The sequence below is a fragment of the Petrimonas mucosa genome (assembly GCF_900095795.1).
GTDB classification, from domain to species: Bacteria; Bacteroidota; Bacteroidia; order Bacteroidales; family Dysgonomonadaceae; genus Petrimonas; species Petrimonas mucosa.
This window is the reverse complement of sequence record NZ_LT608328.1, coordinates 2,116,784-2,173,654: the sequence shown is the minus strand read 5'-3', so window position 1 is coordinate 2,173,654 and position 56,871 is coordinate 2,116,784. Positions and strand designations below refer to the sequence as shown.

55 protein-coding genes and 1 pseudogene (2 of these 56 only partly in view) are annotated in these 56,871 nt (G+C 50.1%); 20 read left to right on the top strand and 36 right to left on the bottom strand.

Annotated elements, in window-relative coordinates; all coding sequences use genetic code 11:
- Both ING2E5A_RS08790 and ING2E5A_RS08785 read left to right on the top strand, forming a co-directional pair.
- Positions 1–1,755, top strand: partial view of a biotin/lipoyl-containing protein gene (locus ING2E5A_RS08790; protein WP_071137086.1) — the 3' portion only. Its footprint begins 162 nt before the window's first position; the window shows 1,755 of its 1,917 coding nt (coding positions 163–1,917); its start codon lies off the left edge, out of view; it ends in the stop codon at positions 1,753–1,755.
- A 4-nt stretch (positions 1,756–1,759) separates the two neighbouring features.
- A complete protein-coding gene (locus tag ING2E5A_RS08785; protein WP_071137085.1) occupies positions 1,760–2,968 on the top strand; it encodes a sodium ion-translocating decarboxylase subunit beta in 1,209 nt (402 codons plus the stop codon).
- A gap of 8 nt (positions 2,969–2,976) precedes the next feature.
- On the opposite strand, the gene ING2E5A_RS08780 is transcribed toward ING2E5A_RS08785, so the two are convergent.
- The 13 genes and pseudogenes from ING2E5A_RS08780 to ING2E5A_RS08720 all read right to left on the bottom strand — a co-directional run bounded on the left by ING2E5A_RS08780 (position 2,977) and on the right by ING2E5A_RS08720 (position 16,410).
- Positions 2,977–4,503, bottom strand: coding sequence for a DUF1846 domain-containing protein (locus tag ING2E5A_RS08780; protein ID WP_071137084.1), 1,527 nt, complete (start codon positions 4,501–4,503; stop codon positions 2,977–2,979).
- A gap of 185 nt (positions 4,504–4,688) precedes the next feature.
- A complete protein-coding gene (locus ING2E5A_RS08775; RefSeq protein ID WP_071137083.1) occupies positions 4,689–7,013 on the bottom strand; it encodes a TonB-dependent receptor in 2,325 nt (774 codons plus the stop codon).
- A 98-nt stretch (positions 7,014–7,111) separates the two neighbouring features.
- Positions 7,112–7,477 carry a hypothetical protein gene (locus ING2E5A_RS08770; protein ID WP_071137082.1) on the bottom strand — a complete coding sequence of 122 codons (366 nt, stop codon included), beginning with the start codon at positions 7,475–7,477 and terminating at the stop codon, positions 7,112–7,114.
- A 73-nt stretch (positions 7,478–7,550) separates the two neighbouring features.
- Positions 7,551–8,375 carry an alpha/beta hydrolase gene (locus ING2E5A_RS08765; RefSeq protein WP_071137081.1) on the bottom strand — a complete coding sequence of 275 codons (825 nt, stop codon included), beginning with the start codon at positions 8,373–8,375 and terminating at the stop codon, positions 7,551–7,553.
- Positions 8,376–8,445: 70 nt separating this feature from the next.
- Positions 8,446–8,870, bottom strand: a pseudogene (locus ING2E5A_RS15855) (sodium/glutamate symporter).
- An 85-nt stretch (positions 8,871–8,955) separates the two neighbouring features.
- Complete coding sequence (locus tag ING2E5A_RS08755) at positions 8,956–9,297, bottom strand: hypothetical protein (protein ID WP_071137079.1); 342 nt, start codon at positions 9,295–9,297, stop codon at positions 8,956–8,958.
- 11 nt (positions 9,298–9,308) lie between these two features.
- A complete protein-coding gene (gene murQ, locus ING2E5A_RS08750; RefSeq protein WP_071138289.1) occupies positions 9,309–10,124 on the bottom strand; it encodes an N-acetylmuramic acid 6-phosphate etherase in 816 nt (271 codons plus the stop codon).
- A gap of 11 nt (positions 10,125–10,135) precedes the next feature.
- Complete coding sequence (locus ING2E5A_RS08745) at positions 10,136–10,987, bottom strand: ATPase (RefSeq protein WP_071137078.1); 852 nt, start codon at positions 10,985–10,987, stop codon at positions 10,136–10,138.
- 28 nt (positions 10,988–11,015) lie between these two features.
- Positions 11,016–12,311, bottom strand: coding sequence for an AmpG family muropeptide MFS transporter (locus ING2E5A_RS08740; protein ID WP_071137077.1), 1,296 nt, complete (start codon positions 12,309–12,311; stop codon positions 11,016–11,018).
- Between the two features lie 15 nt (positions 12,312–12,326).
- Positions 12,327–13,670: a SpoIID/LytB domain-containing protein gene (locus ING2E5A_RS08735; protein WP_071137076.1), complete on the bottom strand. Its 1,344-nt coding sequence runs from the start codon at positions 13,668–13,670 to the stop codon at positions 12,327–12,329.
- The gene (locus ING2E5A_RS08730) at positions 13,637–15,091 is read right to left on the bottom strand and encodes a glycosyltransferase family 2 protein (protein WP_071137075.1); all 1,455 of its coding nucleotides are present in this window, start codon (positions 15,089–15,091) and stop codon (positions 13,637–13,639) included. Before ING2E5A_RS08730 ends, ING2E5A_RS08735 begins: the two co-directional genes overlap by 34 nt.
- A gap of 15 nt (positions 15,092–15,106) precedes the next feature.
- The gene (locus ING2E5A_RS08725; RefSeq protein WP_071137074.1) at positions 15,107–15,619 is read right to left on the bottom strand and encodes a dihydrofolate reductase; all 513 of its coding nucleotides are present in this window, start codon (positions 15,617–15,619) and stop codon (positions 15,107–15,109) included.
- The gene (locus tag ING2E5A_RS08720; RefSeq protein WP_071137073.1) at positions 15,616–16,410 is read right to left on the bottom strand and encodes a thymidylate synthase; all 795 of its coding nucleotides are present in this window, start codon (positions 16,408–16,410) and stop codon (positions 15,616–15,618) included. The genes ING2E5A_RS08725 and ING2E5A_RS08720 overlap by 4 nt, the downstream gene beginning before the upstream one ends.
- A gap of 253 nt (positions 16,411–16,663) precedes the next feature.
- On the opposite strand from ING2E5A_RS08720, the gene ING2E5A_RS08715 reads away from it, so the two are divergent.
- Complete coding sequence (locus ING2E5A_RS08715) at positions 16,664–17,134, top strand: hypothetical protein (protein WP_143102459.1); 471 nt, start codon at positions 16,664–16,666, stop codon at positions 17,132–17,134.
- Here the strand turns inward: ING2E5A_RS08715 and ING2E5A_RS08710 are convergent, their stop codons facing one another.
- Entirely contained in the window at positions 17,135–18,421 is a 1,287-nt protein-coding gene (locus tag ING2E5A_RS08710; RefSeq protein WP_071138288.1) for a bifunctional folylpolyglutamate synthase/dihydrofolate synthase, read from the bottom strand.
- A gap of 127 nt (positions 18,422–18,548) precedes the next feature.
- The gene (locus ING2E5A_RS08705) at positions 18,549–20,615 is read right to left on the bottom strand and encodes a dipeptidyl-peptidase 3 family protein (protein ID WP_071137071.1); all 2,067 of its coding nucleotides are present in this window, start codon (positions 20,613–20,615) and stop codon (positions 18,549–18,551) included.
- 192 nt (positions 20,616–20,807) lie between these two features.
- Here ING2E5A_RS08705 and ING2E5A_RS08700 point away from each other — a divergent pair, with 192 nt between their 5' ends.
- Entirely contained in the window at positions 20,808–22,865 is a 2,058-nt protein-coding gene (locus ING2E5A_RS08700) for an acetate--CoA ligase family protein (RefSeq protein WP_071137070.1), read from the top strand.
- On the opposite strand, the gene ING2E5A_RS08695 is transcribed toward ING2E5A_RS08700, so the two are convergent.
- Complete coding sequence (locus ING2E5A_RS08695; protein ID WP_071137069.1) at positions 22,859–23,692, bottom strand: ROK family protein; 834 nt, start codon at positions 23,690–23,692, stop codon at positions 22,859–22,861. The two genes, ING2E5A_RS08700 and ING2E5A_RS08695, sit on opposite strands and share 7 nt — an antisense overlap.
- 350 nt (positions 23,693–24,042) lie before the next feature.
- On the opposite strand from ING2E5A_RS08695, the gene pdhA reads away from it, so the two are divergent.
- Genes pdhA through lpdA form a run of 4 tightly spaced genes read left to right on the top strand, consistent with a single transcriptional unit; the run spans position 24,043 to position 28,760 of the window.
- Positions 24,043–25,128, top strand: a complete 1,086-nt coding sequence (pdhA, locus tag ING2E5A_RS08690) for a pyruvate dehydrogenase (acetyl-transferring) E1 component subunit alpha (protein WP_071137068.1) — start codon at positions 24,043–24,045, stop codon at positions 25,126–25,128.
- Positions 25,125–26,102 carry an alpha-ketoacid dehydrogenase subunit beta gene (locus tag ING2E5A_RS08685; RefSeq protein ID WP_071137067.1) on the top strand — a complete coding sequence of 326 codons (978 nt, stop codon included), beginning with the start codon at positions 25,125–25,127 and terminating at the stop codon, positions 26,100–26,102. The genes pdhA and ING2E5A_RS08685 overlap by 4 nt, the downstream gene beginning before the upstream one ends.
- A 12-nt stretch (positions 26,103–26,114) precedes the next feature.
- The gene (locus ING2E5A_RS08680; RefSeq protein WP_071137066.1) at positions 26,115–27,392 is read left to right on the top strand and encodes a dihydrolipoamide acetyltransferase family protein; all 1,278 of its coding nucleotides are present in this window, start codon (positions 26,115–26,117) and stop codon (positions 27,390–27,392) included.
- 21 nt (positions 27,393–27,413) lie between these two features.
- Positions 27,414–28,760, top strand: coding sequence for a dihydrolipoyl dehydrogenase (lpdA, locus tag ING2E5A_RS08675; protein ID WP_071137065.1), 1,347 nt, complete (start codon positions 27,414–27,416; stop codon positions 28,758–28,760).
- Positions 28,761–28,767: 7 nt separating this feature from the next.
- Here the strand turns inward: lpdA and ING2E5A_RS08670 are convergent, their stop codons facing one another.
- Genes ING2E5A_RS08670 through ING2E5A_RS08640 form a run of 7 tightly spaced genes read right to left on the bottom strand, consistent with a single transcriptional unit; the run spans position 28,768 to position 35,123 of the window.
- Entirely contained in the window at positions 28,768–29,070 is a 303-nt protein-coding gene (locus ING2E5A_RS08670; protein ID WP_071137064.1) for a rhodanese-like domain-containing protein, read from the bottom strand.
- A gap of 8 nt (positions 29,071–29,078) precedes the next feature.
- The gene (locus ING2E5A_RS08665) at positions 29,079–30,926 is read right to left on the bottom strand and encodes a peptidase U32 family protein (RefSeq protein ID WP_071138287.1); all 1,848 of its coding nucleotides are present in this window, start codon (positions 30,924–30,926) and stop codon (positions 29,079–29,081) included.
- A 19-nt stretch (positions 30,927–30,945) separates the two neighbouring features.
- On the bottom strand, positions 30,946–31,884 hold the full coding sequence (gene metA / locus ING2E5A_RS08660) for a homoserine O-acetyltransferase MetA (protein ID WP_071137063.1): 939 nt from the start codon (positions 31,882–31,884) through the stop codon (positions 30,946–30,948).
- 26 nt (positions 31,885–31,910) lie between these two features.
- Complete coding sequence (locus tag ING2E5A_RS08655; protein WP_071137062.1) at positions 31,911–32,474, bottom strand: flavin reductase family protein; 564 nt, start codon at positions 32,472–32,474, stop codon at positions 31,911–31,913.
- Between the two features lie 27 nt (positions 32,475–32,501).
- On the bottom strand, positions 32,502–32,954 hold the full coding sequence (gene pyrI, locus ING2E5A_RS08650; protein WP_071137061.1) for an aspartate carbamoyltransferase regulatory subunit: 453 nt from the start codon (positions 32,952–32,954) through the stop codon (positions 32,502–32,504).
- A 31-nt stretch (positions 32,955–32,985) separates the two neighbouring features.
- Positions 32,986–33,903: an aspartate carbamoyltransferase gene (gene pyrB, locus ING2E5A_RS08645; protein ID WP_071137060.1), complete on the bottom strand. Its 918-nt coding sequence runs from the start codon at positions 33,901–33,903 to the stop codon at positions 32,986–32,988.
- A 17-nt stretch (positions 33,904–33,920) separates the two neighbouring features.
- On the bottom strand, positions 33,921–35,123 hold the full coding sequence (locus ING2E5A_RS08640; protein ID WP_071137059.1) for a saccharopine dehydrogenase family protein: 1,203 nt from the start codon (positions 35,121–35,123) through the stop codon (positions 33,921–33,923).
- A 219-nt stretch (positions 35,124–35,342) separates the two neighbouring features.
- Between ING2E5A_RS08640 and ING2E5A_RS08635 the strand changes: the two genes are divergently transcribed.
- The 3 genes from ING2E5A_RS08635 to ING2E5A_RS08625 all read left to right on the top strand — a co-directional run bounded on the left by ING2E5A_RS08635 (position 35,343) and on the right by ING2E5A_RS08625 (position 38,436).
- A complete protein-coding gene (locus ING2E5A_RS08635; protein WP_231960363.1) occupies positions 35,343–36,707 on the top strand; it encodes a mechanosensitive ion channel family protein in 1,365 nt (454 codons plus the stop codon).
- Between the two features lie 82 nt (positions 36,708–36,789).
- A complete protein-coding gene (locus tag ING2E5A_RS08630; RefSeq protein ID WP_071137058.1) occupies positions 36,790–37,812 on the top strand; it encodes a threonine aldolase family protein in 1,023 nt (340 codons plus the stop codon).
- 60 nt (positions 37,813–37,872) lie between these two features.
- Positions 37,873–38,436, top strand: a complete 564-nt coding sequence (locus ING2E5A_RS08625) for a DUF2179 domain-containing protein (protein ID WP_071137057.1) — start codon at positions 37,873–37,875, stop codon at positions 38,434–38,436.
- A 3-nt stretch (positions 38,437–38,439) separates the two neighbouring features.
- On the opposite strand, the gene ING2E5A_RS08620 is transcribed toward ING2E5A_RS08625, so the two are convergent.
- The 12 genes from ING2E5A_RS08620 to ING2E5A_RS08565 form a co-directional block, all read right to left on the bottom strand.
- Positions 38,440–38,649 carry a hypothetical protein gene (locus ING2E5A_RS08620; RefSeq protein ID WP_071137056.1) on the bottom strand — a complete coding sequence of 70 codons (210 nt, stop codon included), beginning with the start codon at positions 38,647–38,649 and terminating at the stop codon, positions 38,440–38,442.
- Positions 38,646–39,431: a nucleoside triphosphate pyrophosphohydrolase gene (gene mazG / locus ING2E5A_RS08615; RefSeq protein ID WP_071137055.1), complete on the bottom strand. Its 786-nt coding sequence runs from the start codon at positions 39,429–39,431 to the stop codon at positions 38,646–38,648. The genes ING2E5A_RS08620 and mazG overlap by 4 nt, the downstream gene beginning before the upstream one ends.
- Positions 39,432–39,434: 3 nt before the next feature.
- Positions 39,435–41,438 (bottom strand): protein-disulfide reductase DsbD family protein, encoded by a 2,004-nt coding sequence (locus ING2E5A_RS08610; RefSeq protein WP_071137054.1) that lies wholly within the window; start codon positions 41,436–41,438, stop codon positions 39,435–39,437.
- Between the two features lie 90 nt (positions 41,439–41,528).
- Positions 41,529–42,572, bottom strand: a complete 1,044-nt coding sequence (arsB, locus tag ING2E5A_RS08605) for an ACR3 family arsenite efflux transporter (protein WP_071137053.1) — start codon at positions 42,570–42,572, stop codon at positions 41,529–41,531.
- Between the two features lie 3 nt (positions 42,573–42,575).
- Positions 42,576–43,001, bottom strand: a complete 426-nt coding sequence (locus ING2E5A_RS08600) for an arsenate reductase ArsC (RefSeq protein WP_071137052.1) — start codon at positions 42,999–43,001, stop codon at positions 42,576–42,578.
- 89 nt (positions 43,002–43,090) lie between these two features.
- Positions 43,091–43,906, bottom strand: a complete 816-nt coding sequence (gene arsM, locus ING2E5A_RS08595) for an arsenite methyltransferase (protein WP_071137051.1) — start codon at positions 43,904–43,906, stop codon at positions 43,091–43,093.
- A gap of 213 nt (positions 43,907–44,119) precedes the next feature.
- Positions 44,120–45,439, bottom strand: a complete 1,320-nt coding sequence (locus ING2E5A_RS08590; RefSeq protein ID WP_071137050.1) for a permease — start codon at positions 45,437–45,439, stop codon at positions 44,120–44,122.
- Between the two features lie 3 nt (positions 45,440–45,442).
- Complete coding sequence (locus tag ING2E5A_RS08585) at positions 45,443–46,156, bottom strand: aromatic aminobenezylarsenical efflux permease ArsG family transporter (RefSeq protein WP_071137049.1); 714 nt, start codon at positions 46,154–46,156, stop codon at positions 45,443–45,445.
- A gap of 7 nt (positions 46,157–46,163) precedes the next feature.
- Positions 46,164–46,613: a nitrophenyl compound nitroreductase subunit ArsF family protein gene (locus ING2E5A_RS08580; RefSeq protein WP_071137048.1), complete on the bottom strand. Its 450-nt coding sequence runs from the start codon at positions 46,611–46,613 to the stop codon at positions 46,164–46,166.
- A 4-nt stretch (positions 46,614–46,617) separates the two neighbouring features.
- A complete protein-coding gene (locus tag ING2E5A_RS08575; protein ID WP_071137047.1) occupies positions 46,618–46,851 on the bottom strand; it encodes a thioredoxin family protein in 234 nt (77 codons plus the stop codon).
- Positions 46,852–46,920: 69 nt separating this feature from the next.
- Positions 46,921–47,244 carry an ArsR/SmtB family transcription factor gene (locus tag ING2E5A_RS08570; protein WP_071137046.1) on the bottom strand — a complete coding sequence of 108 codons (324 nt, stop codon included), beginning with the start codon at positions 47,242–47,244 and terminating at the stop codon, positions 46,921–46,923.
- A 196-nt stretch (positions 47,245–47,440) separates the two neighbouring features.
- Complete coding sequence (locus tag ING2E5A_RS08565) at positions 47,441–48,049, bottom strand: nitroreductase family protein (protein ID WP_071137045.1); 609 nt, start codon at positions 48,047–48,049, stop codon at positions 47,441–47,443.
- A gap of 140 nt (positions 48,050–48,189) precedes the next feature.
- Between ING2E5A_RS08565 and ING2E5A_RS08560 the strand changes: the two genes are divergently transcribed.
- From ING2E5A_RS08560 to trxA, 8 genes are all read left to right on the top strand, one after another.
- The gene (locus ING2E5A_RS08560) at positions 48,190–49,404 is read left to right on the top strand and encodes an IS4 family transposase (RefSeq protein WP_071137044.1); all 1,215 of its coding nucleotides are present in this window, start codon (positions 48,190–48,192) and stop codon (positions 49,402–49,404) included.
- 265 nt (positions 49,405–49,669) lie between these two features.
- Positions 49,670–51,217 (top strand): replicative DNA helicase, encoded by a 1,548-nt coding sequence (dnaB, locus tag ING2E5A_RS08555; protein ID WP_071137043.1) that lies wholly within the window; start codon positions 49,670–49,672, stop codon positions 51,215–51,217.
- 11 nt (positions 51,218–51,228) lie between these two features.
- Positions 51,229–51,516: a hypothetical protein gene (locus ING2E5A_RS08550; RefSeq protein WP_071137042.1), complete on the top strand. Its 288-nt coding sequence runs from the start codon at positions 51,229–51,231 to the stop codon at positions 51,514–51,516.
- A 119-nt stretch (positions 51,517–51,635) separates the two neighbouring features.
- Positions 51,636–53,606 carry a PBP1 and LysM peptidoglycan-binding domain-containing protein gene (locus ING2E5A_RS08545; protein WP_161941973.1) on the top strand — a complete coding sequence of 657 codons (1,971 nt, stop codon included), beginning with the start codon at positions 51,636–51,638 and terminating at the stop codon, positions 53,604–53,606.
- Positions 53,607–54,296: a porin family protein gene (locus ING2E5A_RS08540; RefSeq protein ID WP_071137040.1), complete on the top strand. Its 690-nt coding sequence runs from the start codon at positions 53,607–53,609 to the stop codon at positions 54,294–54,296.
- A 103-nt stretch (positions 54,297–54,399) separates the two neighbouring features.
- Positions 54,400–54,702 carry an ArsR/SmtB family transcription factor gene (locus ING2E5A_RS08535; protein ID WP_071137039.1) on the top strand — a complete coding sequence of 101 codons (303 nt, stop codon included), beginning with the start codon at positions 54,400–54,402 and terminating at the stop codon, positions 54,700–54,702.
- 12 nt (positions 54,703–54,714) lie between these two features.
- Entirely contained in the window at positions 54,715–54,927 is a 213-nt protein-coding gene (locus tag ING2E5A_RS15710; RefSeq protein WP_071137038.1) for a DUF6132 family protein, read from the top strand.
- 13 nt (positions 54,928–54,940) lie between these two features.
- Entirely contained in the window at positions 54,941–55,444 is a 504-nt protein-coding gene (gene trxA / locus ING2E5A_RS08525; protein WP_071138285.1) for a thioredoxin, read from the top strand.
- A 75-nt stretch (positions 55,445–55,519) separates the two neighbouring features.
- Here trxA and ING2E5A_RS08520 read toward each other — a convergent pair whose 3' ends face one another.
- Complete coding sequence (locus ING2E5A_RS08520; protein ID WP_071137037.1) at positions 55,520–56,470, bottom strand: diacylglycerol/lipid kinase family protein; 951 nt, start codon at positions 56,468–56,470, stop codon at positions 55,520–55,522.
- A gap of 194 nt (positions 56,471–56,664) precedes the next feature.
- On the opposite strand from ING2E5A_RS08520, the gene ING2E5A_RS08515 reads away from it, so the two are divergent.
- Positions 56,665–56,871: the 5' end (the start) of an HAD family hydrolase gene (locus ING2E5A_RS08515; RefSeq protein WP_071137036.1), read on the top strand. The gene runs 426 nt beyond the window's last position; the window shows 207 of its 633 coding nt (coding positions 1–207); it begins with the start codon at positions 56,665–56,667; the stop codon falls past the right edge of the window.

The following is a 56,871-nucleotide window of genomic DNA, read 5'->3' as shown; positions in this document are numbered from 1 at the left end:
AATCTGCTCTTCGGTGAAAATCCGAATGTGGCTGTCCGGAAATGGACCCAGCCGTTTAATGATGCAGGCATTCAGACCCATATGCTTGAGCGGGGCTTGAACGGCATCCGGATGAGTCCTGTTCCGGCTGATGTCAGACGGTTGATGTTTCATGTGAAGAAGAAGCAGGGGACAGATATTGCCCGGTCGTTCGACGGGTTGAACGATCCGCGTAACCTGGAGGGATCCATCCGGTACGCCAAGGAGGCCGGCATGATTTCGCAGGCTGCATTGAGTCTTACTGTTTCTGAAGTGCATACCGTGGAGTATTATACCGAGCTGGCCGACACGCTGATTGAAATGGGCGCGGATGAGATCTGTGTAAAAGATATGGCCGGAATTGCCCGTCCGGCAACCGTTGGCAAGATTGTCCGGACCATCAAGGAGCGACATCCCGATGTTCCTGTTACCTACCATGGGCATGCCGGGCCGGGATTCCAGATGGCTTCCATACTTGAGGCGGCCTATGCGGGGGTTGACTATGTCGATACGGCCATGGAGCCGCTGGCGTGGGGAACGGGACATGCCGACGTGCTCGCCGTGCAGGCGATGCTCAAGGATGCAGGTTTCATTGTTCCCGATATCAACATGAAGGCCTATATGAAGGTCCGCTCCCTGACACAGAAATATATCGACGATTTTCTGGGCTATTACATCAACCCTAAGAACAGGTTGATGAACTCGCTGCTGATCGGACCGGGACTTCCCGGGGGGATGATGGGTAGCCTGATGGCCGATCTGGAGAGCAACCTGGCCTCATTGAACAGGTGGCTGGCCAAGAACGGAAAAGAGGAGATTACACTCGATGATCTGCTGATCAAGCTTTTCGACGAGGTTGCATACGTCTGGCCCAAGATCGGGAACCCGCCATTGGTTACCCCCTTCAGTCAGTATGTGAAGAACCTGGCATTGATGAACGTCATGCAGATTGAAAGAGGGAAGGAGCGATGGTCTGTTATCGCCGACAATATATGGGACATGATCCTGGGCAGATCGGGTAAGCTACCCGGAACGCTGGCTCCAGAAATCGTTCAGCTGATAAAAGAGCAGGGTAAGGAGTTTTACGCGGGGAACCCGCAGGATCTTTATCCCGACCAGCTGAACGAGTTCCGGGCAGAAATGAGGCGGAACAACTGGGATTTCGGAGAAGACGACGAAGAGCTGTTCGAGCTTGCCATGCATCCAGAACAGTATAGGGCGTATAAGTCGGGTGCCGCCAAAAAGGCGTTCAATGAGGACCTGGCCAGGCGAAGAGCTGCTGCAACGGCAGAACAGCCTCACCCAACGCCAGTGCCGGCTCCTGCAAATAACGGGGAGAGTGGCAGTTTCCAGCCCAGGCAGTTGGTGATAAATGTGGACAACGAGGAGTACCGGGTCTATATATCCTATCCTGAGAACGATGGCGTTCCATTTCATCCGGTGGAGAAGACCCTACAGCCTCAGCCGAACGTGCCGGCAACCCAGCCCCCTCTTTCTAGCGGAGTGACAAAGGAGGTTCTCTCCCCGCTCGAGGGAAGGTTTTACCTGACCAAAGATCCTTCGGGAAAAGCACTAAAGGTGGGGGACTCGGTTCAGGCAGGCGATATTGTCGGTTACATCGAGTCGATGAAAACCTACAATGCTGTGGCTGCCGAAGAGAACGGCCAGGTGATTGAAATCTGCTTTTCGAATGGAGACCCTGTGGAAGAGGATGATGTCCTTGTTAAAATGAGATAGGCCCATGAACGAGATCATTTCTAAACTGGTGGATATGACCGCCTTCGGGAGTATCTCCTGGGGAACCTTGCTGATGTGGCTGATCGCTTTCATTCTGCTCTACCTGGGTATCAGAAAAGAGTATGAACCGCTGCTTCTTGTCCCCATAGGTTTTGGCGTGTTGCTGGCAAACCTGCCGATGGCCGGCCTGGGTATCGTGGATAGCTCGCTTGTCTTGTTGCCCGACGGGAGCTATATGAATCTCCTGGATATTGCCAATGAGTATGGAATCATGAATTTCCTCTACTATGCGCTTATCAAGACAGGGCTGTTACCGCCCATCATTTTTATGGGTGTGGGGGCACTCACCGATTTCGGCCCCATGCTCCGCAACCTGAAACTTTCGATGTTCGGCGGTGCTGCACAGTTGGGTATCTTTTCGGTACTCATTATTGCCGTGTTGATGGGCTTCGATATGAAAGAGGCAGCATCGCTGGCAATTATCGGTGGTGCCGATGGGCCCACTGCCATCTATACCACTATCAAGCTGGCTCCGCACCTGCTTGGTCCCATTGCCATCGCCGCCTACTCCTATATGGCCCTGGTTCCGGTAATTATTCCATTGGTATCGAGTCTGCTGATGACAAAAAAGGAGTTCTCTATCCATATGAAAAAAATGGATAAGCAATATCCGCCCAAGCATGAAATCAAACACCTTAAAACGGTAAAGATCGTTTTCCCGATTGTGCTGGGTGTGGTGGTGGCCGTTTTTGTACCCTCCGCTGCGCCTCTGGTGGGCATGCTGCTCTTCGGAAACCTGGTTAAGGAGATTGGCGCCAATACCAGCCGCCTCGCCGATGCGGCCTCCGGACCCATAATGAATACGGCTACCATCTTCCTGGGGCTGACGGTGGGGGCAACCATGACCGCGGAGGTTTTCCTCACGGCCCGGACGCTCGGCATCGTAGTGGGCGGTTTTCTTGCCTTTGCCATCTCTGTGGCGGGTGGAATTCTGGCTGTGAAACTCTACAACCTCTTTTCCCGTAAAAAGATCAATCCGCTTGTAGGTGCTACGGGATTGAGCGCCGTACCTATGGCGTCACGCGTGGCAAACGAGATGGCGTTGAAATATGACAGATCGAATCACATCCTGCAGTACTGTATGGCAAGCAACGTGTCGGGCGTTATCGGCTCAGCTGTGGCTGCAGGCGTGCTGATATCGTTTCTGGGATAGATCTTATCTTATTCACTTACAAACAACCGCTTGCTGGAAAAGAGCGGGTCGCTGGTTACATTGATCTTCAGCTTTCTCAACCCGGCTTCGTCCCCAGGTGTGGGAATATGCGTGGAGTGCATCTCGCAGTTGTTCAGCTCGGTCAGTTTCTGCAAGGCCATTTGTGCGGCCGGATTGGATATTGCGCTTATTGACAGGGCAATGAGTGTCTCTTCCACATCCAGGCTCGCATTCTTGCCGTTCAGGATATCCTTTTTCAGGTGGGTAACCGAGTCGATGATATTTTCTGGTAGCAGCACCATGTTGTCGGGCAGTCCCGCCAGATGCTTGATGGCATTCAGTATCATCCCCGACGAGGCATGCAGCAACGAGGAGTTCTTGCCGGTAATGATGGTGCCGTCGTGCAGCTCGATGGCGGCTCCGCAATAGATCCCTCCATATCCCTTTCCGCTCCTTTCCGCCTCCTTGGCCGCTCTCCGGGCCGGTTCAACTACAAGGCGATCTTCATCTTTCGCTCCGACCCGCTGCATGATTGCGGCGTTACGGTCGAGCGTCTCCTTGTCGATCAGCCCCATACCGTAATCGACAAATCCCCGTAAGTGACGACGGATAATCTCCTGGAAAGCAGCCTCCTGGCAGCGCTCGTCGTCGATAATCCCCGCACTGATCCGGTTTACTCCCATATCTGTGGGGGAGAGGTAGACCGAATCGTTTCCGGTAATCTTGGTCAGGATCTCTTTCAACAGGTTGAAAGCTTCAATGTCGCGATTGTAGTTGACGGCCTCCACTCCATAAGCCTTCAGGTGGAAGGGATCGATCATGTTTATATCGCCCAGGTCGGAAGTGGCTGCCTCGTAGGCGATGTTGACCATATGATCCAGGGGAAGATCCCAGATAGGGAAGGTTTCGAACTTTGCATATCCGGCATTCTTCCCCTTCTTGAAGTCGTGATAGAGGTTGCTCAAGGCTGTGGCGAGCTTGCCGCTGCCCGGTCCGGGACCGGTTACCACAACGATGGGGCGTGTGGTCTCGATATACTGGTTGGCACCGTATCCCTCATCGCTTACAATCAGGTCGATGTTCTTGGGATAACCGCGCGTGGGATAGTGCAGGTAGACCTTGATCCCTTTCAGTTCAAGTTTATTCTTGAAGATTTCGGCGGCGGGCTGTTTTTCGTATCGGGTAATGACAACGGCAGCCACATTGATGCCGTACCATTTTAAATCGTCGATGCTTTTCAAGACATCCACATCGTAGGTAATGCCAAAATCGGCCCTGATCTTGTTGCGTTCGATATCACCGGCATAGACGCACATGATCACCTCTACCTTATCTTTCAGCTTTTGCAGCAGACGCATCTTTACGTTGGGAGCAAAACCAGGCAAGACCCTGGCGGCATGATAATCGTATAAGATTTTCCCTCCGAATTCGAGGTAGAGTTTATCGGTAAAGCGGTTTACGCGTTCGAGGATGGCTGAAGTCTGTTCCTGAAGGTACTTTTCGTTGTCAAAACCAATACGGCTAAAATTTTTCATTTTTGTAATCTTCCGAATAATAGAGAGTTGTAATTTCGCACGAGAGCTGCGGGTTTCACATCTGCTTTCGGGACCCAAAATTACTCAAAATCTGGCAGAAAATTGCCCCGGTTTGACAAAAGTAGGCGAAAAGTTTTACCGATCCCACCAGATGAACCGGGGGATCGGTTGTGAAGTACCGGAAGTTACATCGTGAATTTTACTCCTGCAAAGAGCGTTCTCGGCAGTGACGGTCCATACATGTATCCCGCATCGCGAAGCGGTCCCTGGTCGAAATCCTCCTGAAAACTGTTGAAGAGGTTCTGTATGCCGCCGTTGAGCTGAAGAGTGGCATCGCCGGTCACTTTGAAGTTGTATGCAAGCTTGACCGTGAAATCGGAAAAGTCGGGTGTCCTGAACTCCCGATCTTCCGGTATATATCCGGCGAAGTGTTGTACCAGCATGGGGCCGGTATAGATGCCGGAGAAGGAGAGAGTGAAAGCGGTTGTCGGCGTGCAGGTTGCCGTGAAATAGCCGTATAGATCCGGCGTCCGGAACATGTTGCGTTGCGGTTTGATGTCGGGATTGCTGCTCCAGACTTCCGGTCGGGTATAGAGACTCTTCTGGAGTGTTCCACCCAGCTGCAGCTGGAACCTCTTGTCGGGAGCAATGGTACCCTCGACGTTTACCCCCCTTACCAGGGCACCCGATCCGTTTCGTCGTTCCATCAGCAGATTGCCCTGATCATCCCGTCCCATCTCCTCCAGCAGGAAGACATCCTTCAGGTGCGTGTAAAAGACTTCGATAACCAGATTTGTCTGCACCGATCCAAACGATCTGTATAAATCGGCAGAGAGGGTAAAGGATTGGGAAAACTCGGGTCTCAACTGCGGTGACAGTTGGATGATGCTTACTTCGCCACCAACGGCGGTGATGTGCAGGTCTTCGTCGAAAGCCTGGGGGGCGCGGAATCCTGTGGAGTAGCCGCCGCGTAGTACAATGAGGGGGACCGGAGCAAACCGGATATTGATTCTCGGACTCACTATGGCATCTTTAATCAGGTTGTGTTTGTCCACCCTGACTCCTGCCAAGATGCTCCAGGCAGCATTTCTCCATTCATTCTGCAGGAAAAGACTCTTTGTGTTCACCTCCTGGTCCAATTTGCGGTTGTAGCCGACCATCTCGTCGCTCATCTTGTTGTAATTCAATTCAGCTCCTGTGGTTACTTCAGAAGGCATGAACAGCAATTTTTCTATGGAGTAGCTATACTGGACTCCTCCCATAATGCTGTTGTCGGCCGTGGTGCCGTATGCATTGGGGTCTCCCTGTGTCCCGTAGTAGCTCTGGCGATCGATAAACTGTCCCGACAGGTAGGCATTGAACTTGTGCCTGTAGTTGCGCGAGAGGTAGTTGTAACTGCCATTTGCCGAATGGATGTTGTGTTCCGTCTGTTCGGTGATATCGGTAAAGTGGGGTGGAGTGTCGAGCTTGTTCCCTCCGCGCCTGAACTCGTTGATAAAGTGGTATTCCGCCGTCAGCCTCTTGTAATTGTTGAACTTGTAAAAAGCACGCATTCCGATATTGCTTCCTTCCAGTTTGCCGATCTCGGTGAAGCCGTCCTTGTCGTAGTCAAATGCATCGCGTTGGCGATTTGAACCGAAAACCAGCAATCCGTTCTTCAGGTCGTTATCTACCAGCGAGGCATGGAATGCAAGATTGTTGTCGGGAGTGCTGCCGCCGATCATGTTGGTTATGTTGCTTACCGAAATGGAGTTGTTTTTCGGCTCTTTCGTGATGATGTTGATGGTTCCGGCTATGGCATTCGACCCGAAAAGGGCCGATCCTCCACCACGCATCACCTCTACCCGCTCGATCATGTTGGCCGGTATCTGTTCAATGCCGTATACTCCGGCCAAGGCACTGAATATGGGGCGGCTGTCGATAAGAATCTGCGAGTAGGGACCGTCCAGTCCATTGATACGAACCTGCTGGAACCCGCAGTTCTGGCAGTTGCTTTCGAGCCGTAAACCGGGCTGGAAATTCAACCCTTGGGCCAGGGTAACCGAGTTGGTGTTCTCCAGTAGCATCGGGGATATGATGCTGACCATCGAAGGGGCCTCCTTCCGTTTGGTCTCTGTCCGGTTAGCCGATACCACTACGGTTTCTAGCAGGAGATCATCCTCCTCCAGGTAGACATTCACCTCGATGGTTTTTCCCTGGTATAGGGTTACGGGTAGCTCTACCGTTTTGTAGCCGACTCCCGATACGACAAGCTTAAAGTCGCCTCGGGGGAGTTCCTTCAGGTAGTAATGTCCCGATTCGTCGGTTGAGGTTGCGTGTGGTGTACCCTTTAGGGATATCGTGATGTACGGAATATGCTCCTTGGTCTTTTTGTGCAGGATGTGGCCGACGACGGTTGCGTCGCCCTCTCCTTGCCGGTTTCTCGTTTGTTGGGGTTCCGGGTTGCTATGTTGCGGAAAAGCAGCGACGGTATAAATTGTCGCAATCAAGATCCATATAAGTTTCTTCATCTCTGGTAGCAATTTAATTACAGGTGTATAGATGCCTCTCCACACAACGGTCTGATTCTTCGTGCGTGGCAAGCGGATAAAAAATTTCAGGGCGATTATTATACGTGTAATTGAACTGGAGGAGCGCGCCAGCCGTTGGCCTGGATAAGTGCCAGTTTCAGGGCGATATCTTTCTGTCTGCACTGGTTGAAGCAGGTAATCAGCCTTTGTAGCACAGCAGATTCAGGGTGGGCGAATAGCCCCGTGGAGTAGAAATGAGTGAGCGAATGGATGAGATTCAGCGAGGAGGTGGCATGCTGGTGATCGGGTTTATTGCCGTCCAGTGCCGGATGATAGAGATGGGAATGGAGGAGATGCTTACCGTTGATTTCATGGGCATGAATGAATAAGGAGATATTTCCGTAATAACTTACGAAAAGTATCAGCAGAAAATAACCCGATAGAGTTCTAGCCCGTTGCCTCATTGCGGCTGCAAAGATAGGGCTATCTGCGGTACTGCCAAACAAACAGTATTGAAAAAAATGGGTCGATCTCTTTTTACCTGCTGGCTTCGGAGGAAATTTTCTCGATCTCCTTCACTACGAGAGGGAGAGCCGGATAGACCATGCCATGATCGTAACCGTCGAGCTCTAGCAGGCGGGTATGCTGGTGTCCAGCCACTTTCATCATACGGGCCAGGTAGGCATTCTCCTCATATCTGCCCAACATCTCCAGCTCCCTGTCCCCAGTAATCAGCAGGAGCGGGGGGGCATCGGGACGGACATGATAGAGAGGGGCAAATTCGTCGACCACCGCCTTGGTATTTGCTATTCCCCGTTGTTCACGGATAGAGAAGTGTGTGATGGTTTGCGCACTTAGGGGGATAAGTCCCGCGATACGGTCGGCGTCGATCTGGTGTGCCGCCAGGTACTTCTTGTCCAACCCCACCATGCAGGTGAGATAGCCTCCGGCCGAGTGTCCCGAAACAAAAATCTTGGATGGATCACCGCCATATTCCCCGATTTTCTTGAATGCCCAGGCCACTGCAGCCGCGGCATCCTCAATGTATGCCGGTGCCTGAACTTTCGGTGAGAGCCGGTAGTTGACGCCGATGATACAGAATCCCTTCTCTTTCAATCCTTCGGGCAGCTCCTTCTCCCCGCCTGTCAACCCGCCGCCATGAAACCATACGACGGTGGGAAAATCTTTCTTATTTAAAGGATAGTAGATGTCGAGGGTGCAGCGCTCCCTGATGTAGCTGTCTGAACTTCTTATCGCATCATCGTAGTAGGGAATCTCCCTGACGGTCTTGTATCTCGTCTCCTGAGAAACGCAACTGAGCGACGTAATGAGTAGTAAAAGGATAAAAACAGTTTTTTTCATTGTGTTCGGGCAATTGAGGGGTCCAATTTAACCATTTTTTCAACAACTCTTCATAGATGTGCAGATTTTTTTATAAAAAAGCCAGGAATCCTGTAATCATCAGCACGTTGATAAAGTCGATAAAGAGGGCGCCCACTACGGGGAGAATAAAATAGGCAACACGTGAATAGCCAAACTTTTCGCAAATGGAATCGAGGTTGGCCATTGCATTGGCGGTGGAACCCATGGCAAACCCGGTCAATCCGGAGGTGGAGACCCTCATCATCGCCAGTTGCGGGGAAAGAACGAGCGGTTTTGCCAATCCTATAGCCACGAGGTTTTGCAGGAGACTGAAGATTGTGCCCAATCCGAGGAAGATAAGCATAATGGTGCCACCCTTTCTCAGCAGCTTGAGACTTACGTTGAACCCGATGGAGGTAAAGAAGAGGTCATGAAAAAGGCTTGCAATACGTTGTCAAACTGCAGGAAGAGCAGCTGCGAAGAGTGGAGTGCCAGTGCAACAAACGCAAAGAGCAGGCCGCCGATAACGGGCGACGGGATGGCATATTTGCGAAATGGTCATCGTGGAAGAGTTTGGTTGTCAGAAATTATCGGGCGGCGTACTGAATGCGGTTACCGTTACCTCCTTGAAATCGGTTTCGAAGTTGGCAAGCAACATCTCAACGAACTTGACATGGAAGTAGGTGTAGAGCTTCGATGTTATATATTTGCGGTCTTTCCGCTTTATCAGGCCGAAACGCAATTCACTCTCCTCAACCCATATCTGCGGTTTCAAAAAGGCTTCGTTTTTCCATAACAGCGGTGACGGGGTGATTCGTCCATCCGGGATAACCGTCCATTTCTCCACTTTCCGGCTGGCAAGACCCTCGTAGATCTTGTCAAGCAAAAGGTTCGGATTATCGGTTTTTATGATGATCGCCATAGGATGATGCACTATTGGTTCTTATACACTTCAATTGCTGCCTTGACGCTTCTGTGCAGGAGCAGCAGGTTCCTTGCCTGGTCATAGGGCAATCCGAGCTCGTCGACAATCATCCGGACGCCACGGTCGACCAGTTTCCGGTTGGTCAGCTGCATGTTCACCATCTTGTTGCCTTTGACCCTGCCCAGTTTGATCATCACGGCAGTCGAAATCATGTTGAGCACCAATTTCTGTGCCGTGCCCGATTTCATCCGGGTACTTCCGGTCACATACTCCGGTCCGACAACCGGTTCGATCCTGATCTCGGCTTCCGCCGACACGGGTGAACCGGGATTGCAGCTTATCGCTCCGGTGAGGAGGCCCGCTTCTCGTGCCCTGCGCAATGCCCCTATCACATAAGGTGTTGTTCCCGATGCCGCAATACCCACCACGGTGTCGTGCCGATTGATCTTATATGCCTGCAGCTCTTTCCAAGCCTGTTCCTCATCGTCTTCGGCCGACTCCACCGGCCTGCGCAAAGCGGTGTCGCCACCGGCAATCAATCCGATAACGTAGGTGTCGGGCATTCCGTATGTCGGGGGAATCTCCGAAGCATCCAGCACGCCGAGCCTTCCGCTGGTGCCTGCTCCGATATAGAAGAGCCGTCCGCCCCGTTTCATCCGTTCCACAATTCCGTTGACAAGCTTCTCTATCTCGGGAATGGTCTGTTGCACTGCAAGGGCCACCTTCTGGTCTTCCCGGTTGATATCGGTAAGGATTTCAGAAACCGGCTTGTTCTCCAGGTCGTTATAGAGCGACGGTTGTTCGGTTATGTTGATAAATGTCATATCAGATACCATCAAGCGTAATAACTTATCAATCCTTCCATGGGAGATTGCTCGATCTTCCCGGTCTCAATCCCCTTCTCTGCGGCAACTTCACGCAGCAGTCCGGAGAAGTGCCAGGCGATGGAGCCCACAAAATTAACCCTATTTTTCCGATAATCATATTGCATGACATTTCTCTCAAGGAAATCTGAGAAGCTCCGGATAACCATATGGCGAATATGTGGGTGGTCGATATGTTTCAGCAGGAAGGGTGCCAGTCCCGCCAAAAAACGGCTGGGGAAGGGTTGGCGGTAAACTCTCTCGATGATGGTTGCCTGATCCAGGTCGTACTCGGCAAGGAGGCGCTCCTTCAATCCATCGGGCAACCGGTTCTTGAGCGCATCGCCCACCAGCAGCTTTCCCAGTGCGGCGCCGCTGCCCTCATCACCCAGGATAAATCCAAGTGGCGGCACCTGTTTGATGATGCTTGAACCGTCCCATTCGCAGGAGTTGCTCCCGGTGCCCAGGATACAGGCAATGCCCGGTTCATATCCGCAGAGGCCATGTGCCGCGGCCATCAGGTCGCTGTAGACTTGAATCTCCTCGATGGGGAACGATTGGTATAGTGCCTGGCTCACGGCTGCACTCTTCTCCGGGATACAGCCGGTACCGTAAAACCGGATCGATCGAAACTGCTGCTCCCTTAACTGGGGGTAGACATGCAACCTGATCTCTTTGGCCATCTCCGCTTCGGTCTGGTAGACGGGACTGATACCGTGGGTGAAAAACCGCTTCAAGATTTCCCCTCCTTGAACCAGGCACCAGTCGGTCTTGGTAGCGCCGCTGTCGGCAATCACTATCTTTTCGGATAATGCTTTCTCCATGCTCTCGTTGTTTGCTTTTCGTATAATTTCATTGCCGTTTCTCCGGTTCCCCTCTCTTCGATCTGCCGAAACCGGGATCCACTTTCATGTAGGGAATCAGCAGCAGGGTCGGTATGGTGAGGATCATGACCAGAACAAAGAAATGGTGGTAGCCCAGTTGCTCCTGTATCCATCCGGCCGCCATTCCCGGCAGCATCATTCCCAGTGCCATGAATCCCGTGCAGATGGAGTAGTGGGCTGTTTTGTGTTCGCCCTGAGAGAAATAGATCAGATAGAGCATATAGGCGGTGAATCCGAAACCGTAGCCAAACTGTTCGATCGCCACGGCGACGTTTACCCATAAGATGTTTTCCGGTTGGAAATATGCGAGGTAGAGGTAGGCTGCATTGGGCAGGGTGATGGCCAACGCCATGGGCCAGAGCCAATATTTCAACCCCTGTCGCGAAGCCATGATACCGCCGAGAATGCCCCCGAGCGTCAGGCTGATCACACCTACCGTACCGTAAGTTATGCCCACTTCGGAAGTGGTTAACCCCAGACCGCCGACCCCACGGCTGTCGAGCAGGAAGGGCGATGCCAGTTTCACCAGCATTGCCTCTGCCAGTCTGTAGAGTAACATGAATGCAATGGCCAATCCAATTCCCTTTTTGGAGAAAAAGGATTTGAAGGTTCTTCCGAATTCGATCAGCACCTCCTGCGGTGTACGGGCGGCTCTCCCGGAATCGGTCGAAGGGTAGGGGAGCAGAAACCGGTGGTAGATAAAGAATGCTAGGAAGAGTCCCGCCAGTATGAAAAAGGTGAGGCTCCAGGCATAAGGAATCGTACCGGTCGTTTTTTCCAGGTAGCCTGCCAGTACGACCAGCAATCCCTGACCGGTAATCATGGCCAGCCTGTAGAAGGTGCTCCTTATTCCTACAAAAAACGACTGTTGCGATTGGTCCAATGCGAGCATGTAGAAGCCGTCGGCAGCAATGTCATGAGTGGCCGAACTGAAAGCGGTCAGCCAGAAAAAGGCGAGGGATGCCTGCAGGAAGAGGGGGGTAGGTAATGTGAAGGCGATACCAGCCATGCCTGCACCAATAAGCAGCTGCATCGTTATGATCCACCACCGCTTGGTTTTCAGGATATCCACAAACGGACTCCAGAAGGGCTTGATGACCCACGGAAGATAGAGCCATGAAGTATAGAGGGCAATATCGGTATTCGAAAGGCCAAAACGTTTGTACATGATCACGGCAACGGTCATTACCACCACATAGGGGAGGCCTTCGGCAAAATAGAGCGTCGGTATCCAGCTCCACGGTGAACACACTCTTTTTTTCATGCTTGGTCTATTGATTTAATATTTTTGGTCGATCCTGGTGTGGGGAAAATAGTGGTGCAGGATGGCTGCATATCCGTAGCCCCGTTCTGCCATCACTGCTGCACCGATCTGGCATAAACCTACGCCGTGTCCCCAGCCTGCTCCGGTGAGCGTAAACTTTTGCGGTACACCTTTTTCATCCATCTCTCCGGCATCCACCACGAAGGCAGCGCTGTAGAGGTGCGTGGGCGAGAGTGTACGCCGTATCTCCAGTTCCTTTCCGATCGTTGTCACCCGTTCGGTTCCCACGATCCTGAGCCGAATGATACGTCCCGATACACCCCGTTCTAGCGGCTCCAGCGCGATGATCCCGCCGAAATCGATGCCGGATCGTTCCCGGATCAGTCGACTCAGTTCCGCTTGCCTATAGACCACTTTCCAGCGGTAGAAGTCGTTCGTCTCACGGTCGTAATCATTCAGGACCTGCCTGAGTATCCGGCTCTCCTGCGTATTACAGAAGGCGGGTGGTGACGAGTGGATCCATGCTGCGGCATGCTTCTCGCAGGTGAGATCGGGTAACGGGAAACCTTCACCATTATCTGCCATTCCTTGCAGATAGGGGTGTGGAACAGGTTCCCACACATTTTCGAAAGCCTCCGTCGCTCCGCCGCAACATTTCGAGAAGCGGGCATCACAGACGATCCCGTTGCAAGTGATCACCTCTCCCCGTGTCGAGTCGATTGCCTCGTTCACCAGAGCGGTGGTCTGCCGGGTAATTCCCTGGTAGCGCTGACAATGGTCGTCTGCACAGACATCGAAACGGTCGTGATCCTCCCGGTCGTACCAGCGGATAATCTCGGTGGGCGTAACGGATGAGGTACGGTACCCCTCTCCAATATTTCTGCTCTTCACCAATTGGGCCAACAGCCAGCTGCGGGAGATGACGGCATGTGCTTTCAGCAGTTCCCCGGAGCTGGTGGCGCTCATTTCGGAGGAGATGACGCTTTTGAGGTAATCCTCGAGGGCGACATTGTTGACAGCGGTGATGCCCCCTCTCCCCCGGATGAAGGATAATCCACCCAGAAAGCGCTGATCCTCTTTCCGCTCCCAGTGAAACCCGATGCCAATCGTTACCGCTTTCAACTCGAACGAATCCTCATGGATCCGGTCCGGTTCAAACGTGATCTTATCGTAACTCTTTCCCTGAAAGAGGATCTTCTTCCCTTTCAGGATAACCGAATAATTGCCCGGCGGAAATGGCTCTCCTTCCAACCTGTATGTGGAGTGGAGGGTAAAGCCGATCATCTCCTGCTCCTGTATGATCCCCACGCGAATAATCGGTTCGGCTACCTCCGGTTTTTTCTGGCCTGCAGTTCCCATGTCCTGATCCGGTCTTTATAGAGGTTATGTGCGTTCACTTTTGTGATGTCGAGAGAAGCGTCGCTGTTCTCTTCCCAGCGACGGCAAAGATAGAGTTCGTCGTAGATCCTTCCGATCCGGTATCGGCGGGAGATGTTGAGCCCGAGGGCATAATCCTCGCCATAGCTGGTGTTGGGTGCCTTGATCTCACGCAGCAGCGGGGTAAAGAAGGCCCGGGGTGCTCCCAGCCCGTTGATACGAAGGGCGTTGTTCCTCCCGTTCCCGGGTGTCCACTCCCTGTGATCGATCACACCGGGAGGAATTGTCTCCAGATTGAAATCGGTCATCCGGTAGCTGCCCACCACCATGGCACACTTCTGCTCGTAGAACGCATCGACAATCCTTTGTAACGTATCTTCCCCGCTGTAGAGATCGTCACTGTCGAGCTGTACTGCGAACCTGCCACACGCTGCGTGATGGACGCCTGCATTCCAGCACCCCCCGATGCCCAGATCATCCCTATCGGGTATGAGATGTATCAGCCGCGGGTCGTTGCTGAAGCTGGCGATGGCTTCGGTAGTGCCATCGGTGGAGTGGTTGTCGATCACTATCAGGTTGAAGGGAAAATCGGTCTTCTGACGTAGCACCGAAATGATGGCATCACGGATGGTTCTGATGCGGTTGCGGACCGGGATGATGACCGACGCCTTGACGTCAAAATGACCCTCTTCCAGGTCAACCTCCTCGAATACGGGTTCCAGGTATGCCCCCACATCCTTCAGGTGTTGGGTGCAGGCCTGTTCCATCTCCAGTTGGACCTCCCTGTTCCTGGGGTCCACGTAGTCGAAAATCTTCCGTCCGGAGTCGCGGGTATCCTCCTCCACCTCCGAATAGAGGTATTCATTGATGTGAACCAGCTGATGTTGTTGCGACACCTTCAGCCGGAGGTCGTAGAGTCCGGCATGTCTGTATTCTCCCCTTTCCATCCGTTGGGCAGCCCTCTTCAGCGCAGCCGAGTCGTAGAGGAGCAACGAGCCGAAATTGAAATCGTCACGCAGGCTCCCCTCCTGATAGTCGATCACCGGGTGGGGGCACCTTTCGCCATTGATAATGGCATAATGGTCGGCATATACCATACCGGCACCGCACTCCTCCGCAATGCGAACCATCCTTTCAAACGCAAAATACCCCGGTTTCAATGGGGTCTGTTTCAGGTAGATCAATGTAAAATCTGCTTCCGACCGCTCGGCAATCTGCTTCACGGTGCTGCTGCTTCGAAGGGTGTCCACCGGAATGGCGATGCACCCTTCCGGTATCCGGTCGCATCTTTCCGGTGTTAGCAGAAAGATTTTTCCAATCGATCCGGACCCTCTGAGCTCCTCAACTGTAATCTTAACCTGTTCCGGATCCGTGAAGGGGATAAAGGCGTCTATTCTTTTCATGCTCAATTTTTCTCACTACCTGTTTTTTCTGGAGTAGGTCTGGAACGTAAAGCCGTAAGGGTGCCGCTCGTCCGGAAGGTGATGCTCTTCTCCGGTGAGTTCCCATTCGGTCTCATTGATCTCCGGAAAGAAGGTGTCTGCATCGTCGAAGATGTGATGAATCCGGGTGATGTAAAGTCTGGAGACCAGGTGCAAGGAGGTGCGATAGAGTTGCCCCCCTCCGATGATGAACACCTTCTCCTGGCCGCTGCAAAGGGAGAGGGCCTCTTCTACCGAGCGGGCAACCTTGCACCCCGGAAAATCCTCCCGAGCTTGCGAGGTGATCACGATGTTGGTCCGGTTGGGCAGAGCCCCTTTCGGCAGTGACGCGTAGGTTTTTCGTCCCATGATCACGACATGCCCTGTTGTAATCTGCTTGAAATGTTTCAGATCGTCGGGAAGATGGCAGAGCAGATCGCCCTTGCGACCGATGCCATTCTGCCCGTCCAGGGCAACGATGAGAGCAATGGCCTGATGCTTCTCTGTCATACCGCAACCTCCCCCTTGATATGTGGATAGGGATCGTAGTTCACCAGTTCAAAATCTTCGTACCTGAAGCTAAAAATATCTTTCACATCGGGATTTATTTTCATATCGGGCAGCGGTCTCGGCTCACGCGTAAGCTGCAGTTTCACCTGTTCCAGGTGGTTCAGGTAGATGTGGGCATCACCGAGGGTGTGAACGAATTCACCCTCCTGAAGTCCCGTCACCTGGGCCATCATCTTCAGCAGCAGGGCGTACGAGGCAATATTGAAAGGCACGCCCAGAAATATGTCGGCACTCCTCTGGTAGAGCTGCAGGCTCAGTTTACCCTCTGCCACATAGAACTGGAAGAAGGCATGACAGGGTGGAAGGTTCATGTTGGGGATATCGGCTACGTTCCACGAGCTGACAATGATGCGGCGCGAATCGGGATTGTGCTTTATGGTCTCTACCACCTGGGCTATCTGATCGATGTGTCCACCGTTGTAATCGGGCCATGAACGCCACTGGTAACCGTAAATGTGTCCCAGGTCGCCATTCTCATCCGCCCACTCGTTCCAGATGCGTACACCGTTATCGTTCAGGTATTTTACATTGGTGTCCCCGTCAAGAAACCACAACAGCTCATGTATGATCGATTTCAGATGAAGTTTTTTTGTTGTAAGCAGGGGGAATCCGTCGCTCAACCTGAAACGGCACTGGTGTCCGAAAACACTGATGGTCCCTGTACCCGTGCGGTCCTCTTTTCTTACCCCTTCATCCAGCACGCGCTGGAGTAAATCTAAATATTGTTTCATCTTGTGAGAGAGTTTCTCACAAAAATAGCTGATTATTTCCGTATCTCAAACAGTATTGTTTGAAAGATTGTCACACCCGAATCACCAATTAAGCGTGCCCAAATTTCTATTTTTTGGTTAAACGGACCGATTAAGGAGTTTTTTTGCTTATTTTTGGGGCGGGGAAACAAATATGAGCAATGATTACTTTTTTCAGTTAAACGAGTTTATTTTTTTTTAGTCAAAATTTAAGAATCGCTTAATGCCTACATTTATGAAAAGAAATTTTTTTACTTCTCTTCTTGCCGTTGTCCTTTTTCTGGGATTGACTCTCGGTGCTACTTCATGTTCGTCGAGCAACGATGATATTGCCGAGACGCAATGGAAAGTGGTCAACATACTGGTCAAGAAATCCGATTGGAAATGGAATTCCTTTGATGGTCAGTACGAAGCCATCGTGTCATTACCTGAACTGACTCCGTTTATCTATAATGAGGGAGCAGCTATTGCCTATCTGAAATTCAACTCCAACACCAAGGCTCCTCTCCCGTATTCCAAATCGTATTCATACGATTATACCGGGAACGATGGTAATACATACACCGGGTTCTATACTGAGCACATAAAATGTGATTTTCAAGTTGGCAACCCCTCCACGGTAGCTTTTTATATCGAGGCATCCGATTTGGAAAGGGTTGATGAGTATTTGGAAAACAGAGAGTTCCAGGTGGTGCTGATCTGGTAACTATCTGAAGAGAGGCAGTGCATCTGCCACAATAAAGGAACTGCCGCCGATGAAGATGAGGTCATCTTCGTCGGCGTTTTCTTTGGCAGCCTCAATTGCCGATGCCACTCCGCCGTAACAGTCACCCTGCAGACCGAACGCCGCCGCCTGCTGTGCCAGCGTCTCCCCGTCCAGCGCCCGTTCCACCGATGCCCGCGTGAAATAGTAGTTGGCCTGCCTGGGCAGCATCGCCAGCACCGGAGTGATATCCTTGTCGTTGACCATGCCGAAAACCATGTGCAGCCTGTGGTAGTTCTCCTGTTGTAGTTGCGATACGATATAGCGTATGCCGTGTGCATTGTGGCCGGTATCACAGATGATCCTGGGCCGGGTCTGCAGCAGTTCCCAACGCCCCCTCAGACCGGTCAGCTCCTTGACATGGGCAAATCCGCCATAGACCGCCTCTTCCGGTATCCGGTACCCCTGACGTTTCAGTTCCGACACCGCAGTCAGAACGGTACGGGCATTCTTTTCCTGTGCGAATCCACCCAATTGATATGTCAGATTTGGGTATTCGCATGTATCGATTCTCCACTGATCGTTGTTCCAATCTGCTGAAAAACCGCTCAGTTCCCTTTCTGCAAACAGAATGGGAGCCCCTACGGATCGGGCTTTTGTATCAAAGACCTCCCTTACTGCCTCATCTTCCGCTTCACCAATCACAACCGCTACTCCGGGCTTGATGATGCCGGCTTTCTCCGCTGCAATCTCCGGAAGCGTATTTCCCAGGTACTGCATGTGGTCGAAGCCGATGTTGGTGATGACGCAGAGATCGGGTGAGATGATGTTGGTGCTGTCGAGCCGTCCTCCCAGTCCCACCTCGACGACAGCCACATCCACCTGCTGTTCTGCAAAGTAGAGGAATGCCATCTCCATCGTAAGTTCGAAGAAGGAGGGCATGATGGGCTCGACCCGATCTCGATATTTTTCGACGAAATCGATCACGTAGCCTTCGGGCACCATCTCACCATTGACCCTGATCCGTTCGCGGAAGTCTACCAGGTGGGGCGAGGTGTATAAGCCCACTTTATAGCCCGACTCCCCGAGAATGGCGGCCAGCAGGTGTGAGGTGGAGCCTTTGCCATTGGTGCCTCCAACGTGAATGGTCCTGTACCGTTGGTGCGGATGGTTGAAGAGGGTGTCGAGACGGTGGCTGTTCTCCAGCCCCGGTTTGTAGGCTAGATGTCCGATACGTTGATATTCAGGCATCTGAGCGTAGAGGTATTCCAGCGTTTCAGGGTAGCTCATCATCATCATGCTTGCTGTTAAGAGTCGACAAAGATAAAAAGAAAATGCACCCGAAAGAGTGCATTTTCTTTTTATGACGAAATTTAGTTGCTCAGGGTTCAATCCAGTGCACAAGAATCCGGCCCGCTCAGTTTTTCAACGGAAGTACCGAATATTGGCGTGAATAGCGCAGTTGCTGATCGACGTAGTTCTCGTTGTAAGAGATGGTCACATCGGTCACCTTGCCATTTTCATCGGTCACCAGCTTGTAAACCGGGTTTACAAAACCCTTGTAGGGAGCCAGATTCAGCTTTGCGTAGCGCTCCAGTATCTCTTTGTGCAACGCCTGGTTCACCTTTACGCCATAACTCTCCACGAGCGCTTTGCCAGCTTCGTAATCGCCTTCCGACTTGATGCGCTGTACTTCAGCAAGCAGCTGACCGAATAGTCCGCGCAGCTTTTCGTAGTCGTTCACCACGATATAGGTCTTGCCGTCGCGCTGTTTCATTTCAACCACATTCTCGGCCTTGCCCTTATCGAGCACCCAGTTGGAGATGAGTGCACGGTTGCGCATATGTGCCTGTTCAATATCTTTTCCGGGCTCGATGCGAGTCAGTTGAGTCATCGCGCCGTTCATGATATATTTGTAGTACTCTGCCTTGTATGCCTCAGCATTGGGAAGGAGTCCCAGCTCAACCAGCTTGGCATCGCCCAGGTAGTAGAGCGCGAAGAGGTCGGCCCTGGCCTCTTCAAGCGGAGAGCCGTAAGCTTTCAATGCATCGCCGTCAACTCCAGGCAGCAGTTTGCCCGATCCGTGACCGAGACATTCGTGCAGGTCGGTATGCAGGTTGTCGGTTAGCGAGCCATATTGTCTCGACAGCTCCTGTTCGGCTTCACTCCACATGAACTCTTCGTTGAATCCGCTTCCTTGTGCTGCCATGTCGTAAGCCGATGTGATATTGTCGATCGTTACCGACTTCGACCCGTGGTCGCGACGGATCCAGTTGGCATTGGGCAGGTTTATACCGATGGGTGTTGCCGGGTAGCAATCACCACCCAGTATGGCTGCTGTGATCACCTTGGCCGATACCCCCTTCACCTGCTCCTTCTTGAATCGGTCGTCAATAGGTGAATTGTCCTCGAACCACTGCGCGTTGTCGCTGATGAGTTGTGTCCGTTTCGAGGCCTCCTCGCTCTTGAAGTTCACCATGGCTTCCCAGGTGGCCTTCATGCCAAGCGGATCGGTGTAGCTCTCGATGAAACCGTTGATGAAATCAACGCGTGAAACGGTATCGTTCACCCATTTGATCGAATACTCGTCGAACGTTTTCAGGTCGCCCGTCTTATAGTAATCAATCAGCGTGTTAATCACCTCTTTCTGCTGTTCGTTCTCGGCAACGGCGGCCGCTTTTTCAAGCCAGCCGATGATGCGGGCAATCGCCTTGTCATACATGCCGCCCAGTTTCCATACTTGTTCGGTGATGACTCCATCCTTTTTCACCACCTTGCTGTTCAATCCGTACGATATCGGCGTCTGGTCGTTCGGATCTTTCATTGCGTTGTAGAAATCCTCCACCTCTTTCTGGGTAACACCCTCGTAGAAGTTTACCGCTGAGCTGGCAATCAAGTCGGCACCGGCAGCTTGGTTCATCCTCTTGGGCATCACCTTGGGATCGAACATCACCGGAAGGATCTCATTCAGCGTCTCATCGGCAGCCATTCCGTCGCGGAAGGGCATGCGGCCGGGGTCTACCCCCTTGACGATGGATACAAAATACTCCTTCGAGAATTTCGGCAGGATCTTGTCCTCCGAGTAGTGGTGGTGGATTCCGTTGGCCATCCAGATCTGCTTGAGGTAGGTCTCGAAGTTCTTCCAATCCTCCGAAGACTTGTCGCCCATGTAGTTTTCATAAACGCCTTCGCACACCCTGCGGATTGTCAGGTTGTAGCGGTTGTTCTGGTCGAACAGAATGTCACGGCCTTCCAGGGCAGCCTGAGAGAGATAGTAGATCAGCTCTTTCTGGGCTAACGGCAGATCCTTGAATCCGGGAACATAGTAACGAAGTATCTCCACATCGGCAAACCGGTCGACCTTATACTGGAACGTGGAGTCCGGCAGGTCCGGTCCGGCAGATTGGCTGGCGGTTCCCGATTTGTCGCCCGAACAGGCAGCCATCAGGAAAAAGGTTGATAACATAAAAATAACTTTTTTCATTTTTACTACAGATTTGTTAGGTGTTTGGGTGCAAAGATAATACTTTTTTGAGTTGTAAGTGGAGGTATGGCGACATTAGATTTAACACTAAATTTACGGCTGAAAAGGGTGGTAATTGCTGGAAAATTGTAACTTTGAACTTTCTAAATGATACTTCGATTACACCCTTCCGGTCGCTAACGGTTGAATGATATGATAACACCGCAACTGATAAAGCCGAAAAGCATTGCCGTGGTAGGAGCCTCCGACAATCTCGGGAAACCCGGCGGAAAGGTGCTTTACAACATCAAGAACGGAAACTTTGATGGAGAGCTCTATGCCGTGAACCCAAAACATGAGAGGATCCAGGGCGTGCCAACCTTCAAGAGCATATCGGATCTGCCTCAAACCGATCTGGCCATCCTGGCCATTCCGGCCAAACTCTCTCTCCCTGCAGTAAAAGGTCTGCTCGAGGAGAAAGGTACAAAAGCTGTTATTGTACTCTCTGCCGGATTCTCAGAGATGGGTCCCATGGGCAGGAAGATGGAGCAGGAGATGTCGCGTCTGGCAGAGAGGCACCAGGCTACCCTTATCGGTCCCAACTGCATCGGGGTGATGAATCCCTATCACCAGTCGGTCTTTATCTCTCCCGTACCTGAGATGGAGTGGGGAGGAGCAGCTCTTGTTTCCAGTTCCGGAGCAACCTCTGTCTTTATCCTGGAATCGGCATTGAGCAAGGGGCTCGCCTTCTCCTCCATATTTTCGGTGGGAAACGGGGGACATACCTGTGTGGATGATGTGCTGGAGTACCTAAACGATACCTACGAGCATGGCAGATCACCCCAATCTATCCTGATCTACATCGAGAGCATCCGGAAACCGCAGCTACTGCTGAGATCTGCCCGGGAACTGGTCGCCAAGGGGTGTCGCATCGCTGCCGTAAAGTCGGGGATATCCGATGCCGGTGGCCGTGCCGCCGCATCGCATACCGGTGCAATGCTCAATTCCGACATGGCTGTGGATGCCCTCTTCAGGAAAGCCGGCATTATCAGGTGTAACAGCCGCAGTGAATTGACCGCCATGGGGGCACTCTTTCAGCACCCCAGGCTGAAAGGGAAGCGGATTGCAATCATCACCCATGCCGGAGGACCCGGGGTGATGCTTACCGATCTGCTCTCTACCGGCGGAATGGAGGTTCCCCGCTTGTCCGACGAGTTGATGCAGGGGTTGAGGGAGGAGCTGTTCGAGGGGGCATCTACAGCCAACCCAATTGACATTCTGGCCACAGGGACAGCTGAGCAGTTGGAGAGATGCATCACCTTTTGTGAGGGACTGGATACGATCGACGGGATGGTGGTCATTTTCGGCAGCCCGGGCCTCTTCTCCAATATCGACGTTTACCGGGTGATACGCGAACAGCAAAACATCTGCCGCAAACCGGTCTATACCATATTGCCATCCATACTGAACGCGAAGGAGGAGATGGATCAGTTTGTGCAGGCGGGGGGTGTTTTATTCGACGATGAGTATCTGCTGGGAAATGCGCTGCTGAGTGAAAGCCGGTATGTTGCACCTGTAACGGAAATGGAGGGTGTAAGGTTGAAAAATGCTGAGAAAATCAGCGAGTTGCTGAAGGGACGAAAAGGTCTGGTTGATATCCGGACAGGTTTTGAACTGCTCGATTTGATGGAGGTGAAACGTCCCATGCACCTGATGACCTCCTCCGAGACGGAGGCGATGGATGCTGCCAGGAAGATCGGTTTTCCGTTGGTGATGAAAGTGGTGGGACCTCTCCATAAATCGGATGTGGGCGGTGTCGTGCTGGATGTGACAACTCCTGATGCCGTCCGTACCCACTTCTCCCGGCTGATCGGGATAAAAGATGCCACCGGTGTTGAACTCTGCCAGATGGAACGTGGACTTGAACTGTTTGTGGGAGTGAAGAAAGAACCGTGCTTCGGTCATCTCATCACCTGCGGTCTGGGCGGAATTTTCGTAGAGATACTCAACGACATCCAATACGCACTGGCGCCGGTTGGCATGTCGGAGGCGCTGCAGATGATCCGCTCGTTGAAGTCCTACAAGCTGCTCCAGGGCGCCCGCGGTAAAGAGGGCATCAGCGAGGAGGTCCTTGCCGATGTGATATGCAAAGTATCCGGCCTCCTGACGCTGGTTCCGGAGATTGAAGAGATGGACCTCAATCCGCTAATCGGGCATGGGCGACATCTCTCGGCCGTGGATGTGGTGATCAGGATGGGGGGAGCTCAATAACACAATGCTGCGGCCCCCAGGATTCCCGGATGGTTCAGTTCCGATTGCAATATTTGGAGTTTCTTGATTGAATTGGGATAGGGAAAACTGCTCAGGTGTTCGTACATCGAATCACGGAACAGCGGGAGCGACCGGGCGATCGCACCCCCAAAGATAATGGCCTGCGGATCTACGGTGAGAACAATCATTTTCACCAGCGCGGCAATATGTTTTCCATACTCGTGCATGATCCCCAGAGCCTCTTTATCGTTTTCTCCCGCTTTAAGGGCAACTTCATACCCCGTTGTTCCATAGTTGGTGCTAAAGAAGAAGCTGCCGCAATACTGCTCGAGGATACCGTCGAGGTAGGGCATCTCACCGAATTCTCCCGATCCGCAGTTGGCGTCGCTCAGCAACTCCCCTCTCTGGATTATTCCACCTCCCACACCGGTTCCCAGGGTTATGCCCACAAAATTTTCAAAATTGCGGCCAACTCCGTAGATCCGTTCTCCCTTGGCAAAACAGTTTGCATCGTTGTCGATATGGACAGGCAGACCGAACTCGTTCACCAGTAACTTTTTCAGGTGTATCTCCTCCCAATTTCTGATGTTCTGTACGTTGTATACGACCCCCCTTGTGCGGTCCACTACACTGGGCACGCCGATCCCGATGGCGCTGGTATCTTCGGTTTTCAATCTGCCGATAACCTCTTTCAGCACTGCGAGGGTGACTTCACCGCCCTCTTCAGCCCTGGTATCTGCCACCTCTTCTCTTACCAGCTTTTCTCCCGCGATCAACCCCCCCTTAATGGTGGTGCCGCCTAAATCTATTCCGATGATCTGTTTCATGTGATGTTTTTTTATGGTTCAGACATGCAAAACTAAATAAAATTGGCGAGTAATTCTAATCTAGATGCAACTCTTTCCGATTTTCGGGTTAACTATCTCTATATAAGGGTGAAGTGTCTGGATATATACTTCGGGAGAGAGGTTGCCCCAATCTTGGAAAATGAATAAATTTCTCTTCCGTGCAAACCTTAACCGAAGTTATTCGTTATAGTCAGTAGTTTTGACATTTTAGGAATCATTTTATACATTTCAGTTGCGTGTGTTTCACTTCAAAGCAGTCCCGCTGACGAGACACTTTCCGGACAGTGCCGGGATTGTGGAAATTCGCGCATTCATTAATAAATAGCTACATGATATTTGAAGAGTTTAATCCGATGGAAGACAGGATGCTCCGGATTATTGACAATGATGGCAATGTAATCCGGCCCGACCTGTTTCCGGATATATCAGACGACACCATTGCAGAGGCATGGAAAGCGATGTTTTTTGAACGGGTAGCCGACGAGATGGCCGTCTCTTTCCAACGACAGGGTCGCATGTTCACCTATCCCCCCAACAAGGGGCAGGAGGCTATCCACATAGCAGCCGGCGAGGTAATCCGAGAGAACGACTGGCTCGTGCCTGCCTTCAGGGAGGTGGGGGTGATGCTGGCAAAGGGGGTCAGCATGAAAGAGATCTTCCTCTACTACAACGGGAACGAACAGGGGAGTAACTTCAAGAATGCCCCGCGGGTATTGCCGATCAATGTTCCCATTGGCACACAGTTGCCTCATGCCGTAGGGATCGGTTACTCCATCAAATACCGGAAGGAGCCGGACGTGGTATTTACCTATATCGGTGACGGGGGCACCTCGGAGGGTGATTTCAGCGAGGCTTTGAATTTTGCCGGCGTATGGCAGGTTCCGGTGGTCTTTACCATCCAGAATAACCAATATGCCATCTCCGTCCCTGTCTCCACTCAAACCCGCTCGTTGAACCTGGCCGTGAAATCGATCGCATTCGGCATTCCGGGGATCAAGGTCGACGGGAACGACTTCTTTGCCATGTATCTGGCCTACCAGCAGGCATCGGAGCATGCCCGGACAGGAAAGGGTCCGGTGCTGATCGAGGCGGTCACCTACCGCTGCGGAGCTCACACCACATCTGACGACCCCACACGCTACCGGACAAGAGAGGAGGAGGAAAAGTGGAAATTGTCGGATCCGCTGTTGCGGCTGAAGATGTATATGGAGAAGCGTGGGATATGGCGGGTGAACGAAGATGAACTGAGTGAATGCTACAAGAAAGAGGTGGAGAAGCAGTTCGTCGAGGCCGAAAATGTAGGTTACTCCCTTGAAGAGGTGTTTGAATACAACTATGCGGAGATGCCTGACGACCTTAGAAGACAGAAGGAGGAGTATCAACAGTTTTTACTTTGGAAAGGAAATCGGAAATGAGTGTGATGACAATGGTTCAGGCGATCAACAACGCCCTGGACATCAAGCTTGCTGAAGATAAACGTGTTGTGGTCTACGGAGAGGATGTAGGTGTTGTGGGTGGAGTATTCCGCGTAACCGAGGGTTTGCAGAAGAAGTATGGAGTGGAGCGCGTCTTCGATTCTCCCCTGGCCGAATCGGCAATTGTGGGGACCGGACTGGGAATGGCGCTTTCGGGCTTGCGACCGGTGGTAGAGATGCAGTTCGAAGGGTTTTCCTATCCGGCATTCAACCAGATCATCTCCAATGTGTCGCGCATGCACAACCGTTCTCGTGGACGGTTCAAGGTTCCCATGGTAATCCGGTTCCCTTATGGTGGAGGCATCAATGCGATCGAGCACCATTCGGAGAGTCCCGAATCGCTCTACAGCCATATTCCTGGATTGAAAGTGGTGATTCCCTCTACTCCGCACGATGCGAAAGGATTGCTGATTTCGGCCATCGAGAGTGACGATCCGGTCATCTTTATGGAGCCCAAACGGATCTACCGGGCCATCAAGCAGGAGGTGAGTACCGAAAAATTCACCATTCCCATTGGAAAAGCCAGTCTGCTTGCCGAAGGCAGCGACGTCACCGTGGTGGCATTCGGTGCGATGGTCCGTGAATGCCAGCGGGCGATGGTCATGGCCAAGGAGGCAGGAATATCGGTAGAGCTGATCGATCTGAGGACAATCTATCCGATCGACAGGGAGACGATCCGCAATTCGCTGCGCAAGACAGGCCGGTTGGTAGTTGTGGCCGAGGCACAACGGTCGTTCAGTGTCGGCTCCGAGCTGATAGCCATTGCCAACGAGGAGGCTTTCCTCTATCTGGAGGCTCCACCCAGGAGGGTGATGGGCTTTGATACGATTATTCCGCTTGCTCAAGGAGAAAAATATTTCATGATAACGCCCGAGAAGATATTTTACGAAATTGAAAAGACGGTTAATTTCTAAATCTGCAATCAGATGAGATATATTTTTAATTTCCCCGATATCGGGGAGGGGCTCGAGGAGGGAACAATCCTGGAGTGGTACGTGACCAAGGGTCAGACTGTAAGCACGGGTGATCCCCTGGTGAAGATGGAGACCGACAAGGTGGTGGCCGATATCCCGTCGCCGAAAACAGGTACGATTGCAGCCCGGTTTGGCGAGGTGGGCGACGTGGTCAGGGTGGGCAGCCCGTTGGTCGAGATCGAGATCGAGGGGGTATTTGCGGAGGCGGCACAGGCCGAGGCGAAAAGTGGATCTGTTCCTGAACCTGAAGAGAAGGCCGAGACGGTAGTGGGAACGATGGAGGTGGCATCCCATTCAGCAATTCTGCCAGCCAGCAGCGAAGGGGTGACCGGCAGACCGGTCGTCAAGCAGCAATCGCGCCACAAGGTGCTCTCCACGCCTGTTGCCCGGGCCATGGCCAAGGAGCTGGGCATCGACATAAGCGAGGTGCACGGAACCGGTCCCTCCGGAAGGGTCACCAAAGCAGATATCGTCAACCACAAGGCCTTCAGGAAACCTGAATCGAAACCTTCACTGCCGTTGGAAGCGGACGAGGTGACCTATGAACCTCTTTCCCAGATACGGAAGACGATTGCCCGGAACATGATCCTGTCGAAGCATAACGCGGCACACATGTCGCTGTTCGAAGAGGTGGAGATATCCGATCTGATAAGGGTACGGGAGAGATACAAGGATAAATATGCCGCCAAAGGGGTTAAGCTGACCTATCTGGCCTTTGTCGTGAAGGCGGTGGTCAATGCCCTGAAGCAGCACCGGCAACTCAATTCCCAGATCGACATGGAGAATGACAGGATGATATTCAATAACCGCTACAATATCGGACTGGCGGTGGATACCCCTGCCGGGCTTGTGGTTCCGGTAGTCCGGGATGCCGACCGGCTCTCCATCTTTGAAATTGCCAGACGGATCGGCGAGATATCGGAGAAGGCCCGGAACCGGGAGCTGACCCTGGAGGATATGAAGGGAGGCACCTTTACCATTACAAACTTTGGCTCTATCGGCGGCATTTTCGGCACACCGGTGATCAACTACCCGCAGGCGGCCATCCTGGGGGTGGGCCGGATACGGAAGAGTCCCGTCGTGAAAGGAGATGACGTGGTTGCCGGTCATCTCATGGCATTGTCGGTATCGGTCGACCACCGCATTGTAGACGGAGGAGAGGTTACCCGGTTCGTCAACAAGGTGATAAGCTATCTTGCCGATCCCATGGAACTGCTGATGGAGGTGTAAACAGATAAAAGTGAGTATCTTATGGATTATGACGTTTTGATAATCGGTGCCGGTCCTGCCGGATATGTTGCCGCCATCAGGGCGGGTCAGGTCGGTCTCAAGGTCGCTGTCGTGGAGAGACGGTATATCGGGGGCATGTGTCTCAACTGGGGCTGTATACCCACAAAGGTGCTGCTCGAGAGCGCAAGACGGTTCCACAAGCTGAAGGAGATTGCCGAATTCGGCATTGACGGGGTAGTGGTCGACAAGCTGGCTTTTAACTGGGAGAAGGTGAAGGGGAGATCGAAACGGATTACCCGGAAGTTGACGGCGGGGGTAAATTTCCTGCTGAAGAAGAACGGCGTGGAGCTGATCGACGGTGTAGCCAGGATTGGAACGGACCGCTCGGTGTGGGTTGGCGACCGGAGGATCACTGCCGGGCAGATCATCATTGCGACCGGCTCAAGACCGAAACCGATGGGCGATGCCTTTCTCGATGCACCCGTCGTGGAGATGGAGAGGCTGTTTGAACAGGAGAGTTTTCCGGAAAATATCGTGGTTACCGGTAACCATGTCTCCACTGTAGAGATGGCCCAGTTCTTCCGGCTTATCGGCAGGAGGGTGACACTGGTGACCAACAGCAATTACTTCCTCGACGGGCTGGATGCTTATCTGGTTGAAGAGGTCACCAGAAGACTGGCCTCTGACAAGATCGAGCTGATCAAGGAGGGCTATCCTGAAAAATATGCGGAGGGGCACCTGGTTGTTGGCGACAAGAAGATCAAATGCGAACTGATTGTCAACTGCAATTCACGCAAGGCGGTTATTCCGGAGAGCGAAGCGCCGCTTCAGCTGACCGACCGGGGATTCATCAAGACGGACGACCGGTTCCGGACCAATATTGATGGCCTCTATGCCATTGGCGATGTGACCGGGAAGAGTTTTCTGGCGCATATGGCCTCTGCACAGGGGATCCACGTGATAAACACGATCAAGGGGATAGATGCCCATTTCGATTACTCCACCTATCCGATAAACATCTACACTACTCCCGAGGTCGCACAGATCGGGATGACGGAAGAGCGGATAAGGGAGGAGGGCTACGAGTATAAAATAAGCGAGTTCCCGCTCTCGGCCAACGGGAAGGCGTTAATTGAAAACAATACGGAAGGTTTCATCCGGTTGCTTTCCGAAAAGCGGTACGGAGAGGTGCTCGGGGTGCAGATTGTGGCGGAGAACGCAACCGACATGATTGCCGAGGCGGGCGCCTACCTGAAGGGAGAGGCTACGGTGTATGATGTGGCCAATACGATCCACGCCCATCCCACGGTTTCGGAGATCTTTTTTGAAGCCGGATTCGATGCCATGGATAGAGCTATCCACAAATAAGAGAGAGCTATTGCCAGTTGATGATCCCGCCTGTCAGGTTGTAGATGGCGGGAAATCCTCTCTCCGCCAGTACCGTGGCGGCATAGAGGCTACGTACACCGCTATGGCAGAAAACCGCAACGGGAGAGCTGCTGTCCAGTTTTTCGATCTCCTGTTCAAAATCTACTGAGGATACATCCATCAGCAGGGCATGCTCAATGGTACCCTGGGCATATTCCTGGGCGGTGCGGACATCAACCAGCTGAACGCTCTTGTCTGCAATGACCGCTTTGAACGCCGCGGGGGAGAGTGATTGTACAGTTTGTGACATATCTCTTGTTATGGGTTTGTTGTGGTTGCTACCTGCCGATCTTCAAGCGAAACCAGCATCTCGCATTTTCGGCAATCGAACGTAAGTTTCAGCCGGTTCTGCCGGGTTACCAGGTAGTAGGGCTCGCGGAAACCTGACCTCTCTTTTGTTTCGCGAGGACACCAGCCCATCGCGTACTTGATGCAATGTCTGGTGAACATGAGTGGAACGTTTTTCTGCTGAACTTGTTCAAAGGCGGGCTGAAAAACATCACTCCGGTGTTGTATGTAAAAAGAGCGGCTCTTTGAGTTGGAGACGTTGCCCAGGTATGTCACGCTTTTTTCAGGAAAGGGCTCTGTAGTTGGTCGGAGGGGACTGAGCCGCTGCCTGTAGTTGATCTTCCTGGCCGACAGCAATCCTGCAACCAGTCTCTTTCGCCATTCTCCCAGCAACGACGAGGGGATGAACCACTCTTCCGAAAATTGGATCTTCACGTTTTTGATGGCGAACAGGGTCTCTCCGGTTTTGGAGAGCTGGATGCGGATGTTCTCCTGTTGCGGTTTCGTTGCGGCCACTTTTTCAAATGGCACCGAACATGTATAGGAACAGTGCTCCTCATCCGAGATTTGCAATGCAAATCCGAACGAGATCTCCCGGAGAATAATCTCTGCCCCGATCTTCCTGGTGGCCGTTTTCTGGCTTAAGAGGCTTTCGAATTGGTGATCGTAGTTCCGGTATATTTTTGTGCCGATGGAGAGTTCCGGCATCACGGCCGGAAATATTCTCCTGCCTTCCGATCGGTTTACACGAAAGCCGTTCAGGCCATTTTTGTCCAGATAGCACAATCCGTCGCCGTTATGGATCAGGGGTGCTCTCTTCAATGAGAAACAGTTCCGGTTATGAGACTCCACCTCTCCTAAAAACTCACCGATCGATTTTGGGGAGTCGGGCGAACCGATGTCGCGCTGCCTGCCGTTGAGAAAATAGGAGGTGAAACCCCGGTTGAAACTTTTCGACAGATTGGGCGTGAAGCGGATCTCGCTGCTGCCCGATGAGGCCCGTACATATTCCGGCCGCCTGCTGAAGATGGTGTCGAGTCGCTGTCGGTAGGCAGCCACCACATTCTTGACATAGACAACATCCTTCAGTCTTCCCTCAATTTTGAGCGACGAAACTCCGGCATCCAGCAACTGTTCCAGGTTGTCGTAACGATTAAGATCTTTCAGGGAGAGCAGGTGTCTATTTTTCTGGATGATGCGTCCGTCGGCATCCTGCAGATCGAAAGGGAGACGGCAGATCTGGGCACACTCCCCCCGGTTTGCACTACGGCCAGTAATGGCGTGGCTGATGTAGCATTGACCGCTGTAGGAGACACATAACGCACCGTGTACAAACGCCTCGAGCACCACTTCGGTTTCTGCCGAGATCGTGGCAATCTCCGCCAGTGATAGCTCCCGGGCAAGTACCACCTGCGTGAATCCGGCCTTCTCCAGAAACTTCACCTTCTCAACCGTACGGTTGTCGGTCTGGGTACTGGCGTGGAGTGGAATTGGGGGCAGGTCGAGCTGCAGGATACCCATGTCCTGTATGATCAGGGCATCGGTATTGATGCGATAGAGTTCCCGGATCACTCTCTCCACCTGCGGGAGCTCATGTTCGTAAATGATGGTGTTCAGTGCAGCATATACGCGGGCATTGTAACCGTGGGCAAACTCCACCAGCTCGGCAATCTCCCCGACGCTGTTTCCTGCCGCCATCCGTGCACTGAAACCGGCAACGCCGATATAGACCGCATCGGCACCATGCAGAATGGCCTCCTTCCCAATCTCCTTATTCTTGGCCGGAGCCAGCAACTCTATGGCACGTGGTCTCATCATTCCCTGCATCCGGATGGAACTAGGATAGCTCACCCAGCTCGCTTATCTTTTCAAGTTCGAACGGAGTTTCCTGATATACAAAGTAGTTCAGCCAATTTATAAACAAAAGATTTGCGTGGCTTCTCCAGCGGACTACCGGCTCTTTCTCCGGGTCGTTGTCTTGATAGTAGTTCTTGGGAAGTTCCACCGATTCAAGTCCCTTCTGCTTGTCGCGGAGATATTCGTTATGAAGCGTGAGCGGGGAGTATTCGGAGTGGCCGGTAACATAGAACTCGCGGCCGCCGCGTGAAGCTACAATGTAGACTCCAGCCTCTTCCGACTGGGAGAGGATGGTCAACTCCGGTTGCCGGGATATCTCTTCGGCAGAAACCGTTGTGTGGCGGCTGTGTGGAGCATAAAACTGGTCGTCGAACCCACGGAAAAGCGGAAACGACTTGTCGTTTACGGTGTGTGAAAATACGCCAAACATCTTTTTCTCCAGCGGATACTTCTGGATGCCGTAGAAATGGTGCATGGCTGCCTGGCCGGCCCAGCAGATGTAGAAGGTGGAGGTGACATGCTTGCGTGCCCAATCGAAAATCCCGGTCAGCTCTTTCCAGTAACGGACCTCTTCAAACGGCAACAGCTCCACCGGAGCCCCGGTAACGATAAAACCGTCGTAAAAACACTCCTCCACCTCCTCAAACGTCTTGTAGAATGTTTTCAGGTGTTCGATGGGGGTGTTCTTGGGGGTGTGGGACTTCAATCCCAGGAACTCTATCTCGATCTGCAACGGTGAATTGGACAGGAGTCTGACCAGATCGGTCTCGGTGGTTATCTTGAGCGGCATGAGGTTGAGGATCAGTATCCTCAACGGTCGGATATCCTGTGTGGAGGCACGCAGGTCGCTCATCACAAAAATATGCTCTTTCCGCAGGATCTCAATTGCAGGGAGATTATCTGGTAAATTTACGGGCATATAACTTATCTGCTCTTATCGTTTTGCTATTTTTTTCTTACACTCCATCCGAATTTTCCGATATGCTCGCCCAAGCCGTAATAGTTGCCGTGCGAGTAGGCCAGGAGTCTCGCCTTTTCCATGTCGAATTTTCCGGTTTCGGCATCAAAGTATCTGTCGTCAGCCTGTACGTTGACTACATCGGCAATAAACATGTCGTGCGAACCGAGTGCGATGATCTCCTTTACGCGGCACTCGATGGAGAGCGGAGACTCATCGATGATGGGGGCACTTACCGCCACAGCTTTGCCTGGCGTCAATCCCATCTCCTGGAACTTGTTGTAATCCTTTCCCGAGCGTACTCCGCACCAGTCGGTGGCACGGGCAAGCGCTTCGGTGGTGAGGTTGATCACAAACTCCATGTTCCGTCTGATGATTTCGTAGGAGTGCCGTTCGGGCCGGACAGAGATGTAACAGATTGGCGGATTGGTACAAAGTGTACCGAGCCAGCTAACTGTGATTATATTGTACTCTTCGGGATGGCTGCCGCAGGATATCATCGCTGCGGGAAGGGGATAGATCAGCGTTCCCGGTTTCCAGTTATGTTTCATTCTACTTGCCTCTTGCGAAGGATTGAGTTACTTCAGTTCGATCTCCTCTTTCGTGATCTTCAGCTCGCAGTAGTGGCACTGCAGCACCACACGCTCCTTGTCCACCACTTCGAAACGGGTTTTCATCGGTTCGTTGTTTGTGATGCATTTCGGATTGTTGCATCTTACAATCTCGATGATCTCGTCGGGAAGAGTCACCTTCTTCTTCTCGATAACTTCATAATCCCGGATAATGTTCAGATTGACGTTCGGTGCAATCAGTGCGATGCGGTTTATCTCATCCTCCCTGAAAAACTTATCGGAAACCTTGATGATTCCCTTGACTCCCATCTTGTTGCTTTTCAAGTTGTTGCCGATGGTGATCCGGTTCCCCAGCTTTTGCAGCTGGAGCAGGGTCACCACCTTGAACAGCTCTTCGGTGGGGATATGGTCGATTGCCGTTCCGTTTTTTAGCGCTGCTACTTGTAATTCTTTTCCCATCTTCTTAACCTGTTTATACTTCGGGTAACACTCACTCCATTGGAATGTCCAGTAAGTCGCAGATGATCGCCTGACGTGTATAGACACCATTTTCGGCCTGCTGAAAATAGTATGCCTTGGGATTGTCGTCAACGTCCTGGCTGATCTCTTTCACACGGGGAAGTGGATGGAGCACCTTCAGGTTCTCCTTTGATCCGTTCAGCATCTCATTGTGCAGAACGTAGATGTTTTTTACCTTCTCGTACTCCATCAGGTCGGTAAACCGCTCACGTTGCACCCTGGTCATGTAGAGGATATCGGCAGAATTGACCGCTTCTGGCGAAAATTCGGTGAACTCCCTGTAGGGGATCTTCAGCTTGTCGCAGAAGGTTTTATATTTATCCGGAATCTTCAACTCGTCTGGCGCCACAAAATTGAACGAGGGGTTGAAGTGCGACAGCCCCTGGATCAGCGAGTGAACGGCACGACCATATTTCAGGTCGCCTACTATAGTGACGGTGAGGTTTTCCATTCTCCCTTGCGTCTCGTAGATGGTGAAGAGGTCGAGCATGGTCTGCGTAGGGTGCTGGTTGGAGCCGTCGCCGGCATTGATGATCGGCACCGGTGATACTTCCGACGCATAGCGGGCCGACCCCTCCAGGTGGTGCCGCATGATGATAAGATCGGCATAGTTGCCCACCATCATGATGGTATCTTTCAGCGACTCCCCTTTGGTTGAGCTGCTGGTGGACGCATCTGAAAACCCGACAATCCTTCCCCTGAGGCGGTTTACAGCCGTCTCGAAACTTAAACGTGTACGAGTGGAAGGTTCGAAGAATAGCGTGGCGCACACCCTCCCTTTTAATAGATCGCGGTTGGGTCTTGCCTTGAACGTTGCAGCTGCTTTCAGTATTCTCAGAATATCCTCCTTGCTGTAGTCGCTGATGGAGACTAAACTCTTGGTTTTCATAAGCGTGCGGATTTATATCATAATTCCAGATCCACGTCGAACAGTTCATGCCAGGGCAATCCCTGCTTGTTGAGCTGTTCCATGAACGGATCGGGATCAAACTCCTCCACGTTGAAGACGCCTGGCTTTTTCCAGATTCCCTGCATGAACATCATTGCACCGATGGTTGCCGGAACACCTGTGGTGTAGCTTACACCCTGGGCGCCTGTCTCTTCATAGGCGGCCTGGTGGCTGCAGTTGTTGTAGATGTAGTAGGTCCGCTCCTTGCCATCCTTGATTCCGCGGATGCGGCAGCCGATGGATGTCTCGCCGGTATAGTTCTCTCCCAGTTCACCCGGATCGGGGAGGACCGCCTTGAGAAACTGGATCGGCACGATCTTCTGTCCGTTATACTCCACTTCGTCGATACGTGCCATCCCGATATTCTGGATTACACGCAGGTGGGTCAGGTACTCCTGGCCGAAGGTCATCCAGAAACGGGCACGTTTGAGGGTGGGGAAGTTCTTGACAAGCGATTCCAGCTCCTCGTGATAGATGAGGTAGGACTCCTTGGGCCCGATATTGGGGTAGGTGAGCGGCTTGTGGATTTCGTGCGGCTCGGTTTCAACCCATTGACCGTTTTCCCAGTATTTCCCTTTCTGGGTCACCTCACGGATGTTTATTTCGGGGTTGAAGTTGGTGGCGAAAGCTTTGCCATGGTCGCCCGCGTTGCAGTCCACTATATCGAGGTAGTGGATCTCGTCGAAGTGATGCTTGGCGGCGTATGCAGTAAAAATGCTGGTTACGCCCGGATCAAATCCGCAACCGAGAATGGCTGTCAGCCCAGCTTCGCGGAATCTCTCCTGATAGGCCCACTGCCATTTATATTCGAACTTGGCTTCATCCTTGGGTTCATAGTTGGCCGTGTCCAGATAGTTGACGCCGCATGCCAGGCAGGCGTCCATGATGGTCAGGTCCTGGTAGGGCAGCGCTACGTTTATAACCAGTTCCGGCTTGAACATGTTGAAGAGTGCTGTCAGTTCCGGCACGTTGTCGGCATCCACCTGAGCTGTCCTGATCGTAACGCCCGTCCTCCGTTTAACATCTTCAGCAATGGCATCACACTTGCTCTTTGTGCGGCTTGCCAGCATAATATCCGTGAAAATCCGGCTGTTCTGGGCTACCTTGTTTGCAACAACAGTGCCTACGCCGCCTGCACCGATAATCAATACTTTTCCCATTTTTACTTTTTTTAGATTAGTTTCGTCGGATCTGAAAATGCCGGTGCTATGTAACCTGGCGCCTCTTCTCCGCTAACGACGACACAAATATACGTCATATTTCGCTAAATACAGCCTCTTTTTCATAGGTATTTAAGCTTCATTTAGAGTTTTAAAGGGTTGTCTATACCAATAATGTTTACCTTTGTATTTCAGAAACGGAAAGACTAAAAGAGCGTTATGATACAAGACGAAATGGAACAATTGAAAGACAACGTAGCCAGTGACAGGGTAGAGAGTTTTTCGCAGCAAGTAACGAACCTGATCAGCGGTTGGTCGAAGGATTTTCTTCACGGTACAGGCGTCCCGGACACCTACATTGGGGTTATCAACTCTATCTTCCTGTCTGTCATTCTCGTTGTACTCGTGTATGTGATGCAAACGATGTTGCGCAAGCTTATTACGGTTATTCTCAACAAAGCCGTAAAAATAAACCGTCTGACCATCAGCCGCCACTTGATAAACAACAAGTTCCCGAAGTACTTGGCGATGATCATCCCCATCAGCATAATCAAAGGAGCTATTCCAATTATCTTTAACGATTTTCCTGTTGCGATGAGGCTTTCGCTCAAAGTGTTCGACCTGTTTTTTGTCTTTTATTTCATGTGGTTGAGCGTGTCGGTTATTAATGCGTTCACAGACACCCTTAAAACAAAAGACAACTTTAAGGATAAACCGGTGGAAAGTTTCGGACAACTCATCCGGATATTTGTCTACGCCATTGGCGCCATCGTCATTATATCTCTTTTTATCGGAAAAACCCCAACCACTATCCTGGCTGGCCTGGGTGCGGCATCAGCCATATTACTGTTGATTTTTAAGGATACCATTCTGGGCCTTGTGGCGAGTATCCAGGTGTCTTCCAACGACATGGTCCGCATCGGTGACTGGATAACCATGCCCAAGTACGGTGTGGACGGCGACGTGATCAAAATAAACCTTACAACCGTTAAGATCCTGAACTTCGATAAAACCATCACCACTATTCCTCCATACTCTCTAGTTACGGAGGCATTTCAAAACTGGCGCGGGATGACTGAAGCGGGTGGCCGGCGTATCAAGAGAGCCATAAACATAAAACAATCCACCATCCATTATGTAAACGAGGAGGAGCTGGAGCATTTCAGAAAAATACAACTTCTTTCAGGCTATATCGATGAGCGAAAACAAATTATCGATTCGTTCAACGACGCAACGGGTGCTGACAGAAGCCTTCCCCTGAACGGTCGGAATTTTACCAACATGGGCCTTTTTAGAAAATACGTGGAGTTGTATCTGAAAAACCATCCCCAGGTACATCAGGAACTCTTGCTTTTGGTACGCCAGCTGGCTCCTACCGCCCAGGGACTGCCGCTGGAACTTTATCTTTTTACGGCGACTACCAGCTGGACGGAATATGAGAACATCATGTCGGATATTTTCGATCACGTAACGGCGGCTGTCCCCTATTTCGGTCTGGAAATTTTTGAGGATGTATCCAATCCCTTACGGATGTGTTCTGCAAAAACGGATACGGAAAAGATGCCGGTACCGGTAAAAAAGTAGATGAAAGCCAATAATGGGACAAATAAACAGGGGTTAACTTTGCAATGTTTTGTACATTTGCATCTCAATATTCAGGAACAATATGCGAAGTTTTGGAAGTGACAACAATTCAGGCGTGCATCCCCGCGTGATGGAGGCAATAGTGGGCGCCAACAGCGGTCATGCAGTGGGTTATGGCGACGATGCATGGACCCGTGAGGCAGAGGATGCCGTACGGGAACTTGTGGGTAGAGAGGATATCGACCCCTTTTTCGTCTTTAACGGAACGGGTGCAAATGTGATTGCGTTACAGGCATGCACATTGCCGTTCCACCATGTCATCTGCGCTGCAACCGCACATATTGCGGTGGATGAGTGTGGCGCTCCTGTCAAGTTGACCGGATGCGCGTTGAAGGAGATTGTTGTGGCTGACGGGAAGCTTACCCCTGAAGCGGTGCGGCCACTGCTGCACGGTTTCGGTGTCGAGCACCATTCCCAGCCGAAGGTGATCGCCATTTCACAGACCACCGAGATGGGAACGGCATATACCCCACAGGAGATAAGAGCGTTGGCCGATCTGGCTCACGAACACGGCATGTACCTATTTGTCGACGGGACACGCATGGCCAATGCCGCTGCGTTTCTGAATGTCACGGTCAAAGAGATGACGGTCGACTGTGGAGTCGATATCTTTACATTTGGAGGTACGAAAAACGGGTTGATGATAGGCGAAGTGCTGGTCCCTTTACGCAAGGAGCTGGCCGAAAATATCCGTTACTACCGCAAGCAGACTACACAACTTTACTCCAAGATGCGCTATCTTGCGGCGCAGTTCATCCCGTACATCCGGGAGGGAATCTGGCTGGAGAACGCGACAAAATCGAATGCTGCGGCACAAAAACTGGCGGCCGGGATGCGAAAGGCCGGAGTTGAACTGACACAGGACGTTCAATCGAATGCCGTTTTTTTCACGCTTATGGAAGAAGAAACAACGTTGCTTCGTGAGCGTTATTTCTTTTACGACTGGGATGGAGAACGGAACGAAAGACGCCTCGTCTGTTCGTGGGATACCACGGAGGAAGATATTGCGGGCTTTATTTCCTACTTGAGAACCGTTGTTAAATAATTATATATTTCGAACGATTATAAATTCGAAACAATAAAATCATAAAATTGTAAATTGAATATGTTTGACTTTCTGGATGTTTATCCCTGGCTTTTGCCGGTTATGATATTTTTCGGGCGTATTTTTGATGTGTCGCTCGGTACGTTACGCATCATTTTTGTCTCGAAAGGTGAAAGATACATAGCCCCTGTCATCGGTTTTTTCGAGGTATTTATCTGGGTGGTCATCATATCACAGATTCTTATCCGGGCCAACGACCTGGTTGCCTACCTGTCGTATGCCGCAGGATACGCCTCCGGCAATTATGTCGGCATTCTTCTCGAACAGCGAATCGCATACGGAATCATACTGTGCCGCATTTACACGCAGAAAAACGGCATGGAGCTGGTGCAAATCCTTAATAAGATGAATTTCGGGGCAACGATGACACACGGTAAAGGGTCGACCAATGAAGTGGATATTATCGAAACGGTTATCGATCGCAACCAGATGAGGAATCTCGAGGCGACGCTGACCGGCTTCGATGCCAATATTTTCTATGTGATCGAGGATGTGCGTACGAAACAGAATGGCATTTTTGCCAAAAGAAAAAATATCCTCACCCGCTGGCGGGTAGGGAAGTAAGGCCTAATGCTTGTCTGTCAGCATATTCACCGATCCGCTCCATGAGCATCCCAGGCAGTAGAGACGGGAGGTGTCGAATCCCTCCAGCGACGCATCCTGGTGGATGGGGCGGATTGTCTTGTCATCCGTAACGGTTACCACCAACCGTTCGCCGGCTGCATTCACTATATAGAAGCGTCGGATTTTGCATTGGGGACAGAGAAGGTTCTTCATAATAATAGCTGTTTTGCTTCCTGCCAGATGGCTTCCATCTCTCCCAGGGTCATCTCTTTCAGCGAGCGCCCCTGCTCCTTTACCTTCTGTTCCATGTAGTTGAAACGGTTGATAAACTTCTGGTTGGTCCGTTCCAGTGCGTTGTCGGGATTCACCTTATAGAGCCGTGCGGCATTGATGATGCTGAAAAGGACATCCCCGAACTCTGCTTCGGTCTTCTCCGCGTCGAGATGTTCAATTTCGGTCTCCAGTTCTGCAATCTCCTCCTTTACCTTGTCCCACACGTCGTGTCGTTTGTTCCAGTCGAAACCTGAGTTCCTGGCCTTGTCCTGAATCCGGTAAGCTTTTACAAGCGAAGGGAGCGATGTCGGAACACCTGCCAGTACAGTACCGTTACCATCCTTCTCTTTCAGCTTGATCTGTTCCCACGATTTTTCGACCATGCCGGCAGAATCGGCATCTGCATCTCCAAATACGTGTGGATGCCGGAAGATGAGCTTGTCGCAGATGGCGTTGCAGACATCTGCAATGTCAAACGCCTGCTTCTCTTCGCCAATCTTGGCATAAAAGACCACATGGAGGAGCAGGTCGCCAAGCTCCTTTTTTATCTCCGGATCGCTGTTGTTGATGATCGCTTCAGCGAGTTCGTAGGTCTCTTCTATGGTGTTGGCACGAAGGCTTTCGTTGGTCTGCGCGTTGTCCCACGGACACTTTTCGCGCAGTTCGTCCATAATATCCAGCAATCGTCCGAATGCCTCCAGTTTTTGTTGCCGTGTCTTCATAGGCTATTTTTTGAAATTTTTCAGTCCAGTCTCGAGGAAGTTCACATAGCTGGCGATATTTTCATCGTAAGCGTGTGCCGGAGCGACCGGTTTTCCGGAATGGTCCAGGATGACATAGTAGGGTTGCGATTGTGCGCCGAACTTGTGACGCTGCAGGTAGCTCCATTTGTCGCCAACCGTTTTCAGCTTGACTCGCTTTCCATTCTCATCCACTTCAACCACTTGGGGCAGTTTGGCCCGTTCGTCCACCATCAGCAAGATGTAGACAAATTCATTGTCGATCAGTCCCTTTACCTTTTCATCCACCAGAACGGTGGCATCCATCTTGTGACAATTCACGCAACCGTGACCGCCAAAGGTGATCAGTGCCGGTTTTCCGGTCTGTGCGGCGACAGCCATACCGGTCTCATAATCGGTGTAAACCGTGTTGAGCGACACTTCGTTCAGCCGGAAGTCCTGTGTGGACAATGGTGGCAGGATGGAGCTGACCGGCTTCAGGGGAGCACCCCACAGTCCGGGAAGCAGATAAAGGGCAAATGCAAGGGAGAAGATGGAGAGCAACAACCGGGGAACGGTGATATGGGCGATATCGCTGTCGCCATGGAACTTCACCTTCCCGAGCAGGTACAAACCGAGGATGGTGAAGAGCACAATCCAGATAACCAGGAAGATGTCGCGGGTGAGGATGCCCCATCCGTTGGAGAGATCGGCTACCGATAGAAACTTCATCGAGACGGCCAGCACGATAAATCCAAGTACCACCTTGACCGAGTTGAGCCAGCTTCCCGATTTGGGCAGGGTTTTCAACCAGGAGGGGAAGATGGCGAACAGTGTAAACGGTATCGAGAGTGCAATGGCAAAACCGAACATTCCTACGGCAGGGGAGAGATAACTGCCCTGGGTAGCCGCCTCTACCAGCAGCCATCCGATGATGGGACCGGTGCAGGAGAAGGAGACCAGTGCCAGGGTGAAAGCCATGAAAAAGAGGCTGATCAGTCCCGAGGTGCTGTCTACCTTGTTGTCCATCTTGTTTGTCCATGATGCCGGAAGCACCAGTTCGAATGCACCCAGGAAGGAGATGGCAAAGAGAAAGAGCAATGAAAAGAAGATGAGATTGAATACCGCACTCGTCGCCAGGTTGTTCAGGGCACTTGCCCCGAAGATGGCAGTGATAACGAGACCCAACGCAACGTATATAAAGATGATGGAGGCTCCGTAGATGGCTGCATCTGCAACCGCCTTTTTGCGGACTTTTTTGTTCCTGTTGAGAAAGAAGCTGACGGTGATGGGAATCATCGGCCAAACGCAGGGGGTAAGCAGTGCGGCAAAACCCCACAGCAACCCTTTCAGGAAAATGCTCCAAAGCGACGACTTGTCGCCGTGGCTACTACCCAGTACTTTCAGCTCCTCGATAACCGGGGTCCAGAGCTGCTCCTTGTCCACCTCTACAGGCATGGCAGCAGGCGAATAGTCGACAGAGGTGTCGGTCGGCTCTGCCGGAGTGATTACACTTGCCGCAGCCGGGGCAACCGCAGTGACCGTGGCGGGCAGATCGGCCGGTCCGAACGAAAACTCGTTGGGTATCGGTGGTGTACAGCTCCTGTCGTCGCAAGCCTGTGCCCGCACATCGCCTGCAATGCGAAAACTCTCTTTATCGATCACCCTTAATCGCTGGATGAATCTGGCCGAATTGTCGAAGGTGCCGATATTCATCTCAAAAACCGGGTCATATTTTACGGTAGCCTGTTTGCCGGTGGCTTGAAAATCGCCAATGGTCTCGGCTCCATTTATTTCGTCGAAACTTATCGAGGTGGGGTAGGGCCCGTTGTCGGGAAGTGCCGAGTCGTACATATGCCAACCTTGCTGGATGGTTGCATCGGCTACCAGTTCAACTTCGCCGTTTCCTCTGTCCTGCAGGCTGAACTTCCAGCTGATAACCTCTTGCGGAAAAGCCTGAGATAACACAAAGAGCAAAAATAATGAAGTAATTGTTCTTTTGAAATTCATTATCCGGTGGTTTTACGGTTTAACGCACAAAGATAGTAAAAGTTGAATAAACATCTTACGGATAGCGGGGTTATAAATCGAAAAAATGAGTTATAAACTCCCGAACCATCTCTTTTTGAACCAAAAGGCTACGTTGACCAATGCAATCATTACCGGAACTTCCACCAAAGGGCCTATAACCGCAGCAAAAGCTTCACCCGAATGGATGCCGAATACAGCAATGGCCACCGCAATAGCCAGTTCAAAATTATTGCTTGCTGCCGTGAACGAAAGGGTGGTGGACTGCTCGTAATTTGCTCCCGCTCTCTTGCTCATGTAGAAAGAAACCACAAACATGATCACGAAGTACAGTATCAGGGGAATGGCAATACGGACCACATCCAGCGGCAGTTTTACGATGTACTCGCCTTTCAGTGAAAACATGACAAAAATAGTGAATAACAATGCGATAAGCGTAAACGGACTGATTTTAGGAACAATTTTCCGGTTATACCAGTTCTCGTCCTTTACCTTAAGGCTGATATAGCGGGTAAGAAACCCTGCCAGCATGGGGATTCCCAAATAGATAAGGACGCTTTTTGCAATTTCCGCCATCGTTATGTTGGCTACCGAGTCGTTGGTGGGTAACCCAAACCATCCGGGCAGGACGGCTATGAAAAAATAGGCGTATAACGAAAAGAAAAGGATTTGGAACAGTGAGTTGAAAGCCACCAATCCGGCGGCATACTGACGGTCACCGTGAGCCAGGTCGTTCCATACGATCACCATGGCAATGCATCGGGCCAACCCGATGAGGATAAGACCGTACATATAATCGACATTGAACTGCAAAAACAAAATGGCCAGAAAGAACATCAGGACGGGACCGATGATCCAGTTCTGGACAAGCGATAAACCTAAAATCCGGGTGTTTTTGAAAACATCCCCCAGTTCTTCGTATTTTACTTTTGCCAAAGGTGGATACATCATGATAATCAGTCCGATGGCGATGGGGATATGGGTCGTGCCGACGGATAACGAATCCCAAAAACTGGCGATGGAGGGGAACAGCCATCCCGATAACACTCCGGAGAGCATCGCCATAAAGATCCAGAGCGTAAGGTAGCGGTCGAGTATTTTTAGTTTTGCTTTCATGCTTTACAATTGAGCTTTGATTTCTTCATCGTAGAGTTTTCTGAATGCTTCCTTTATCTCATGGCGAACACGGCGAAACTCGCTTTCTATAAATTCGGGTGTGCCGACGGCGTGGCTCGGATCGTCAAAGCCGATATGCAGCCTTTTCTTTACTTTTCCGGTAAATGCCGGACACACTTCGTTAGCGCCGCCACAAACGGTAATTACATAATCCCACGCATCGTTGAGGTATTTGCCTACCGGGTCGGATGTGTGGTGGCTGATGTCGATACCCACTTCCGCCATCGCTTTCACCGCACCGGGATTTAATTTCCCCGATGCCTCTGTTCCTGCGGAACAAACCGCGATATCCGGATTGAACGATTGCAGGAAACCGTGAGCCATCTGACTGCGGCAACTGTTCCCTGTACAAAGAATTAATATTTTCATACTGATTTGATTTTTAAAATGTTATTAATGTCTTTTAAACTGTGAATTTGAATATATAAGGACTTCCATTGTCAAAATTTTTCATGTAATTATAACGACTTATAGCCGGATACGGTAATGCTGAAAATTCCTGTTTCTCCTTTTTTGAAATCGTTGATTTCTTCCTCAGACATATATTTCGAAAGAACTTTATAGGGAATTGGTATTGGCTTCAACTTGTGAATTGCTACGTTCTCAAAACCGTTGTCGTGGATGATATTGATATATTGATCCCGCGTAATGGCACCCGAAACACATCCTACATACATTTCTGCATCAGAGCGCAGGGTTTCAGGCAACTCACCTTTGGTCACTACATCGGAAACACAAAAATGTCCTCCGGGTTTCAGTACGCGAATCATTTCAGCAAATGCTTTGTGCTTATTGGGCACCAGATTTAGAACGCAGTTCGATACAATCACATCAAAATCGTTGTCAGAAAAAGGCATTTCTTCGATGTCGCCTTGCACAAATTCCACATTCATGAATCCGAGTTTCCGATTGTTTTCAATAGCTTTGGCAACCATCATGTCCGTGAAATCCAGACCCACGATTTTGCCTGTTTCTCCCACAATGGCGCGGGCTACAAAGCAATCGTTTCCGGCACCGCTTCCCAAGTCGAGCACACAGTCGCCAGTTTTCAGATTGGCAAACTGAGTAGGGAGTCCGCACCCCAAGCCCAAATCTGCATCGGGATTATAGCCTTCTACGGTGTTGTAGTCATCTCCAATCATGCTGAATTCAATTTTCTCACAACAACCCGAAGTTCCGCAACAGGATGATTTAATCTTATCATTTGACAAGCTTTGTTTGGCTATTGAACCATATTTTTCCTTTACAACCACTTTTAAATCTTTAGCATTCATATTTCAAATGGGCGTCGATTCCTACGTAAATATTTTGCCCTTTGAAATCTAATTTGTTACTTTGTCCTCTGTTCATAAGCTATATTGTTTAAGTTAAGATTGTTATCTCTCAAAAACAAAGTTAACTAAAATGATATAGCTTTTTTACTGGACTACCTATCCGTCTTTTACAATTTCAAACATAGGAACTAATTTGATTTTAGCTTTGCTTAATTATAAACTTCCAAAAATTAATCCGGATAGGGTTGACAAAATAATGACTAACGCAGCATAGACAACTGTTTTCTGTGTTCCAATAATTCCACGGATAACCAATAAATTTGGCAAAGACATCGATGGCCCTGAAAGTAACAGTGCCAATGCCGGACCTTTCCCCATTCCCGAGGCGATTAATCCCTGAATAATTGGAACTTCTGTAAGTGTGGCAAAATACATAAACGCACCCACAACGGAGGAAAGAAAATTCGATTTGAATGAGTTTCCGCCCACAGCCCAGGCAATCCATTCGTTCGGAATTATTCCGGGAATAGCCACATTATCGTGCGTGGAACCCAGCAAAAATCCGGCAATGACCACGCCTATTGCCAATAAGGGAACAATTTGTTTCGTAAACTCCCACGATGAAAGAATCCACTTCTTGTTTTCTTCGTCGTCCGATTTGTCCGTTAATCCAAGGAATGCGACGGCAGCAATTCCTATTACCATTGAAATGACTGGATTCCTGAAAATAAATGTACTTACGGCTGTAACCACTACGGCAGCAACTACTTTCCATGTTTTCATTTTCAGAATGAAAATCAGGGCTGTAGCCAGTACCAGACTAAAAACTCCGGTAATGTACCACTTGTTTTCCCATATAAAATGCCAAAAGCTGTTTGTGTCGTCTGATGTGGGTTTTCCCCAATTGGCAAAAACCAAAATCAGTACCAGTGTGAAAAAGAAAATAGATGTTTGCCACAACGGTCGTTTTTCGGGTTCAGGAATAATGTTCATCTGTTCATCGGCCCGTACTTTTTCCTCTTTTCGGTAAATGAACGCCATAATCAACCCGATGATAATGCTGAACGAAACGGCTCCAATAACGCGTGCTGCTCCCAATTCCCAACCTAAAATCCGGGCGGTAAGAATTATAGCAAGAATGTTAATGGCAGGACCTGAATATAAAAAAGCGATAGCGGGTCCTAATCCGGCACCACGTTTATGAATACTCGAAAACAAGGGTAAAATCGTGCAGGAACAAACCGCCAGAACAGTTCCCGAAACAGCAGCCACCGTATAGGCAACCCATTTTTTTGCTTTTGCTCCAAAATATCTGATAACGGAGCCTTGACTGATAAAAACCGAAATAACTCCCGCTATTAAAAAAGCGGGTAATAAACAAAGTACCACGTGCTCCCGGGCGTACCATTTCGATAAATCGAAAGTGGCATCCATGGCCGTGTTGAACACGTTGCTGTGAATAGGCAAGAAATATATCGCCAAGAACACAACAACAAAAGTGACAAGTATCTTAAATTCTTTTCTGATTTCCATTTTCTAAAAATAAAAGCTGTACGTGTAATAAATTCCTATAATGATAAAGATTAAGGCAATGGCTTTACTAAACCATTTTTCGAATTTCTGAACGCTGTTGTAAAACCGCCCAACTTCGGCAAAACTGAAAGCCAGTAGCCACGCCACGATAATTACAGGCAATGCTGTTGCTATAGCAAATACAACTGGGAAAAAATATCCTCCTGCTTCCATTGCCGACATCGGCATAAGCATTCCGAAGTAGAATATTCCGCTTGTCGGACAAAATGCCAAGGCGAAAAGTACACCCAGCCAAAGTGCACCCCAACCACCTTTTTTTCTGATTTTTTCAGAGTTTTTCCCACTGAACCCGAATTTGGGCAAATTCAGCTTATGTCCGTACAACATGAACAGCCCGATAATAATTAATAGTGGGCCGATAATGACACCGCCGAATTTCGCAATGAACTTTTGAATTCCGTAAAGGCTTGAACCTTGTTTGAGGATGAAAATCAGAATGATGCCTAATGCCGTGTATGAAACTATTCTGCCCAATGTGTACAGTAACCCGTTTCTGAAAATTCTTTTTTTATCTTCAATGTCTTTACTTATGTAGCCAATAGCGGTAATGTTGGTAGCCAGCGGACAAGGACTGATTGCGGTAAGCAACCCGAGAATGAATGCCGTAATAAACGGAATGTTACTGCTTTCGAGTAAGTTTTGAAGAAACTGCTCCATATAAGGATTAATTGGCCAAAAATTCGTTTATTTTTTCGCTTAATCCCCTTTTGAAGGCATCGGGATTGTTGCGGGCATTGGTAAAAGCAAACTCTGTGAGATTGTTTACTGATTCCTGATCTTTTTTCCAGTCGTTGACAAAAAGCGATGACCACGCCACTTCGTACCTGTCGGCGATGGCCTTATTTTCCGGCTCGGAGATATCCACTATTTTGAATATCAATTTTTTGCTGTTAATGGCGTCAGCGAAACTGCTTTCGATCAGACTTTTGGTTTCTGCTTCGATGGCCTGACAGGTTGGACAACGCTGTGTGCCGTGAAAATAAATTACCTCCACCACGTCGCCCGATGGAGCAAATTCATCTGTGGATTGATTGGTAGTTTGTTCCGCTTTTTTATTTTGATTACAACTTATCGTGAATAGTCCGATAAGGCAGACAAAGATTAACTGTTTCATTGCGCTACTTTTTCAATAGATTTTTTACTTGTTCGAGTGATAATTTTTTTCCTGACGATACCACTTTTTCGTTGATAACCAATGCCGGAACGGAGAACACATTGTACTGCATAATTTTTACCATGTCCTCTTCTTTTACCACATTAGCCTCAATACCAAGTTCAATTACCGCTTGTTTTGTAGTTTCGTACAGTGTTTTGCAACTTGGACATCCTGTTCCTAAAATTTTAATTTCCATAATTTCTGTATTTTATTGATTTTATTGTTTATAGTTCGTCAAACAACGAACATTGTTTGTAAAAAATTTTTAGCAATTATTTTTGATTTCCGATGCGAAAAAGTTTCCAAACAGGTTGCGGGCAATTTCCCAGTTCTCTTTGTTGATGCAATACTTCACTTTGGGAGTTTCAATTTCACCCTGAATAAGCCCGGCGTTTTTCAACTCTTTCAGGTGTTGCGATACGGTTGCCTTGGCATTGGGAAACACATCGTGGATATCGCCGAAATAACACGACTCCTGCGACAGCAAAAACTGGATGATCGCCACCCGGGTAGGATGTCCCAGCGCTTTAGCGAATGCTGCAATTTGTTTGTCTGTTGCTTGTTGGGCACTCTCTTTTTTCTTAACCATAGCAATTTGTTGTTTGCAAAAGTACGAACAAAATGTATATTTGCAAATTTTTTTTAAAAAAAAGAGGCTGTTTTAAAACACCAACCTCCAGAGAGATGAATATTTGGATATTTGTTCTCAGATAGGTTTCCTTATAAAAAATGAGGGTGAAATCACATTGTGATACACCCTCGTATAAGTTTTCCGGTAACGAAAATCACATAAAGACCAATACGCGCTTTTCCAACGGTTCGTGCGTTTTTTCACCCGGTTCCGCTAAGGGAGTGCCAAAAGGCATTTGTGCGACAAGTTTCCAGTCTTGGCTAATACCCCATTCTTTTTGGATGCCTTCGTCGATAAGCGGGTTATAATGTTGCAGCGATGCGCCAAACCCTTCGTTCTCCAACGCCATCCAAACCAGTATTTGGTTTATGGCAGTAGAATGCTCGCTCCATTGCGCAAACTTTTCGCTGTATGAGGGCATGTTACCTTGTAAGCCTTTTACCACCGACATGTCTTCGAAAAAAAGTACCGTACCGTACCCTGCAAGAAAAGAGCCGTTCACTTTTTCTTCGGTTTTTTTCCATGCCTCCTCCGAATGGCTTATTTTTTTTAACTCAGCTTTGGTGAGTTCCCATAATTTTTTATGATTTTCACCCAGAAGTAATACCATCCTAGCCGATTGCGAATTGAAAGGCGATGGGGCCCAATAGGCTACGTATTCGATGATTTTCTGTATTTCTTCATCTGAAACCGGTGATTCATTGCTCAATTGATAATAGGTCCTTCTATCTTGGATTGAATCTTGCAAACTTTTATTTTTCATATTTCAATTTTATGTTGTATCTATATAACAAAACACTGTTGTCCGATAAAACTTTTTTCTGAAGAAGTACGAGGGCAAATCTGAGTTTGCCCATCGTACTAATAATTGTAGCTTTGTATTTAGCACAAAACAAGACTACAATGAACAAAAGTACTTATTTTTTCGGACAATCGGTTTTCGGACAGCTCATATCTATGATAGATTCAGGAATCATCGCTCGAAACAGCAAACGCCACAAGGCTGATCATTACGTGAAACGTTTCATGGCCAAGGATCACCTCATAAGCATGTTATTTTGTGTTTTCGCCAAATGCTCCTCCCTGCGAGAGGTGGCGGGCGCAATGCTCGGTCTTTCAGGCAAGACCAGGCATTTCCAACTCGGCCACATACCCTACAGGAGCACATTGTCGGACGCCAACAAGCGCCGGAGTGTTGATTTCTTCTCGGGCGTGTATCACGATTTGCTCCGCGAGTATCAACACGTGATCTCGGACACCCGGTTCAAGGCCGTGTTGAACAAGCAGGTCGAGATCTTCGACAGCACGGTCATCAGCTTGTTTCAGGACATCCTGAAGTGCGTCGGCAGAACACCCTCTAACGGTAAACGCAAAGGGGGGATCAAGGTGCACACCGTCATCAATGTGGACGAGCCCGTTCCCAAGATGGTATGGTTCACGCCCGCCGCCACGCACGACCACGCGCTGTTGAAGAAACTCAGCCCCGACGACAACACCATTTACGTCTTCGACAAGGGATACAACGACTACAAGGCCTTCAAGCTGTTCGGCAAGAAGGGGGCCGGCTTCGTCACCCGCATCAAGGACGACGCCGTTTACAAGGTGGAACAAGAGCTTCACGTTGAAGAATGCATTCATAGCGGCGTGCTGGAGGACACCATCATAGAGGTGACCGTCAAGGAGGACGATGGGCAGGGCAAGCTGATGTTGCGCAAGGTGGTGTTCTACGACAGGGTGTTGAAACGCAAGTTCGAGTTCCTCACCAACCTGTTCGACCTTCGTCCCGACATGATAGCCGCCCTTTACAAGATTAGATGGCAAATTGAATTGCTGTTCAGGCAGTTAAAAGGTAACTTCCCCTTGAAGTACTTCCTCGGGGACAACGAGAACGCGATAAAAACACAGATATATTGCGCCTTGATCGTGAACCTCTTGCTCACGGTTGTTCAAAAGCGGTTGAAACGGCGCTGGGCATTCTCGAACCTGGTATCATTTTGCAGGATACACCTGTTCAATTACTTGCATTTGATGAGATTTTTAGAAAATCCGGAACGAGACTGGCAACGGGATGACAAGAATTTAGGGATGCTCACCCTTTTCAGGGGGGCTTACTTTTGAGAATAATAGAAAACTAAAAAAACATGTCTGATAATATGACGGTTGGAAGTCAAGCAAAATTAAAATCAGTTTTTATCGGACGGCAATGATAACAAAAATAGTATAAAAATGTTTTTCGTATAGATTTAATCTATACTATGAGGTGATAAAAAAGTTTTCAACACACTTTGTTGATAAACTCATTATAATAAAAACGTCAAAAATTGGGATGTTTGGAATTTACGGGATAACTTTGAACTCCTAATTTGGATACGGTCGGTTAGATATGGAAAAACAGAAGCGACAAAGAAATAGTAAAATCATCGAGAAAACGGTTATCGTTCCCGAAATCGGGAAGTTGCCACCACAGGCTCCGGAACTGGAAGAGGCGGTTTTGGGTGCGTTGATGCTTGAAAAGGACGCCTATTCGGTGGTGAGCGATATCCTGAAACCGGAAAGCTTTTACAACCCTGTTCACAAGGTGATATTTGGAGCCATCCAGAGCCTGGCGATTCAGCAGAAGCCGGTCGACGTGCTCACAGTGGTGGAGGAACTGAAGCGACGGGGCGAACTGCAGGCGGCAGGCGGTGCAGTCTATATTGCCGAACTCTCGGAGAAGGTGGCTTCGGCAGCACATATCGAATATCACTCCCGGATCATTGCCCAGAAATACCTGGCCCGCGAACTGATTGCATTCTCATCCGAAGTGACGCAACAGGCTTTCGACGAGACCATCGATGTGGACGACCTGATGCAGGAGACCGAAGGGCGTCTCTTCGAGATTTCGCAGCGAAACGTGAAAAAGGATGTGATCCAGATCAATCCCGTCATCAAGGAGGCGATGAAGATCATCCAGCTTGCTGCAAACCGGAAAGACGGGATGAGCGGTATTCCAACCGGATTCCATCAGCTGGACAAGATGACCATGGGTTGGCAGAACTCCGATCTTATTATCATTGCAGCCCGCCCCGCCATGGGAAAGACAGCCTTCGTACTCTCCATGGCAAAAAATATTGCCATCAATTTTCAACAGCCTGTCGGTATCTTCTCGCTCGAAATGTCCAACGTTCAGCTGGTAAACCGTTTGATCGTGAATGTTTGCCAGATCAAGGGCGAAAGCATCAAGAGCGGCCGGTTGACGCAAGACGAATGGGACAGGCTCGATATAAAGATCAAGGAGCTTTACGACGCCCCCATTTATATCGACGATACTCCCAGTCTCTCGGTCTTTGAGTTGCGAACCAAGGCCCGCCGACTGGTGCGTGAGCATGACGTGAAGCTGCTGATCATCGACTATTTGCAGTTGATGAACGCCAGCGGCATGAATTTCGGCAGCCGTGAACAGGAGGTGAGCATGATATCCCGGTCGCTGAAAGGGTTAGCAAAAGAGCTGAATATCCCTATCATTGCGTTGTCGCAGTTGAACCGTGGGGTGGAGACCCGTCAGGGTAACGAAGGGAAACGGCCACAGCTTGCCGACCTGCGCGAATCGGGAGCAATCGAGCAGGATGCCGACCTGGTCTGCTTTATTCACCGCCCTGAATATTACCGTATTACTGAGGATGATAACGGGAACTCCCTTATCGGTATGGCCGAGATTATTGTGGCCAAGCACCGTAACGGACCCACCGGTATTGCAACCATGCGTTTCGATAATGAGTATGCCCGGTTCGAGAACCTGGACGAACACAATACCAGCCGGAAGCAACCCAACTATATCGAACGGACCTCGAAGATGAACTCGAGGTCGGTTTCCAAGGGAGGAGATTCACTTCCGGAAATGACCTCCACCAACTTCATGACCGAAAACGGAAAAGAGGAACTGCCATTCTAAAACAGAACACGATGAAGAGAACCAACCATCCTGCAGCACCCTTTTTCCTTCTGCTCCTATTGCTGACGGTCTCATGCGGCGGAGTCGATTCCGATGCAAAAAAAGCGGCTTCACTTACCAACCGGTCGATTGAGAGAACCAGTCAGCTGAAGCTCGACGATGCAGAGAAGCTCTACAAGAAGTCGCAGGCCATTATCCGGAAATATGAATCACATCCCAAACAGGAGAAGTTCAGTAGACTTTACCGGCAGTACAGGGACGAAGGAAGAGTTGTTCCCCAAGAACAGGATCGCCGATAGGGTTATTATCACTTTAATTAACACCGGCGAAGTTCCATAAAAAATATTTATTTGTAATTTTGCCCTTTTGCTAGTTTTACTGTATGATTAAAACAAACGGAATGCAGACGTCACTTCGAATGAAAAAAATTGTGTTGCTCTTCGCCATGGCCATTCTTTTCACGGCGGCAGGTGGAGCCCAGACACAGGGACCGGCTTACGAAAAAATTGTAGCAAACGGGCAGACATTTTACAGGTACAACGTTAAGAAGGGGGAGGGGTTGATGGCGGTCTCCCGGACTTTCAACGTTTCGGTGAATGATATCCTGAAGTACAACCCATCAGCAGCTTCGGGGCTGAAGGATGGACAGGAGCTGTTGATCCCGGTTATCGATGATGCAACGGTGTCACGGCAGCCGGTTCAGGCTGCTCAGCCGCTTCCGTCGGACCAGAACCAGACCTTTAGGCATAGTGTTGCAAGGGGGGAGACACTCTTCGGTATTGCCCAGATGTACGGCACGACTGTAAGCGAGATCCTCCAATACAACTACGGGCTGACCGAGAATATAACCGAAGGGGAGACCATCGCTATTCCGCAGCATAAGAGTTATTCCCCTTCCGGCGAGAATTACCGTTATCACACGATTCAACCGAAAGAGACGCTCTATTCGGTTTCAAGGACCTATTCCCTGAAACCTGAAGATCTGATTGCCGCCAATACAGGACTCTCCGTTGAGACTTTCCAGATTGGAAAAACGATCCGCATTCCGGTTACACGGCAACAGGCAGACTTCGTGCCATTTGAACAGCAGACGCAAAATATCCGGTATAAGGTGAAGCGGGGAGAGACACTCTACTCGATCTCCCAGGCATATGATGTTCCGGTTGAGTTGATCGAAAAAGCAAATCCTACCCTTGCATCAGGATTGAAAACCAATATGGAGTTGATCATTCCGGTGAAGATTTCCCGGTTAGACGACGATATTCATGTGAAGGAGATTGAAGCGAACCGGCTTCTCATCAGGAGCAACGAAATGCAACATACTGATGTGATCAGGGTAGGTCTTCTCTTGCCATTCCTCGACAGCTCTGACGGACAACACCTTAGGTTGCAGGAGTATTATGAAGGTTTTCTGCTGGCGGTGAATAAAATGAAAAAGGAGGGGGCAAACATCGAGGTGTATGTTTTTGAGACCGGTAGCCGGGCAAAGCTTGAGAGCCTGCTGGGAACCATGGAGATGGAGTCGCTGCACCTGCTGATCGGAGGAATGACCGACGAGCAGATCTCGCTGATGTCCAATTTCTCTAAGAAGCACAATATCAAGTATATCATCCCATTTTCATCAAAAAATAGTGAGGTGCAGAACAATCACCATATTTTCCAGGTAAACTCACCCCAATCATACTTCTATTCCAAAGCATCGGGAGTTTTTACCGAAACATTTGGAAATGCCAATGTGGTTTTTGTAAATGTGCCTGGGCGGACTGACAAGGCTGAATTCCTTTCCACCCTCAAAGGTGATCTGAAACGGAAGAGTATCCGCTACCGTGAGGTCTCCCTTACACCTGAACTTTCAACCGCAATCGCACCGTTGCTCCAGTCCGGCGGAAACAATGTGATCGTTCCCTCCAGCGGCGATTCGGGAGCACTTCGCGAAGTGATCGATGCCCTTTCAAAGGTCCATCAGGCCCATCCGGGAATTACTACCCGGCTGTTCGGATATCCGGAGTGGCAGACCTATAATTTGGAGATCAAAAGATCTTTACACCAGTTTGGAACCTATTTCTACACATCGTTCTACGTTGATGAACAGGATGAGAACACCCGGCATTTCATTGAGAATTTCAGGCATTGGTATGGCCGCGACCTGATTAACACCTATCCAAAGTACGGGATATTCGGATATGAAACCGGTCTCTATTTCCTGAATGCCATCTATCGTTACGGTATCAATTTCGAGCACTATATCAACCGGCTCCCCTCAAATTCACTGCAGTTCTCCTTCAAGTTCGACCGGGTAAACAACTGGGGCGGGTTTATCAATACCGGATTGTACCTGATTCATTACGGTGCTGAAAATAGTGTTCAAAAAATAAATAAATGTTTGTAAATGAGACAGCTGATTGCCGGAATCCTCCTGTTTCTCTGTTCCGCACAGATATCTGCACAGAAGAACCAGTTCGACAAGGAGCTCTATATCGGAGTAGGGGGCGGAGCATTTGCTTCATCGGTCGATTTTTCACCTTCGGTTTCCCAGCAGCCGTTCATTGGAATTCATGGCGGCGTTTCGGCAAAGTATATCTCGGAAAAACACCTAGGATTACTGGTAGAACTCAATTATGCCCAGCGTGGGTGGATGGAGGATTTTTCTCCCGAAAGCGGATTTTCGTACGACAAGAGATTGAACTACCTGGAACTCCCCTTTATGACACACGTCTATTTCGGCAAGAAGGTCCGGTTCCTTATCAACGCCGGGCCGCAGCTTGGCTTTCTGCTCTCCAGCTCTGACAACATGAACGATGCCCTTGCGGCTGATATTGCCGCAAGACGGGAAGCCGACCCCGATACCCAGATTGGCATGCAATATACCCTGGAACCGCGACGTTTTGATTATGGACTGGTTGGGGGAGTCGGAATGGAGGTGAGAACCGGAGCGGGCAGTTTGCAGCTCGAGGGTAGATACTACTTTGGTCTGGGTGATATCTTCGAGAACCGCAAATCTAAAGCCGACTTTTTCTTCAGCCGTTCGGCACATCGCATCATCGAGGCGAAACTCTCCTATCTGTTTAAAGTGAAGTAGTAGGGTGAGGTTTGCACAGTAACAGTAAACAAAATTTTCCAACTTTGTGAACAAAAACATATGAATATATGTTTATATATTGATTTTATAAAATTGGATCTGTATGCAGGAGACAAAGGTGCAAGAAGTAGCCAAAGAGCAGTTTGAAGAGGTGGCCTATCTGTTGAAGGCCCTGGCCAGTGAGATCAGGCTCTGTGTGATCGCTCTGCTGTCGGACGGGTCGGAGAAATCGGTCACCGAATTGCAGTCGGACATTAAGTGCGAGCAGTCGCTTCTATCGTATCACCTTACCGATATGCGTGCAAAGGGCATACTATCCTGTCGCCGGAGCGGAAAAAACTGTTTCTATTCGATAAGGGACAGGCGAGTTGTCCAGTTGCTGCACTGCATTGCGGGTTGTAATTGAGAGGAGCTGAATATGAATGACTTTTTCAGGAAACATCGATTAAGGGTAGCTGGGCTCATTGTGGGTGCCCTCGGGGGCCTTCTCTATTACTACTTTGTGGGTTGTGGCACCGGTAGCTGCCCCATCACCGCAAATCCATGGAGAATGATGATTTACGGTGCTGTTCTGGGGGTGCTTATCTTCGATATTTTTACAAAAACCGAGACAAAAGAGAATGATCGGTAAAAAAAATAGGGTTATGAAAAATAGAGTTGTGATTTTTGCCGCAGTTGCGGCATTGGTAATACTTGTCGCTTGCGGCAATAACAGTAACCGGTCGGTTTCCCCGTTACCGGAGTCTGAAACTCAACAGAAAATCAATGTAAAGCGTAATAATATGAGCAAGACAATTCATTTGACAAAAGCCGAATTTCTGACGAAAGTGGCTGATTATGAGAAAAATTCCCAAACCTGGGAGTATCTGGGTGATAAACCTGCAATCATAGATTTCTATGCCGATTGGTGCGGACCGTGTAAAATGATAGCTCCGATACTGGAGGAGCTGGCTGCAGAATATGATGGGCAGATCTATATCTACAAGGTAAATACCGAAGCTGAACAGGAGTTGGCTGCCGATTTCGGGATCCGCAGCATTCCAACACTGCTATTCGTTCCGATGAATGAAGCGCCGCAAATGGCGCAGGGTGCATTGCCGAAGGATGCCTTCAGGCAGGCAATCAACGAAATTTTACTTAAAAACTGACCGGAGCCGTTAGCAGCTCCATAAGGCAGGGGTAGGGCTCACGCATGGCGTGGGCCTGCTCTCTGTCAGTTCATCTCAGATGTTGATCCAGCGTGTAATGGCAGTGAAGATGTTCTCCTTCTCTTTTACCCTCTTTTCTTCAATCTGCTTCGGAGCAAAGACCTTCAATCCCTTGTGAAAAATCTGCACGTCGATCTCGTCGCCTGTGCTTACCGGCTCCCCGTCGACATGCAGTACTCCCGGTTTCTCCCGCTTGATAATCAGTCTGCTGGTGAGCAGCGAGACCATCTTGCTGTTCTTGTCGATATTCTTGGTAAAGAGTTGCAGGGTGGTTTGCGGAATCTCGTTGGGATCAAGCGGTTTCAGGATGGAGACATTCATCTTCCCGTCCTCCATGTCGGCCCCGGGAGCAATATATACTTCATTGCCGTACTGGGAGGCATTGGCACAAGTGAGAAGAAATGCCCGTTCGCGGAGTGTTCCCCCGTCATGCCTGATTTCATACTCTTCCGATTTGAATTCAACCACGCCTTCCACAATGTTACGAACATAACCCAGGGGGCCCCGTTTCTTCTCTTCGGCAAACTTGTCACTGATGAATGCATCGAATCCGACGCCGCAGGTACAAAAGAAGATGTGACCGTTGGCGGAGCCGTAATCAATGGTGCGGACATTTCCTTCGAGAATGGTCTGGATGGCCTTCTCCGAATCCATGGAGATATGCAGGTCGCGTGCCAAGCCGTTCCCCGATCCGAACGGGATGATTCCCAGTACCGTATCGCTGTTCACCAGGGCTTTGGCAACCTCGTTGACCGTACCGTCGCCTCCGACAGTCAACACGTAGGCGAACTTCTCCTTTACCGCCTGCCTGGCAATCTCGGTGGCGTGGCCGGGATAACCTGTAATCCGGAAAATGACATCGAAATGGGTCTGGTCAAAAGCGGATGCGACCTCCTCGGGGATATTTTTTTTCGACTCCGTGCCGGAAACGGGATTGATGATGACGCAAACGCTTCTCTTTTCCATAGCTTCAATTTTATACAAAAATAGGATAAAAACCGGTTATCCGCTATTTTAAGGGGCATTAATTTGTCCTTTCGGCCATTGTTGACTACTTTTGCACCTCATAATAAAAGAGGTCTGCAAGATGGATCCGGTCACTGGAAGGCGCTGCCTTCGTGCTGGCGGGGCAAGCGGACCGGAAAATGACAGAAGATTGTATGGTAAAACCCGATAGCCTGATTTTCGATATGGACGGCACCCTTTGGGACAATGTCGATTCTTACGCAATTTCTTGGAACAGGGCATTGGAAGCAGAAGGATACAGTAGGCGGGTTAATCGCGAAGAGCTCCTGGGCCTGATGGGACGGGAGGCGCGCGTGATGCTCGAGACCATCATTCCCGATGCTTCCCGGTCGGCCCAGGAC

Coding starts and splice junctions, on each gene's coding strand:
- ING2E5A_RS08565 (WP_071137045.1), bottom strand. CDS start 48,049: ATGAAAAATAAAAGTTTGCAAGATTCAATCCAAGATAGAAGGACCTAT.
- ING2E5A_RS15710 (WP_071137038.1), top strand. CDS start 54,715: ATGAATGACTTTTTCAGGAAACATCGATTAAGGGTAGCTGGGCTCATT.
- ING2E5A_RS08520 (WP_071137037.1), bottom strand. CDS start 56,470: ATGGAAAAGAGAAGCGTTTGCGTCATCATCAATCCCGTTTCCGGCACG.
- ING2E5A_RS08740 (WP_071137077.1), bottom strand. CDS start 12,311: ATGAAAAAAAGAGTGTGTTCACCGTGGAGCTGGATACCGACGCTCTAT.
- trxA (WP_071138285.1), top strand. CDS start 54,941: ATGAAAAATAGAGTTGTGATTTTTGCCGCAGTTGCGGCATTGGTAATA.
- ING2E5A_RS08560 (WP_071137044.1), top strand. CDS start 48,190: ATGAACAAAAGTACTTATTTTTTCGGACAATCGGTTTTCGGACAGCTC.
- ING2E5A_RS08770 (WP_071137082.1), bottom strand. CDS start 7,477: ATGAGGCAACGGGCTAGAACTCTATCGGGTTATTTTCTGCTGATACTT.
- ING2E5A_RS08730 (WP_071137075.1), bottom strand. CDS start 15,091: ATGAAAAGAATAGACGCCTTTATCCCCTTCACGGATCCGGAACAGGTT.
- ING2E5A_RS08670 (WP_071137064.1), bottom strand. CDS start 29,070: ATGTCACAAACTGTACAATCACTCTCCCCCGCGGCGTTCAAAGCGGTC.
- lpdA (WP_071137065.1), top strand. CDS start 27,414: ATGGATTATGACGTTTTGATAATCGGTGCCGGTCCTGCCGGATATGTT.
- ING2E5A_RS08545 (WP_161941973.1), top strand. CDS start 51,636: ATGAAAAAAATTGTGTTGCTCTTCGCCATGGCCATTCTTTTCACGGCG.
- ING2E5A_RS08715 (WP_143102459.1), top strand. CDS start 16,664: ATGAAAAGAAATTTTTTTACTTCTCTTCTTGCCGTTGTCCTTTTTCTG.
- ING2E5A_RS08630 (WP_071137058.1), top strand. CDS start 36,790: ATGCGAAGTTTTGGAAGTGACAACAATTCAGGCGTGCATCCCCGCGTG.
- ING2E5A_RS08685 (WP_071137067.1), top strand. CDS start 25,125: ATGAGTGTGATGACAATGGTTCAGGCGATCAACAACGCCCTGGACATC.
- ING2E5A_RS08705 (WP_071137071.1), bottom strand. CDS start 20,615: ATGAAAAAAGTTATTTTTATGTTATCAACCTTTTTCCTGATGGCTGCC.
- ING2E5A_RS08785 (WP_071137085.1), top strand. CDS start 1,760: ATGAACGAGATCATTTCTAAACTGGTGGATATGACCGCCTTCGGGAGT.
- mazG (WP_071137055.1), bottom strand. CDS start 39,431: ATGAAGACACGGCAACAAAAACTGGAGGCATTCGGACGATTGCTGGAT.
- arsM (WP_071137051.1), bottom strand. CDS start 43,906: ATGAATGCTAAAGATTTAAAAGTGGTTGTAAAGGAAAAATATGGTTCA.
- ING2E5A_RS08710 (WP_071138288.1), bottom strand. CDS start 18,421: ATGAGCTACCCTGAAACGCTGGAATACCTCTACGCTCAGATGCCTGAA.
- ING2E5A_RS08540 (WP_071137040.1), top strand. CDS start 53,607: ATGAGACAGCTGATTGCCGGAATCCTCCTGTTTCTCTGTTCCGCACAG.
- ING2E5A_RS08635 (WP_231960363.1), top strand. CDS start 35,343: ATGATACAAGACGAAATGGAACAATTGAAAGACAACGTAGCCAGTGAC.
- ING2E5A_RS08620 (WP_071137056.1), bottom strand. CDS start 38,649: ATGAAGAACCTTCTCTGTCCCCAATGCAAAATCCGACGCTTCTATATA.
- metA (WP_071137063.1), bottom strand. CDS start 31,884: ATGCCCGTAAATTTACCAGATAATCTCCCTGCAATTGAGATCCTGCGG.
- ING2E5A_RS08700 (WP_071137070.1), top strand. CDS start 20,808: ATGATAACACCGCAACTGATAAAGCCGAAAAGCATTGCCGTGGTAGGA.
- ING2E5A_RS08590 (WP_071137050.1), bottom strand. CDS start 45,439: ATGGAAATCAGAAAAGAATTTAAGATACTTGTCACTTTTGTTGTTGTG.
- ING2E5A_RS08745 (WP_071137078.1), bottom strand. CDS start 10,987: ATGGAGAAAGCATTATCCGAAAAGATAGTGATTGCCGACAGCGGCGCT.
- pdhA (WP_071137068.1), top strand. CDS start 24,043: ATGATATTTGAAGAGTTTAATCCGATGGAAGACAGGATGCTCCGGATT.
- ING2E5A_RS08585 (WP_071137049.1), bottom strand. CDS start 46,156: ATGGAGCAGTTTCTTCAAAACTTACTCGAAAGCAGTAACATTCCGTTT.
- dnaB (WP_071137043.1), top strand. CDS start 49,670: ATGGAAAAACAGAAGCGACAAAGAAATAGTAAAATCATCGAGAAAACG.
- arsB (WP_071137053.1), bottom strand. CDS start 42,572: ATGAAAGCAAAACTAAAAATACTCGACCGCTACCTTACGCTCTGGATC.
- pyrI (WP_071137061.1), bottom strand. CDS start 32,954: ATGGGAAAAGAATTACAAGTAGCAGCGCTAAAAAACGGAACGGCAATC.
- ING2E5A_RS08600 (WP_071137052.1), bottom strand. CDS start 43,001: ATGAAAATATTAATTCTTTGTACAGGGAACAGTTGCCGCAGTCAGATG.
- ING2E5A_RS08535 (WP_071137039.1), top strand. CDS start 54,400: ATGCAGGAGACAAAGGTGCAAGAAGTAGCCAAAGAGCAGTTTGAAGAG.
- ING2E5A_RS08610 (WP_071137054.1), bottom strand. CDS start 41,438: ATGAATTTCAAAAGAACAATTACTTCATTATTTTTGCTCTTTGTGTTA.
- ING2E5A_RS08725 (WP_071137074.1), bottom strand. CDS start 15,619: ATGACAGAGAAGCATCAGGCCATTGCTCTCATCGTTGCCCTGGACGGG.
- ING2E5A_RS08655 (WP_071137062.1), bottom strand. CDS start 32,474: ATGAAACATAACTGGAAACCGGGAACGCTGATCTATCCCCTTCCCGCA.
- ING2E5A_RS08765 (WP_071137081.1), bottom strand. CDS start 8,375: ATGAAAAAAACTGTTTTTATCCTTTTACTACTCATTACGTCGCTCAGT.
- ING2E5A_RS08720 (WP_071137073.1), bottom strand. CDS start 16,410: ATGAAACAATATTTAGATTTACTCCAGCGCGTGCTGGATGAAGGGGTA.
- ING2E5A_RS08625 (WP_071137057.1), top strand. CDS start 37,873: ATGTTTGACTTTCTGGATGTTTATCCCTGGCTTTTGCCGGTTATGATA.
- ING2E5A_RS08680 (WP_071137066.1), top strand. CDS start 26,115: ATGAGATATATTTTTAATTTCCCCGATATCGGGGAGGGGCTCGAGGAG.
- ING2E5A_RS08580 (WP_071137048.1), bottom strand. CDS start 46,613: ATGAAACAGTTAATCTTTGTCTGCCTTATCGGACTATTCACGATAAGT.
- ING2E5A_RS08780 (WP_071137084.1), bottom strand. CDS start 4,503: ATGAAAAATTTTAGCCGTATTGGTTTTGACAACGAAAAGTACCTTCAG.
- ING2E5A_RS08575 (WP_071137047.1), bottom strand. CDS start 46,851: ATGGAAATTAAAATTTTAGGAACAGGATGTCCAAGTTGCAAAACACTG.
- ING2E5A_RS08755 (WP_071137079.1), bottom strand. CDS start 9,297: ATGGCGATCATCATAAAAACCGATAATCCGAACCTTTTGCTTGACAAG.
- ING2E5A_RS08665 (WP_071138287.1), bottom strand. CDS start 30,926: ATGATGAGACCACGTGCCATAGAGTTGCTGGCTCCGGCCAAGAATAAG.
- ING2E5A_RS08640 (WP_071137059.1), bottom strand. CDS start 35,123: ATGGGAAAAGTATTGATTATCGGTGCAGGCGGCGTAGGCACTGTTGTT.
- ING2E5A_RS08695 (WP_071137069.1), bottom strand. CDS start 23,692: ATGAAACAGATCATCGGAATAGATTTAGGCGGCACCACCATTAAGGGG.
- ING2E5A_RS08735 (WP_071137076.1), bottom strand. CDS start 13,670: ATGGGAACTGCAGGCCAGAAAAAACCGGAGGTAGCCGAACCGATTATT.
- ING2E5A_RS08550 (WP_071137042.1), top strand. CDS start 51,229: ATGAAGAGAACCAACCATCCTGCAGCACCCTTTTTCCTTCTGCTCCTA.
- murQ (WP_071138289.1), bottom strand. CDS start 10,124: ATGACATTTATCAACATAACCGAACAACCGTCGCTCTATAACGACCTG.
- pyrB (WP_071137060.1), bottom strand. CDS start 33,903: ATGAAAACCAAGAGTTTAGTCTCCATCAGCGACTACAGCAAGGAGGAT.
- ING2E5A_RS08570 (WP_071137046.1), bottom strand. CDS start 47,244: ATGGTTAAGAAAAAAGAGAGTGCCCAACAAGCAACAGACAAACAAATT.
- ING2E5A_RS08775 (WP_071137083.1), bottom strand. CDS start 7,013: ATGAAGAAACTTATATGGATCTTGATTGCGACAATTTATACCGTCGCT.